Origin of the sequence: Inquilinus ginsengisoli (assembly GCF_031453975.1) — a bacterium.
GTDB classification, from domain to species: Bacteria; Pseudomonadota; Alphaproteobacteria; order DSM-16000; family Inquilinaceae; genus Inquilinus; species Inquilinus ginsengisoli_A.
On record NZ_JAVDPW010000021.1, the window covers coordinates 1 to 55,125 of the forward strand.

The following is a 55,125-nucleotide window of genomic DNA, read 5'->3' on the forward strand; positions in this document are numbered from 1 at the left end:
AAAAGAAGCTCGTCGCCCTCACTGCCCTCATGCGCAAGCTCGTCATCATCGCCAACGCAAAACTCAGACAAGAACATCAACTGAGTTGATGACGGCTGGGGAAGGGCGCGAGCGCCTCCGACCTCTCCCGCAAACGGGAGAGGCAACGCGGTCGGCGGGCTTCGATAATGGCTCGACGTTACCCATCACCCGCTCAGCTGCTGTCCGGCGGCGGCAGCCGGGACGGCGGGCGGCTGTCATCCTCCGGCGACTCGGCCCGGCCGTCGCCGGCCTCGGGGTCCGCGGCGACGACGACCGCGCCGGGCGCGCCGGCGTTGTCGTTGGCCTCGTCGTCCCAGCCCCGCGGCAGCCGGGCCGGGTCTGGCCTGCGGCCGAGCCAGCGGCAGACCTCGCGCACGAAGTCCGCGGCGGACAGGGTATCGATCTGGACGTCGAGGATCTCGTCCTCGGCCAGCTTCTCCCGCACCGCGGAGCGCACGCGTTCGAAGTCCTGGGCCTCGTCGGGCGCCGCGGCCGCCTCGATCACGGCCCGGGCGGCCTGCTCCCGCCGCTGTCGGCGGCGCTCGCGCTCCCCGGTCTCCTCGGCCTCGGCCTTGCGGGACAGGTAGTCGGCGCGGATGCGCTCGGTCATGGCGAGCGACAGCCGCATCGAGCGGGAGAGGCGCGACTGCATCAGTGCGTAGTCCGGCGCCTCCGGCCCGGCCAGGATCGCCCCCTGCTGCTGCGCGGTCATCCGCTTGGTGCGGCAGTCGATCTCGACCATCTCGCGCAGCATGTCCAGCGCCCACCCCGTCCATTTCAGGTCGGGATCGGTCGGCGGGATCTCGTCGGGTCGAGCCATATTCATGGAACAGATCATGAACGAGGATCGCGCGTTAACGCAATAGGCAGGTTCGACAGAACACCCCGGATCCGTCATTCCCGCGAAAGCGGGGATCTCCTCACACCCTGACCGAAGAGAGATTCCCGCTTTCGCGGGAATGACGATGGGAAGAGGGGCAGCGGGCAGACCTGAGCCTGGCATCCGCCCAGACGCCGCCATGGCGGCTTCGACCGTGTGGCTGTCCGTGTATCCTTGCTCGATCCGGCTGGTGTTGGGTTCGCTTGCCGCGAACCCAACCTGCGAAACCGTGGGACGCCTCAGCTCAGGCCCAGCGTGCCGCGCAGCTGGGACAGGTCCTCGGCCAAGGTGGTGATCGGGCCCTTCAGCGCGGTGCGGTCGGCGTCGGTCACCTTGTCGTAGGTCTCGAAGCCGCCATCCTTGGTCTTGTACTTCGCCAGGATGGTGTCGACCGTCTTGAAGTTGGCGTCGACCTTGATCAGCAGGGCGTTGTCGCTCTTCTCCAGGATCGGGCGCAGCAGGTCGACGATCTTCTTGGCGCCGTCGACATTGGCCTGGAAGTCGTACAGGTCGGTGTGGCTGTAGCGGTCTTCCTCGCCCGAGATCTTGGTGGCCGCGACCTCCTCGATCAGCGCCGCGGCGCCGCCCACGACCTTGTCCGGCGGCGTGGTCAGCGCCTTGATCCGGCCCTGCAGGTCGATCACGTCGGCCAGCAGCTTGTCGGCGAAGGGCGCCATGCCATCGGTCGACTTCTTCTCGAACAGCCCATACTCGATGCGGTGGAAGCCGGTGAACTCGGGATCCGCCTCGTTCTTGGCATGGTCGTCGGCCCGGGAATCGATGCTGCCGTCGAGGTCGCTGAACAGCTCGGCGATCGGCTCGATCCGCTCGTAGAACACCCGGCTCGGGGCATACAGCGCCTGGGCCTTCTTCAGGTCGCCGGCCTTCACCGCCGCGGTGAATTCGCGGGTGTGCGCGACCAGCTGGTCGACCTCGCCGGTGACGTAGATCTTGTACTTGGCGATCGGCTCGACCAGGTCGAGCGGCGAGGGCGGTGCGGCCATGGCGCCGGCCGCGGCCAGCAGGGCGGCGGTGCTGATGCCGAGAATCAGAATGCGTTTCATATGCAGTCCCCTTGCGTGAAAAACCTTGGCCCCTGGGTGGTCATCCGGCGTTCAGCTCGCGGCCGATTGCAACAGGCCCTGGCCCAGATAGCCGTCCTTGTCCGGAACGCCCGGAAGGGTGAAGAAATAGCCGCCGCCGGTCGGCTTGATGTACTCCTCCAGCGGTTCGCCGTTCAGTCGTTCCTGCACGGCGATGAAGCCTGCCTTCAGGCTGGACTGGAAGCTGATGAACAGCAGCCCCATGTCGAGCTGGCCGGCCTTGGTCACCCCGCGCGAATAGTTGAACGGCCGGCGCAGGATCAGGTTGGCCTCGGTCGCCGCGGTGCGCGGATTGGCCAGCCGGATATGGGCGTCGAGCGGCATCACCTTGCCCTCGGGGTCGCCCGAATAGTCCGGCACGTCGTGCTCCGCCTTCAGGCCCAGCGCCGCGCCGGACGCCTTGTCGCGGCCGATGATGGTCTGCTGCTCCTGCAGCGGGGTGCGGTCCCAGCGCTCGACGAAGTTGCGGATGATGCGCACCACCTGGTAGCTGCCGCCGACCGTCCAGGCCGGCTCGGCCGTGTCGGGCCGGACCCAGACGATCCGGTCCATCGCGGTGCCGTCGGTCGGGTCGAGATTGGCGGTGCCGTCCTTGAAGCCCAGCAGGTTGCGCGCCGTCTCCTTCGGGCCGGTCGTCTTGGTGGCAGCCGGCAGGAAGCCGTCCAGCTTCCAGCGCAGCGCCAGCAGGTCCGGCGTCGCCTTCACCACCGCGCGCAGGGCGTGGATGTTGGCCTCCGGCGTGTTGGCGCAGAACTGCAGCATCAGATCGCCGTGGCAGGTCTCCGGGTCCAGCGCGTCGTTGCTGAAGCGGACCATGGTCGTCAGCTCCAGCGGCTTCACCCCGGCCAGGCCGAAGCGCTGGTCGAACAGCGAGGCGCCGACCGCGACGGTGACGGTCAGGTTGTCGGGCACGATCACCGGGCCCAGCACGCCGGAATCGGGCGGCGGGAATTTCGGGTCGATCTCCGGCGGGGTGCCGCCGGCCATCAGGAAGGCGATGCGCTCGGTCAGGGTGCGGAACATCCGCTCCAGGTCCGCCCGGCTGGTGGCCAGCACGTCGAAGGCGGCGACCAGCCCGGCGGCGGGCACCGGGTTGACGATCCCGGCCTGGTGGGGGCCGTAGAAGGGTTGCACCTGCTCGGCGGCCTCGGCATCGCGACCGGGGGGCTGCTGTTGCGACTGGGCGGCGGCAGGCGCCGCGACGGCGAAGGCGCCCAGCGCGGCGCCGCCGCCGGCCAGGCCCAGGCCGCGCAGCACGCTGCGCCGGCTGGGGGCCGCGGGGCTGTCGGCATCCGCGAGGTCGGGGGTCTTGTCCTGGTGGTCGTTGCTGCTCATGGCGTCGGTCCGGTCAATCCAGTCCCAGGGTGGTGCGCAGTTTCGGCAGGGCGTCGGCCAGCGACGCGACCGGGGCCTGCATCCCGGCGCGGTCGTCCTTGGACAGCGCCAGGCCGGCGGCGGTGAGGTCGCCGTCGATGCGGTCGCTCAGCGCCTTGTCGGCCTTCTGGCTCAGGGGCCGCAGCAGGCCGACGATCTTGGCGGCGCCCTCGACATCCGCCTGGGCCCCAGCGGTGTCGGCATTGCTGTCGGCGGCGAGGCGGGCGATCACCGCGGCGGCGCCCCCGGCCATCTTGTCTGGCGGGATCGACAGGTCGGCGATGCGGGCCTGCAGCGCCTGGACGTCGGCCGCCAGCTTGTCCGCCACCGGGCCCAGCCCTTCGGTCGAATTCTCGGTGAACAGGCCGTATTGCAGCCGGCGGAAGCCGGTGAAGCCGGGGTCCTGCTCCTTCTTCTCGAAATAGTCGGCGCGGCCGTCCAGCGCGGTGTCGAGGTCGCCGAACAGGTCGGCGATCGGCTTGATCCGCTGGTAGTGCACCCAGGCCGGGCCCAGCAGGGCCCGGGCCTGCGTGAGGTCGCCGGCCTTGACCGCGGCGACCAGCGGCGGGGTGGCGGCAGCCAGGTCGGCGGTCTCGGTGGTAACATAGACCTTGTATTCGGCGATCGGCCCGATCAGGTCGATCAGCGACGGCCGCAGCGGCTCGGCCGGGGCGTTCTTGGCCGCGGTCACGGTCAGGGTGCCGCGCGGATTGCTCAACAGGCCGCAGGTGATCTGGTAGGTGCCGGGCTCCAGCCGCGCGGTCAGCGACTGGGTAAAGCCGGGGGCGATGTTCTCACGCTCCTCCACCACCATGACGCCCTGCAGGATCTCCCACTCCAGGGCGCGGTCGCTCTGGTTCAGCACCTGGAAGGTGACACGCCCGGCCTCGACCGTCAGGGCGTTCGGCTCGCAGGTCTTGGCGGTGATGGTCACGGCCGTGCCGCCTGCGGCGGGGCGGGGGGCGCGGTGGAGATAGGCGTAGACGCCCAGCCCGGCGACGGCGACGGCCAGCACGGCGACGACGCCGAGTCCGATCCGGGTGGTGCGCTGCAGCGACATTCGGTGGCGTGCTCCGAAAAGGGGCTCAGGCGTTGGACCGGGCTTCGCGCGGGGCCCGGTGGCCGCCGAGGAACAACGGCAGGGTGATCAAAAGGAAGAGAATGTAGATGGCGACCTCGCCGACGGCCGGCGTGTCCTGGTAGCCGAAGATGCCTGCCAGCACCGACCCGACCGGCCCGTCGATGGGCAGGACGTGGCTGAGGTCGAAGGCCGTCTCCTGCAGCCCGTTCCACAGCCCAGCCTCGTGCAGCGCCCGCAGCGACCCGGCCAGCAGGCCGGCGGCCACCACCAGGATGAACAGGCCGGTCCAGCGGAAGAAGCGCTTCAGGTTCAGCCGCACGCCGCCCCAGTAGATGGCGATGCCGACGGCGACCGCGACTGCGATGCCGGCCAGGGCGCCGACCGGCGCCGCCAGCCCGACATCCTGCTGGAAGGTGGCGAGCAGGAAGAACACCGATTCCAGCCCCTCGCGGGCGACCGCGAAGAACACCATGGCGATCAGTGCCATCCCGGTGCCGTCATGCCCGTCCAGTGCCGCGTCGATCGAATGCTGCAGCTGCGCCTTGATCGACCGGGCGGCCTTGCGCATCCAGAACACCATCGAGGTCAGGATGCCGACCGCGACCAGGCCGACCAGCGCCTCGAACAGCTCCTGCTGGCGCTGCGGGAATTCGGCGCTGACCAGGTCCAGCACGATGCCGACGGCGAGGGAGAGCAGGACGGCGGTGGCGATGCCGATCCAGACCAGCGGCATCCATTGCGACCGGCCGGTCTGGCGGAGATAGCCGGCGATGATGCCGACGATCAGGGCGGCCTCGATGCCCTCCCGCATCATGATCAGGAACGGTACCAACATCCAACGGCCACCCGGTACAGCGTCGCCGGGCGGCGACGGGGCCGGACCATGGGGGCGGTTCGGCCGGATGTCGGTGTCCGGTGGCGCGCGACATGCTGCTCGCGAGTTGCGAGCGGGAATGCGAATCTATCGCAGTTCCTTCTGCGCCCGCCGCGTCCGGTTGTCGAGGCCGCTTCGCTGCGGAATCGGATGAATTTGATGTAATGCCGACCCCTGTGCGCGAAGGACGGTGAGGAACCATCGCGGTCGCGGTGCCGTTGGCCTGGGAAGACAAAGGGAGCTTCCTCATGGCCGACACCGAATCCATCAGCAAGACCGCTGCCGAAGCGGCGAAGGCCGCGAAGATCGAGGCCAAGCGCACCGCCGCCGAGATCGAGGCAGAGACGGCCGAAGTCGAGGCCGACGGCGCAGTGCGGGACATCGAGGCGGATCTGCGCGCCTTGCGCGAGGACGTTGCCCGCCTGGGCGAGACCGTGGCCGGCATCGCCCAGGCGCGAGCCAACGCGATCGACGCGGCGGTGCATCGCAACCCCTGGTCCGCCGTGGTCGCCGGCATCTGCGTCGGCTTCTGCCTGGGCGTCAGGGCGCGGCTCTAGTCGGGCCCTGATTTGCGGGCGGCGCGGATCTCCTCGATCACCTGATATTGGATGTGCTCGATCCGGTGCCTGATCGCTCGCGTGTCGTCCAGAAGCTTGGCGATCGCGGCGAGGACGAGCGCCGAGACCAGGAGTTGGAGCGCGGGCTCGACACTGTAGCCGCGCGTCACGCCCAGGATCGTCAGGATGATGGCGAGCCCGCCGAGCGCCGCCATCAAGCCGGCGATGATCTTCAGCAGAATGGACATGTTTCCCCTCCCGATGCCCTGCCGGGAGAGGCTAGCGTCTCGAATCGGCCGGGCGCCAGGGGCGGGTGCCTTTCCAGGGGCGGCGGGCGTGGCTGTGACCACTAGCCGGATGTCGGGTCGGGATGCAGCCGGTTAATACAAAGTAAATCGTAAAAATTAAATATGCACGCTTTGCTGTTGCATATCCGGCGGGCGATCGCCACCTCCGGCGCTCGCCCGCTCCGCCGTGTCGCGGGCATCCGATCCCCAGGCGCGGCCCCAAGTTTCGATTGACGGATTTCGTGCAGACGACACCAATCCCAGTCATCCGCCACCCTTTGGGAGCGTGCGGCGGCCCTGCCGTCCGCCCGGTGCGCGCATGAATTCGGTCTTCGACCTCGACTATTTCTTCGCCGCCTTCCCGCAGATCCTGCCCTATCTGCCGGTGACGCTGCTGATCGCGTTCAGCGCCATGGCCTTCGGCCTGGTGATCGGCACCGGCGCGGCGCTGATCCGGATCTATCGCATCCCGGTGCTGCGGCAGCTGGCGACGTTGTACATCTCCTTCATCCGCGGCACGCCGCTCTTGGTGCAGATCTATCTCGCCTATTACGGCATCCCCAAGCTGCTGCAGTACCTCAACGCCCAGATCGGCACCGACATCGACGCCAACCGGGTGCCGGCGCTGGTGTTCGTGATCTTCAGCTGCGCGGTCAATATCGGCGCCTATCTGTCCGAGGCGATCCGCTCGGCGCTGCTGTCGATCGACCGCGGCCAGGCCGAGGCCGCCTATTCGATCGGCATGACCCCGTTCCAGGCGATGCGCCGCATCATCCTGCCCCAGGCCCTGGCGGTGGCCCTGCCCAATCTCGGCAACAGCTTCATCAGCCTGATCAAGGACACCTCGCTGGCCTTCCTGATCGCGGTGGTCGACATCATGGCGGCGGCCAAGATCGCTGGCGGCCGGTCGCTGCGCTTCTTCGAGCTCTATCTGGCGGTGGCGGTGATCTACTGGCTGGTCTGCATCCTGGTCGAGATCGGCATGCGGCGCTGGGAGGCGTATCTGACGCGCGGCCGGCGGGACATCACCGCATGATTTCGATCCGGGACGTCCGCAAATCCTTCAAGGCCAAGCTGGTGGTCGACGGCATCGACCTCGATGTCGGCCAGGGCGGCATTGTCAGCATTCTCGGGCCCTCCGGCTCGGGCAAGTCGACCTTCCTGCGCTGCCTGAACCGGCTGGAGACGCCGGACGCCGGCAGCATCGACATGGGCGGCGACCGCTACGACCTGCCGCGGCTCGACCGCCGCCGGCTGCAGTCGCTGCGCATGCGCATCGGCATGGTGTTCCAGAACTACAACCTGTTCCGCCACCGCACCGCGATCGAGAACATCCTCGAAGGCCTCCTGGTGGTGAAGCGGCTGAAGCGGGCCGAGGCGCAGGACATCGCCGAGGGCTATCTCGCGCTGATGGGCCTGTCCGACCAGGCGGCTCAGTACCCGTCCTCGCTGTCGGGCGGCCAGCAGCAGCGGGTGGCAATCGCCCGCACCCTGGCGATGCAGCCGGAGCTGATCCTGTTCGACGAGCCGACCAGCGCGCTGGACCCGGAGCACACCGGCGAGGTGCTGGAGGCAATCCGCAAGGCGGCGGGGCAGGGGATTCCCATGATCATCGTCACCCACGAGATGGGCTTCGCCCGCGAGATCTCGAGCCATGTGCTGTTCATCGACGGCGGCAAGGTGATCGAGCAGGGCGACCCCAAGACGCTGTTCGGCGCGCCCGAGCAGCAGCGGACGCGGGACTTCCTGAAGAACTACCTGCGGTCCTACAGCTTCGATATCTGAGACACGAACACCCCTCTCTTCGTCATCCCCGCGAAAGCGGGGATCTCTCACCGGCGGGAGATTCCCGCTCTCGCGGGAATGACGAGAGGGACAGAGGCAATGGAAGAGCTATGGAGAACATGATGCGACGGTTTCTGGTGAAGGGTGCTGCTGTCATGGCGGGGCTGATGGCGCTGGCCCTGGCGGCCGGGCCGGCCGCCGCGCAGGAGACGGTGCGGGTGGGAACCGAGGGCACCTATGCTCCCTTCACCTACCAGGACGACAGCGGCAAGCTGACCGGCTACGACGTCCAGGTGCTGCGCCTGGTCGAGGCCAAGGTGCCCGACCTCAAGTTCGAATTCGTGCCGCAGCCCTGGGACAGCATGTTCCTCGGCCTGGAGGCCGGCAAATACGACGTTGTCGCCAACGAGATCTCGAAGACGCCGGAGCGCGAGACCAAGTACCTGTTCTCGGACGTGCCGTACTTCTACAGCGGCTCGGCGATCATCGTGAAGAAGGGCGTCACCGGCATCCACAGCCTGGACGACCTCAAGGGCAAGGTGGTCGGCGCCGGCACCGGCAGCGAGCACACCAAGCTGGTCGAGGACTATCTCGCCGCCCATCCCGGCGCGTTCGAGATCCGCTACTACGACGGCAACGTCACGCCGGTGCTGCTGGACCTCGCCGAAGGCCGCATCGACGCCCATGTCAACGACCCGATCGTGGCCCGCGACCATGCCGAGAAGCTGGGCCTGCCGGTCGAGGCGACCGGCGACCTGCTGACCAAGGTCCCGGCCTATTTCGTGTTCCGCCAGGACGCCAAGGGCCAGGCGCTGAAGGCCAAGATCGACGCCGCGCTGACCGCGCTGAAGGCCGACGGCTCGCTGGCCAAGCTGTCGGTGCAGTGGACCGGCAAGGACTACACCAACGGCTGATAGTGCAGCGGGGGCCGGCCTTGCGGCCGGCCCCCGGATCTCAGTTGGTGGCGAAGTCCAGCGCCGCCGTCAGGTCGCCCAGCGGCGGGTTGCCGTTGGCGGCGATGCCGGCGTCGCGGGCGGCGATGCCGGGCAGCACCGGCAGCTCGAACCGCCGGGTGATGAAGCGCAGGATCGAGGTCGTGTCGTAGGGCGTGTGGTCGACGAAGCCCTTCTTGGCGAAGGGCGAGATGATGATCGTCGGGATCCGCATGCTCGGGCCCCAGCGGTCGCCCTTCGGCGGGGCCACATGGTCCCAGAAGCCGCCATTCTCGTCATAGGTCACCACCACCAGCATGTGCGGCCATTGCGGGCTCTTCTGCAGGTGGTCGATCAGCATGGCGAGGTGCTGGTCGCCGGAGGTGACGTCGGCGTAGCCGGCATGCTCGTTCAGGTTGCCCTGCGGCTTGTAGAAGGTGACCTGCGGCAGCGTGCCGGCGTCGATCGCCTTGACCAGCTCGGCCCCATCCAGCCCGCCGTCGCGCAGATGCTCGGTCCGCGATGCGGTGCCGGGCGCGAAGGTGATGAAGTAGTTGTAGGGCTGGTGGTGGTACTGGAAGGCCGGGACCGGGGTGGCGTTGCCATGGTCCAGCACCGACTGCCACGCCCCGCTGTACCAAGCCCAGCTGACGCCCTTGGCGCTCAAGAGGTCGCCGATCGTGGTCTGGGTCTGCGGCGGCAGGGTGGTCGGCGCCATCGGGTCGGCATAGGCGGTGTCGCCGCCCGCGGCCGGCTTGTTGGCGCTGGGCTGGTAGGGCGGCTGCATGGTGTTGACGGCGTAGAAATCGGGCGTGAGGTTGCCGTCGGCGACGAATTTCGGGATGCCGTCCATCGCCGATTTCGGAGAGTTCGGGGCCTGGGTCAGCGTCACGCCGTCGGGGTCGACCACGGCGATCGACGGCTTCGCCGCGCTCTTGTCCGCATCGGGATAGCGGGCGACGCAGGCGCAGGCCAGCCAGATGTGGTTCATGAACGAACCGCCGAACACGCCCATGAAGAAATGGTCGGCCAGCGTGTATTGCTGGGCGATCTTCCACATCGCGGTCTTCGACCCGTCGAGGTGGCCCATCACCTCGGCCCCGGCATCGGCATAGGCGACGAACTTGTCGTTCCTGCCGCCGTTGATCTGCATCTGGTTCTGGTAGAAGCGGTGCCACAGGTCATGGGTGACGGTGTTGAGCGACACGTTCAGGCCCTGCGGGTCGTCCATGTCGAACGGGCCGTCCGGCAGGTGCTCGGTCTGGGCCTGGGTCACCGGCGGCGTCACGCCCTTGGCGGTCAGCCCGTCCCACACCGGCGGCAGCTCCTTCAGCGGCGTGCCGTCGCGGTCGAGCTGGACCTTCGACGCGTCGGTGGCGTTGGCCAGCCCCTCGGCGCCTGGAAAGGTGCCGTAGAGGTTGTCGAAGCTGCGGTTCTCGGCATAGAGCACGACCACCGTGTCGATGGCATGCAGGCCGGCGCCCTGGCCGGGATCCGCGGCGAAGCCCGGCGGCGCGAGCAGCCCGGCGGCGCCAGCCGCGACGGCGGAAACGATCAATCTGTTCATGCGGCTTTTCCCCTTGGCTCCCGGCGCACAGGTCCGGTGGCTGTGTCCCCTTCCGCCCGGCATCCGTCGCGCGAAGCCGGCTGTCGCTCAAGTGAAACTTTTTGGGCATAGAAGGGTGGGCGCGGCGCCGGACCCGGCGTCACGTCGCGACGGATCATGGGGTGGCCGGGGATGGCCTTGGGATCGGGTGTCCGCCGACGCCAGTCGGTGTGGGGGCGGACGATGTGGGGCGGGCTGGCGGTCGGCGTGCTGGCCTTCGCGGCGGTGGGGTCGGCCTTGTCCGCTCCACCCAGTTCGGCCTCGGCCGGGATGTCGCGGGCCGAGGTGCGGCGCCAGGTCGAGGGGCTGACGGCGCTGGGCCGGGCGATGTTCCTTGATCCCGCTTTGTCGGCCTCGGGCAAGCTCGCCTGCTCGTCCTGCCACGCCCCGGACCACGGCTTCGGCCCGCCCAACGCGCTGCCGGTGCAGATGGGCGGCGGCGACATGGCCCAGCCCGGCGGGCGGGCGGTGCCGTCACTGACCTATCTGCAGGACGTGCCGCCCTTCACCGAGCATTTCTTCGACTCGGAGGATGATTCCGACGAGAGCGTCGACAACGGCCCCACCGGCGGGCTGACCTGGGATGGCCGGGTCGATCGCGGCGCCGACCAGGCCGCCATCCCGCTGCTCTCCGCCTTCGAGATGGGCAACGCCACGCCGGACGAGGTCGTCACCCATGCCCTGGCGGCGGGCTATGGCGACCCGCTGCGCCGGATCTACGGCGATGCCATCCTGGCCGACCGGCCGGCGCTCTATGCCGGGATCCTGAAGGCGTTCGAGGTCTACGAGCAGGACGCCGCCAGCTTCTACCCCTACACCAGCAAATACGACGCCTTTCTGGCCGGCCAGGCCACGCTGACGCCGCAGGAGGCGCGGGGCCTGGATCTGTTCAACGACCCGGCCAAGGGCAACTGCGCCGAATGCCATATCAGCCAGCGCGGCAATGACGGCACGCCACCGCAATTCACCGACGCCGGCATGATCGCCATCGGCATCCCGCGCAACGCCGAGATCCCGGCCAATGCCGACCCGGCCTATTTCGACCTCGGGGTCTGCGGCCCGCTGCGCACCGACCTGGCCAATCACCCGGAATATTGCGGCCTGTTCCGCACCCCCAGCCTGCGCAACGTCGCGCTGCGCCAGACCTTCTTCCACAACGGCGCGATCCACAGCCTGCGCGAGGCCGTCGCCTTCTACGTCACCCGCGAGACCGATCCCGGCCGCTGGTACCCGCGTAACCCGGACGGCAGCCTGCGCAAATACGACGACCTGCCGCCGCAGTACCAGGCGAACATCAACCTCGACCCGCCCTTCGACCGCCATCCCGGTGACGCGCCGGCGCTGACCGATGCCGAGATCGACGACGTCGTCGCCTTCATGAAGACGCTGACCGACGGCTACGACCCGCATTCCTGACCGGGCCGTCGCACCGGGCGGCGCGGCACGGCGCCGCGCCGCCGATTGCACCGCCCCACCGCCGCGCCCATATCAGCGGCGGAAGGGGGAGGCGCCCGTGACGGAAGCGGGCCCGACCGGAGAATTCAAGATGACACCTCAGGAACGCGACCTTCTGGCCAATCTGGTCGCCCGGTTGAAGCAGGCCCCGGCTGCGGCGAAGGACGAGGAGGCGGAGGCCACCATCCGCGACCTCACCCGCGACCAGCCGGACGCGCCCTACCTGCTGGCCCAGACCGTGCTGATCCAGGACTACGCGCTGCACCAGGCCCAGGCCCGGATCGCGGAGCTGGAGCAGCAGGCGGCCCAGCCGCAGCGCAGTGCTGGCGGCGGCAGCTTCCTCGGCGCCATCTTCGGCACCGGCGCGGCCGCCCGGCCGGCGCCGGCCCAGCAGGCACCGGCTTACCCCCAGGCCCCTCCGGCCTATGCCCAGGCGCAGCCTGCGCCCGGCCCCTGGGGCGGCGGGGCCGCAGGGCCATTCGCCCAGTCCTCCGGCCCGTCCTTCCTGCGCAGCGCCGCCACCACGGCGGCGGGCATCGCCGGCGGTGCCCTGCTGTTCCAGGGCATCGAATCCTTGTTCGGGGGCCATGGCGGCTTTGGCGGCGGGCTGGGTGGGTTCGGCACCGGCTTCACCGGCGCGACGCCCGGCCTGACCGAAACGGTGGTCAACAACTACTATGGCGACGACGCCAACCCCGGCGGGTCGGAGCCGCGCGATGCCGATGCCGCCGTGCCGTCCGACCCCATCGACCCCGGCGTCACCGACGCCGACTACCAGGACGACGGCAGCCAGGACGATTTCGGCGGCGACGATTTCGGCGGCGGTGGCGACGACAGCCTGAGCGCCTGACGCCGCCACGGTTCGACCCGGATCAGCGCGGCAGCGCGATCGCCGACGAGAACAAATTGTCGGGATCGTAGCGCCGCTTGATCTGCCGCAGCCGCTCCGCGTTCGGGCCATAGGCCTCAGCGATCTGGTCCTGCGCATCCGGCCCCAGCAGGTTGGCGTAGCCGCCGGGCAGGGCGTGGGGCGCCAGCGCGGCTGACAGGTCGCGTGCCCAGGCCCGGTGGCGGGTGCCGTCGCCGGGGTCCCAAGCCGGGACGATCTCGACCAGGATATGCCGGCGGCGCAGGCCGAAGGCGGTGGCCTCCGCCGCGACCCGGGTTCCGGCCCCATGGAAGTGGTGCAGCACGATGCCCGAATAGGGCGAGGTGGCGTTCGACCCGGCGGCCATGATTGCCGCAATCGCCTCGGCAGAGAGGTCCGGCAGCCAGCGCGTCTCGATGGCGTGGTGGCGCCCGTTGACGACGAACGCGTCCTGGAGATGGGCCTGGTCGATGCAGGTCATCGGCGCGATCTGGTCCAGGATCGGGGTGCCCAGCCCGCGCAGCCGGGCGATCGCCTTCTGCCCCTCCGCCGTGTCGCCGCTCCACGCCGGCGCCAGCAGGACGACCGGGCTTCCGTCCGGGGCATTGACCACGCCGGCGGTGACGCTCAGCGCATCGGGCGCGGTGGACATCAGGGCGTCGTAGCCGCGCAGCACCGCCTCGGCCTGCGGCCAGGCGAACAGCATCATCCCGGCCAGCATCTGCGCCACCGGGTGCAGCCGGATGCGGATGGATGTGACCACGCCGAAATTGCCGCCGCCGCCGCGTAGCGCCCAGAACAGGTCGGGGTTCTGCGCCGGATCCGCCGTCACCGTGCGGCCGTCGGCCAGCACGACCTCGGCGCTCAGCAGATTGTCCGCCGCCAGCCCGAAGCCCGGGGTCAGCGCGCCGTAGCCGCCGCCGATCAGATGGCCGATGGCGCCGACCGCGCCGCAATTTCCGATCACCGGGGCCAGCCCGTGCGGGGCCGCCGCCCCGGCCACCTCGACACCGGTGGCGCTGCCCGAGATCGTGGCAGTGCGCGCCGCCACGTCTACGGTCACCCCGCGCATCGGCGACAGGTCGATCACGGCGCCGCCGTGGCGCAGGGCCCGGCCGGCCCAGTCATGGCCGCCGCCGCGGACGGAGATGGCGACGCCATGGGCCTGGGCGCCGGTCAGCGCCAGCTGCACCTCCGCCGCGCTGCGGCAGGGGATCACCAGCGCAGGATGGTGTTCGACGGCGCCGTTCCAGATGGCGCAGGCTTTGGTGTGGTCGGCGTGGCCGGGTTCGAAGGCCGTGCCCTGGGCCCGCCAGATGAAATCGCGCAGGGCGGCGACACTCTGGGCGGCCGGGGCAGCAGATCGGAACTCCATGATGGACCTCATCGCTGTGGATGCGATGAAGCTCGCTGCGGTGCGCTACGCCCGGATGTCAGATTCCGTGGCGCACCGCTACAGGAGTAACCCTCGCGGTCAGCGGTTCCAGCCGACCGTCGCGTCTCCGCGAGAATTCCGGCCTCAGTCCCCGACCCGCAGCACGATCTTGCGCGGCGGCCGCGGCCGCAGGCCTTCCATCATCTCATGCGCAATGCGGGCCTCGGCCAGCGGCAGCACCGGGCCCACCGCGGTCTGCAGGCGCCCGGCCTCGATCCGCCCGGTGATGCGGTCTAGATCCGCCGTGTTCACCCGCACCAGCATGAAGTCGGCGCGGATTCCGGCCTGCCGGGCCCGGTCGGCATCCGGCTGCGCCACGATCGAGACCAGCGCCCCGCCGGGCTTCAACACGGCGAAGGATCGGTCCAGCGTGTCGCCGCCGACCGTGTCGATGACGATGTCGACCGGCCCAGCCGCCTCCTCGAAGCGCTCGGCCCGGTGGTCGATGACCTGGTCGGCGCCCAGCGCCCGGACATGGTCGAGGTCGCCGGCGCTCGCGGTGGCGGCGATCCGCACGCCCGGCTGCCGCGCCAGCTGCACCGCATAGGCGCCGACCGCGCCGGCTCCGCCATGGATCAGCACGCTCTTGCCTGCGGCGAGGCCGGCCTGCTCCAGCGCCTGCCAGGCGGTGACGGCGACGACCGGGACCGAGGCCGCCTCGATCCAGCCCAGGCCGCGCGGCTTGCGGGCGATCATCCCGGCCTCGGCGGCCGCGAATTCGGCATAGGCGCCGCAGAAGCGCGGATTGGTCACGCCATAGACCTCGTCGCCCGCGGCGAAGCCGGCGATGCCGGGGCCGACAGCCTCGACCGTGCCGGCGAGGTCGGATCCGAGGGTCAGGGGCAGGGGCTGCGGCAGCACGCTCTTGCCGGCCCGGATCCAGCCGTCCCAGGGGCCTACGCCGGCCGCGTGGACCCGCACCAGGACCTCGCCGGCGCCGGGCACGGGCCGGGGCACGTCCTCGACCCGGATCGCCTCGGGCGGGCCGAAGGCATGGACACGGGCGGCCTTCATCATCGGCTGGGGATGGTCGGTCATCGGGGGCTCCTCGGCGCGGACGCGGATGGCCAGTCTGTTATAGGCGCTGATCGGGCCGATCGCGATGGTCCGGCGGTCGGGCCGTGCCCCGGCTCACCATCTAAGATGATGTTGCTAGGCCTCGCTATATGGGGCGCCGGCCTGAAGTGAACATGCGCCTATTTCTTGTCGTCGCTGGGGGTATACCATCGGCGCATCTCGCAAGAGTTTTGCGCGAGTGGGTAGTCATCCTTGTCGATAAAAGGGAAGGCCATATACTTGTCTCCGATAGCGAGTAGAGCTGCCATAAAGTATTGCCTTCCAACGTATGCGCCATATCGATTCTTCGCGTTCACGGTCCCGCAGATGGCAGTCCCCGTCGCTCCATACTTGTCGGGATAATGGTATGCGCGTTCGTACTCGTAGACGGCTGAATAGGGATCGATCAGCTCTTTCCCAATCGCTTCCTGGACTCCGTCCTTCATGGGCTCGGTGATCTCGATATCGCGCTTCTGGGCTTCGGCACGCTCCCAGCTTACGAGCTTGTCGATGGTGGGCTGATCACGTTCGCCGGTGACGGGAAGGCCACGATCCTTCTGGTAAGCCCGGAGGGCGCGGCGCGTGCTGGAGCCAAAGGCGCCGTCGATTCTACCTGGATCGAAGCCGAGCACGTAAAGCTGCATTTGAAGCCCAACCGCATTGCCGGCCACAGCGGTGCCGTGCATGGAGGCAAAGAGAATCGAGCTGCAAAGCACGGCCATTGAGACAATGCGCTTCAAAATATCCTCCCCCCAATAATGTGAGAAGCCTGAGACCCGCGTTGGCGGGCGTCAAGATGGGCTTGGGTGCTGTCGGCGGCCCCTTGCAGGTATCCTCGGCGCAGGAAGGGCCACCGCGCGAGGAACCGATGAAGCAGATGCCCGCATCCAAGGCCTATCGCCTGCTCGAGGCCGGCCCGATCGTGCTGGTGACGACGGCGCAGGACGGCCGGCCGAACGTCATGACCATGGGCTTCCACATGGTGGTGCAGCACGACCCGCCGCTGATCGGCTGCGTCATCGGCCCGTGGGACCACAGCCACGCGGCGCTGCGCGCGACCGGCGAATGCGTGATCGCGATCCCGACAGTCGACCTCGCGCGCAAAGTGGTCGACATCGGCAACTGCTCCGGCACCGAGGTCGACAAATTCGCGAAGTTCCGGCTGACGCTGAAGCCGGCGAAGGAGGTCGGGGCACCGCTGATCGCCGAATGCCTGGCCAACATCGAATGCCGCGTCGCCGACACCACCCTGGCCGACCGCTACAACCTGTTCGTGCTACAGGCGGTGCGGATCTGGACCGATCCGGAGCGGAAGGAGCGGCGGACGCTGCACCACAATGGCGACGGCACCTTCACGGTCGACGGCCGGACCATCGACCTGAAGGAGCGTATGGTGCTGTGGAAGCAGTTCCAGGATTGAGACGCCGGCCAGGACGCCCTTGCGGCGCCCGCCCCGGGGTGCCATTTCGGAAAGACCTCACACTCGGACCGCCGCCATGACCCCCAACGATCGCGACGACGAACTGCGCTACTCGATGAAGCAGCTCGAGCTCTGGCTGGCCCGCTGGCGGGACGGGCAGGCGCCGGTCGGCCGGCAGCTGTGGCTGCTGAAGAGCGCGGTGGCAGAGCTGCACATCGACGAGGGCGAGGCCTATGAGCCGAGCGAGCCGTCCACCCACAGCGACGTCGCCAACATGCTGGTGGCGATCGACCCCGAGCAGCCGTTGCTGCCCGAGGGCGAAGAGATGCCGGAGACCAGCTACACGCTGGCGGAATTCGAGCGCGACATGGAGATGCTGCGGTCGAAGTTCGACTACCTCAGCTGGCATGGCGGCCGGCCGATGGGCAGGGCGTAGGGCACTGTCGGCCGTACTCGACGCACCGGCGGCGATGGCGAGCGGATCGCGCGATATGTCCCCGGGGGTTTAATTCCCGGCCGACGTTCCTATATCTGCGAGGTCGACCAAGATCCGTTCGGCCAGCTCTCCATGCTCGTGATCGAGCGCCGAGCCCAGGTTTCCGCACTCTTCGAAGTTTGATCGCCGCGTCTGACGCGGCGCGTCCGTCATCCGCGCGGCGACTCTGTCGTTCGCATTGCTGATGACGATTCCCCATCACGCCGCGCGGCTTTGCTGCCGCGGCCTACGGACAATGACCATGCATATGATCTCAGACCCGAACACTGCCGGGCAGCGGCGCCTGCCCGCCAACCTGATCAACCAGAACCCGGCGCGCAGATCCGATCCCGATTGGCGACCGGAGCCCTGCGGGCTCACCCGCGAGGAGCTGCGAAAGATCACAGCCGACCTGATCGGGTGAGCCGCGATTCCGCGCACCGGATTCCGGTGCGCTAAGAATAGGGCAGGGGCCCCGGGCTCAGCGGCCGCCCTCGATCCTGCGGTTGCGCTGGCGGATGCCGCCGGTGCCGTAGGGATACTCCGCCATCTCAGGCTTGCTCACCGCGGTGAGGGTGGCGATGGCGTCCTCGCTCAGCACCAGCTTCGCCGCGCCGAGGTTGTCGGCCAGCTGGTCCCGCCGCCGCGCGCCGAGGATGACCGAGGTGACCGCCGGCTGCGCCGCGACCCAGGCCAGCGCGACCTGCGCCATGGTCGCCCCCTGCGCCTTGGCGATGTCCTCGACCGCTCCGATCACGTCCCAGGTGATCGACCTGGCGTTGCGGGCCTCGAACGCCTCCATGCCGCGCGTGGGATTCTCGCCCAGGCGGGTGGCGCCGGTCGGCTTCTGGTCGCGCTTGTACTTGCCCGACAGCCATCCGCCGCCCAGCGGCGACCACGGCAGCAGCCCGATGCCGGCGTCCAGCGCCGCCGGCACGATCTCGTGCTCGATGTCGCGGACCAGCAGATTGTACTGCGGCTGCAGCGTTACCGGCGGCGCGTAGCCATTGGCCTTGGCCAGCCACACCGCCTTGGTCAGCTGCCAGCCGAGGAAGTTGGAGAAGCCGTAATAGGCGATCTTGCCGTTGCGGACCGAATCGTCGAGGAAGCGCAGCGTCTCTTCCAGCGGCGTCAGCGCGTCCCAGGCGTGCATCTGGTAGAGGTCGACCTGCTCGACGCCCAGGCGCCGAAGCGAGGCGTCGAGCGCCGCCCCGAGATGCTTGCGCGACAGGCCCAAATCGTTGGGCCCGGCGCCCATCGGGAAGCGGCCCTTGGTGGCGATCACCAGGTCCTTGGCGATGCCCGGCTTGGCCTTGAGCCAGCGGCCGACGATCTCCTCGGATGCGCCGATGCTGTAGACGTCGGCGGTGTCGATGAAATTGCCGCCGGCCTCGACATAGTCGTCCATCAGGGCGAACGAGGTGGCCTCGTCGGACTCGGCCCCGAAGGTCATGGTTCCCAGGCAATAGGCCGAGACGACGGCGCCGCTGTTGCCGAGCTTGCGATAATCCATGGTCAGGCTCCCGTCAGGAATGTCGAAACCGGGCCGATGGCCCGAATTGAGGCCGGCGCGATGTCTCGAAGGCCGTCGGCGGCTGCCGGGGCATCGGCCGATCGTCGGTTTCTGGGTGGGGCGGGTGATCCCATGGACAATGGAACGACGATTCCCGTCGCTCCAATAGATTGTGCAGATCCGATTGATCTGCTTTTGCGCATAATGCGAACCCGGGGTGCCGGCGGCGGTCAGGCCCTCCCCGGGGCGGTGAAGATATGGACCGCGTCGCGCAGCATCGAGGCCGCCGTCGGCGTGGGCTCGCGCTCCCACAGCTTGTGATAGTTGATGCCGTAGATGTCCGTGTGCATCTCGACCCCCATCTCCCAGCCTTTGCACTGGGCCAGGAAGTCGGCGTCCGGCAGCACCATGGGCGCCACGGCATAGCGCCCGGCCTCGGCGCTCGCGACCAGCTTGATGACATGCCCGCGCGCCGCCTCGGCCGCGATCATCTCCGGCGTGACCCCGGCGATGCCGGTGACCGCGATATCCCTCAGCGAGATGTCGGCGCCGAGCAGGCTGTTCACGATGATCAGCAGCTTGTTGGCGGTGTCCCAGCCGTCGACGTCGAGGGATGGGTCGGCCTCGGCGATGCCGCGCCTTTGGGCCTCGGCCAGCGCCTCGTGATAGGACACGCCCGCGGCCATCTCATCGAGGATGAAATTGCTGGTGGCATTGAACACGCCGCGCAGCCGCAGGATGTCGCCCGCGATCATGTCGCGCCGCCCGATGTTCAGCACGGGAAGCCCACCGCAGACCGTCGCGCTGTATTTCAGGCCCGCCCCGGTTTGTGCGGCCATGGCGTGCAACTCGCGAAACGCCAGCACCACCGGGCCCTTGTTGGCCAGCACGACGGAGACGCCCTGCTGCAGCGCCGCCCGCGTCAGCGCCAGCCCCGGGCCTCCGGTCCGCAGATCGACCGGCGACGCCTCGAACACCAGGGCGATGCCTTCGGAGGTCAGCAGGCTCTCGACCGGGATCGCCCCACGATAACCGGCAAAGTCCCTGGTCGTGGCGCCGGCTGCTTTGCGGGCGACGACCTCGGCGGGATCGAAGCCGGCCGGGTCGACCGCGACGCCGCGGCTGTCGGCGATCAGCACGATGCGGAAGCCGATGCCGTGGTCTCGCTGCAGCCGGTCGGCCTTGTTCGCGAGAATCGTCAGCAGGTTCCGGTTGACGTTGCCCAGGCCCATCAGCGCTGCATTGACCAGCATTTCTCTTCCCCGTTGTGCGGCATCGCCGGGCTCCCTGGCCCTGGATCTGGCCCATGAATCACAGAATCCCCCTGCGCGTCACGCACGGCGGTCCGCCGTCATCCCGGGAGGTTGCCACCCATCCGGCCGGCGCCTAGGCTCGGCCATGACGGTTGAGCGAGGCTCCATGAGCGGCAACGACCAGGGCGGCGCGTCCTCCGCGACCACGGGGATGGCCAGGCAGTACGGCGACAGCCGGAAGCTCGCGGCGCGGGCGCGCCTGCACCGGGAATACACGGTGGCCGAGATCCCCTGGTTCCCGTGGGTGGCGCGGCAATTGCCGCTCGAGGCCGGCGATCATGTGCTCGACATCGGCTGCGGCCCAGGCTGGTTCTGGGCCTCGGTGGCGGACATGCTGCCGGACCGGCTCGCCCTGACGTTGGCCGACCAGTCGCCGGGCATGGTCGAGGAGGCGACGGGCCGGTGCCGGCCGCTGCCGTTCGGCTCGGTCGCGGGCCGGCAGGCGGACGCTGCGGCCTTGCCCTTCGATGACGGCAGCTTCGACGCGGTCGTCGCGATGCACATGCTGTATCACGTGGCCGACCCGGCCGCCGGCATCGCCGAGATGGCCCGCGTGCTCAAGCCCGGGGGCGTCCTGGCGGTCACCACCAACGGCGCCGGCAACATGCGCGAGCTCTACGCGCTGACCACCGTGTTCGGCGGCGCCCCGTCCGAGCCGGTGGCTGCGATCTTCGGCTTCGACAGGGCCGAGCCATTGATGCGGTCGCAGTTCGGCAATGTGACCCGGGCCCTCCATCCGGCGAGCCTCCGGATCACCGATCCCGAGGACGTGTTCCTGGCGCTGACGTCGTTTCCGCCGGGCGAGACCGCCGGCGAGGCCCAGCAGAGGGCCTTCCGCGAGGCCATCGACCGGGCCTTCGAGGAGGCCGGCGGAGTGCTGGGCGTGCAGACGGAGATGGGGCTGTTCCTCAGCCGCAAAAGGCCCTGACCGGGGCGGGCACGTTGCGGGCTTGCCCGTACGCCGATCTGCGGTCCGTGCCGGAGGCCGCAGGGTCATCTGCTCTTGGAAGGAAAGTGGCGGAGAGGGTGGGATTCGAACCCACGGTGCCCTTGCAGACACAACGGTTTTCGAGACCGTCCTATTCAACCACTCTAGCACCTCTCCGCGAGGCGCGGCGGGCGGTGCAAGCACCCCCTCCGCGTGGTCGGCGCGGACCATAGTCGAGAGCGTCTGGCCATGCAAGCATGGATCGCGGGCCCGGCGCGGGGTCGCGCGCGGGCGAATTTGGGGCGGTCTGCGGGCGCTTCCGGCCATTCGTCGTTGACAGGCGGACGGTCCTGACTATAGTGCCGCGTTCACGGACACGGGTGCCGCCGACCGTTTCGGCTGGCGCCCGTGCGCGTTTTTGATCACCTGAGGACACTCCGCGAGGGGGCTCCTCGCAGTCCACGGCAGCCTGACCATGTTCGCAGTCATCCGTACCGGCGGTAAACAGTACCGGGTCGCCCCCGAGCAGCTTGTCACGGTGGAGCGTCTCGACGCCGAGCCGGGTGCGTCCATCACCCTCGACGAGGTCCTGATGCTCGGCGGTGGCGAGACCGCCATCCAGATCGGCACGCCGATCATCGCCGGTGCTTCGGTGACCGCCGAGGTGGTCGAGCAGACCCGCGGCCCGAAGATCATCATCTTCAAGAAGAAGCGCCGCCAGAATTATCGCCGGAAGAAGGGTCATCGTCAGGACCTGACGGTGCTCAAGATCACCGCCATCGCCGGCGCGTAAAGAGGAGATCGAGAGATGGCACATAAGAAAGCCGGTGGTTCGTCGCGCAACGGTCGTGATTCGGCTGGCCAGCGCCTCGGCGTGAAGCTGTTCGGCGGCCAGACCGCCGTTCCGGGCAACATCATCATGCGCCAGCGTGGCACCAAGGTTCACCCGGGCGTCAATGTCGGCATCGGCAAGGATCACACGCTGTTCGCGCTGGTCCCCGGCACGGTGCAGTTCAAGCTCAGCCGTGGCCGCATGACGGTGACGATCGCCGAGCAGGCGGAAGCCGCAGAGTAAGGCCTCGCCCCCATCGGGGGCTTGAGGCATGGGTTCGGGGGACGGGGGAATGGGCGACCATTCCCCCGTTTCGCGTTTGATGCGACAAGAGAGGGCGGCGGTCCCGGCGGGGCCGGCGCTGGACTCGAGATGGTCAGCAGCGTGCGGGTGAGAGCGGTCCGGTCATGAAGTTTCTCGACGAAGCCAAGATCTTCCTGAAGAGCGGCGACGGTGGGAATGGCTGCGTCGCGTTCCGGCGTGAGAAGTTCATCGAATTCGGCGGTCCCAGCGGCGGCGACGGCGGTCGCGGCGGCGACGTCTGGGTCGAGGCGGTGGATGGGCTGAACACCCTGATCGACTATCGCTACCAGCAGCATTTCAAGGCCGATCGCGGTCATCACGGCATGGGCTCCGACCGCTTCGGCGCCGCCGGGGCCGACGCCGTGCTGCGCGTGCCGGTCGGCACCCAGGTGCTGGACGAGGACAAGGAGACGGTGCTGACCGACCTGACCGAGGTCGGCCAGCGGGTGCTGCTGCTCAAGGGCGGCGACGGCGGCTTCGGCAATGCCCATTTCAAGACCTCGACCAACCGCGCCCCGCGCCGCTTCGATCCCGGCTGGCCGGGTGGCGAGCGCTGGGTCTGGCTGCGGCTGAAGCTGATCGCCGATGCCGGGCTGGTCGGGCTGCCCAATGCCGGCAAGTCGACCTTCCTGGCCGCCACCAGCGCCGCCAAGCCGAAGATCGCCGACTATCCCTTCACCACGCTGCACCCGAATCTCGGCGTGGTCCGCACCGACGACCACGAGTTCGTGCTGGCCGACATCCCCGGCCTGATCGAGGGTGCGCATGAGGGCGCCGGGCTGGGCGACCGCTTCCTCGGCCATGTCGAGCGCTGCGGCGTGCTGCTGCACCTGGTCGACGGCACCAGCGAGGACGTGGCCGAGGCCTACCGCGTGGTGCGCGGCGAGCTCGAGGCCTATGGCGGCGGCCTGGCCGGCAAGCCGGAGATCGTCGGCCTGAACAAGATCGACGCGCTGGACGACGAGACGGTGGCCGAGCGCCGCAAGGCACTGGCCAAGGCCGCCGGCCGCGGCGCCGTGGTGGTGACCCTGTCGGGCGCCACCGGCGGCGGCGTCCATGCCGTGCTGCGCCTGCTGTGGACCCGGATCGTCGAAAGCCGTCCGGCCCCGGCGCCGGAAGAGTCCACGCCGCAGGACATCAACCCCTGGGCGCCGCCGGAATCCGACTGAGCATTGCGAGGCGCCGGAATCGGCGATCCGGCCGCCGGCAACCGAGGTTGAATCTGCCGAAGCGGGGCGAGCAGAAGCGGGGCGAACGGAACCGGTGGGGCCTTCGGCTCATTAACCGGGCATGGATGTCTCGCTGTTTCACAATCCCAAGGCAGGCGATGGCGACTGGTCGCCCGGCCGGCTGATCCGCCTGCTCGAGATGTCCGGCTTCGCCCCGGCGCATTACTCGACCCAGACCAAGAAGATCGAACAGGCCCTCGAATCGCCGCACAAACTGGTGGTGATCGCGGGGGGCGACGGTGCCGTCGCTGAGATCGTGCTGGCGCTGCACGGCCGGCCCCACACCATCGCCATCCTGCCCACCGGCGGCTCGAACAACATCGCCCGGTCGCTCGGCCTGCTCGATACGCCGCACCACCTCGTGGCGGGCCTGGCCGATGCCCGGAAGGCGAAACTGCATATCGGCTTGGTCAAGGGGCCGGAATGGGCCCGCAACTTCGTCGAGGCGGTCGGCGCCGGCCCTTTCCCGACCGCGATCCGGCAGAGCGTCGGCGCCAAGGAGCACGGCACCGACCTGACCGAGGGGCGGCGCGCGGACCTGGCCGCGATCGTCGCCGACTCCAGCCCGGTGGGCTGCAGCGTCACCATCGACGGCCGCCGGCTGCGGCAGCCGGCGCTGATGCTGGAGATCATGAACATCCCGATGATCGGGCCGAACCTGCGGCTGGCCCCCGAGGCCGATGGGGAAGATGCGTCGCTGGTCGTGGCCTATCTTCCGGTGGCCAAGCGCAGGGCGATGCTCGCCTGGCTCAAGGATCCCGAATCGTCGCCGTCGCCATTGCGGCGCATCAAGGCGCAGCGGGTGGAGATCCATCCCCATGGCGAACCCCTGCACATCGACGACGCGCTGATCGAGGGCGGCGAGGCGACACTGATCGTCTCGCTGGAGCCCAAGCCGCTGACCGTGCTGATCCCGAGGGACGCATGACCGACACGGATAATCCCGAACTGCCCGCGGCGCTGCTGCGGCAATTCGAAGAGACCGCGGTGGAACTGGCCCGGCTGGCGGGGGCGGAGATCGTCAGCGCCCTCGGCCGCACCCTCAACATCCGCTACAAGACCAGCGCCGACCCCGGCCACGACCTGGCCTGGCGGGATCCGGTCTCGGAGGTCGACCACAAGGTCGAATCGGTGATCCGGCATCGCCTCGGCGAGCTGTTCCCCGATCATGGCATCATCGGCGAGGAGATGGAGGACGCGCCGGCGGCGGCGGACTGTCCGGTCTGGGCGGTCGATCCGATCGACGGCACCACCAACTTCATCAACGGCCTGCCCCTGTTCGCCGCCTCGATCGGCGTGCTGCACCGCGGGCGGCCGATCGTCGGCGCGGTCTGGTGCTCGACCACCCACGCGCTGCGGTCGGGCATCTACCATGCCTGCAGCGGCGGGCCGCTCAGCTTCGACAGCGCGGCGCTGGAGGTCGGGCCGAATCCGGCGGTGCGCCGGCGCCTGGCGGGGGAACCCAACCTGGATCACGACCACGACCTGATCTGGGATGTCCGCAAGACCGGATCCGCCGCGATCGAATGCGCCTTCGTCGCCGCCGGGCTGCTGGAGGTGGCGCGGTTCGAAAGCCCCAATGTCTGGGACGTCGCCGGCGGCATCGCCCTGGTCTCGGCCATGGGCGGTGCTGCGTACACCTCGTCGGACGGCGAATGGGGCCGATTTGCCGGCTTCGGCGACCATCCCCGCAGCTGGCGGCAGCCGCTGATCGTGGGGGTCGAAGCCGCCGCCCGCCGGCGCACCGAAGCGGCGTGACACCCGACCAGGGATCAGGTCCCGCTCAGCCTTTGACGTAGACCCAGGCGTCGCTGCCGGATTTCAGCCGGACCAGGATCCGTTTGTAGTCCGACACCTCATAGGCATCGGCGGCGGCGAGCTCGGTGCCGGTGATGCGGAAGGCCGTCCCGGACACCTCGTCCGCCGGGTCCCCGCTGGGCTCGACGATCGGGTGGAAGCGCTTGCCGCTGGTGCGGATCACCTCGGGATCGGTGATCTCGATCTCGCCCTGCCGCCAGCCCGGCATCGCGTCCGGCGTCCCCGCCAGTCGGCGGCCGAAGGACGTCAGCTGGACGTTCTCCTGCTGCAGCGTGCCGTAGGAGAACAGCAGGATGGTCGCGTCCTCGGTCATGGGTCGTCTCCGCCTGAACCCCGGCCGGCCCCGGCCGTCCGCGTCGCGCCCGGATCATATCCGCGGCGGCGCGAGGCCGGGAGGGGGCGCGGAACGGCTTTGCGTCGCAGGGCGGACGGGCTAGGAAGAGGACCCGTCCTTCTCGCCGCCGAATGCCTCCATGACCGCTTCCCTCGCCCAGGCCCGCCGCATCGTCGTCAAGGTCGGATCCGCCCTGCTGGTTGATCAACGCACGGGACATCTGCGCCGCGCCTGGCTGGATGCGCTGGCCGACGACGTCGCCCGCTGCCGGGCGCGGGGGCAGGAGGTGGTGATCGTCTCCTCCGGCTCGATCGCGGCGGGGCGCGAGCATCTCGGCCTCAAGGGCAGGGCGCTGCGGTTGGAGGAGAAGCAGGCGGCCGCCGCCACCGGCCAGATCCGGCTGGCCCATGCCTATCAGGAGACGCTGGCGCGGCACGACATCACCGTGGCGCAGATCCTGCTGACGCTGCAGGACACCGAGGACCGCCGCCGCCACCTGAACGGCCGGGCGACGATCGAGACGCTGCTGCGCCTCGGCGCGGTGCCGGTGATCAACGAGAACGACACGGTGGCGACGGCGGAGATCCGCTTCGGCGACAACGACCGGCTGGCGGCGCGGGTGTCGCAGATGATCTCGGCCGACACGCTGGTGCTGCTGTCCGACATCGACGGGCTCTACACCGCCGACCCCAAGCGCGACCCGTCGGCCACCCTGATCCCCGAGGTGCGCGAACTGACACCGGAAATCGAGGGCATGGCCGGCGAGGCGCTGCCCGGCTATTCCTCCGGCGGCATGGTGACCAAGCTGGTGGCCGCCCGCATCGCCATGGGCGCCGGCTGCCGCATGGTGATCGCCATGGGCAAGGAGGCGTCGCCGCTCGCCAGGATCGAATCCGGCGCGCCCTGCACCTGGTTCGTGCCGGGGGCGGAGCCGCGCACCGCGCGCAAGCGCTGGATCGCCGGGTCGCTGAAGCCGGTCGGCGCGGTGGTGATCGACGCCGGTGCCGCCAAGGCGCTGGCCGACGGCCGCAGCCTGCTGCCGGCCGGGGTGACCGGGGTCGAGGGCAGCTTCCGCCGCGGCGATGCCATTGCGGTCAAGGACGGCGAAGGCCGGGTGCTGGCGCGCGGCCTCTCGGCCTATGATTCCGACGACGCCAGCCGCATCCGCGGCCACAAGAGCCGCGAGATCGAGACCATCCTCGGCTATCGCGGCCGCGACGAGATGATCCATCGCGACGACCTCGTGCTGGGGTAGGACGCTGATCCCGCGTGACGGGGCAGACAATCGCATTCCCATCGCAAGAAACGGAGCGCATCCGGCGGCGACAACGACCATCTTCCGGTTGCAGACCAGGAGGATCAGATGTCCGATTTCCGCTGCGTCCCGATTCCCGCCGAGGTGGGAGGGCGCTGGAGCCGCACCGGCGTGGACGACAATGGCAACCAGCTGCGCCGGCTTACCGTCGACGGCGCGCCGTGCCGGCATTGCCTGCGCGATGCCGCGGCCGGCGAGGAATCGCTGCTCGGCTCGTACCGGCTGCCGCGGCCGCAGGGCATCTACTGGACCCCGAGCCCGATCTTCGTCCACGCCGAGCCGTGCCGGCCTTTCGAGGCGATCAACGAGGTCGCGCCGATCGTGCGCAACCGGCTGGTGTCGGTGCGCGCCTACGACCGCGACGACCAGTGCATCTACGATCTCGGCCATGTCGCCGACGGCAACGAGATCGACGAGGCGCTGCTGCGTGCGCTCGATGATGCGCGCACCGCATTCGTGAACATCCACACCGCGAAGCCGGGCTGCATGCTCTGCCGGGTGGAGCGCGCCTGAACCCGATCTCAGGCTGAGGGGGCTGCGTCCGGCCGATAGGCCGTCGGCGGCACGCCGATGATCTTGCGGAAGGATTGGCTGAAGGCGCCGACGCTCTCATGGCCCAGGGTCAGGGCGATGTCGGTGACGCTCTGCCCCTCGGCCAGCAGAGCGATGGCGGCGATGACGCGCCGGCGCAGCCGCCATTGCCCGAGCGACAGCCCGGTCTCCTGCCGGAACAGCCGGGTCAGGCTGCGCCGCGACAGCGCGAAGTCTCGGGCCAGGTCGTCCAGGCCGCGCCGCTCGGCCGGGTCCGCCATCAGGGCCGCGACCAGCTTCAGCAGGCGCGGGCTGCGCGGCAGCGGCAGGTCCAGCGCGTCCTGCTCGGTAGTGGCGATCTCGTCCAGCAGCACTGCCAGCAGGTGCTCGGTCCGGTCCACCGGCGCGTCGGCGGCGGCGTCGCCCAGGCGCTCCAGCACCGCCGCCAGTAGGGCGGTGCGGCGCAGCAGGGCCGGCGCCTCGGGCAGGCCGGCGCAGCGTGACGCCGGCAGGTAGGCGCCGAGAGCCCTCAAGCGGCCGTGGCTGACCGCCTCATGCTGCAGGCCGGGCGGGATCCAGGCGACATGCCCGGCGGGCATCGCCCAGGTGCCGCTTGCCGTGGTCAGCAGCAGGGCGCCGGCGGCGACCAGGAACACCTGCGCCCGGTCATGGCCGTGGGCGGGTGTGCGGTGGCCGTCCTCATGCTGCAGCCGCAGCGGGGCGAAGGGCAGGTCACGGTCGGGCATGCGGCCTCCGCTTTGGCCCGATAGGAACGAACGATGGCCCTTCCGCGCCAGCGGGCCAACTGGAATGGTCCTAGCATCCGGCCATCCCCAGCGGAAAGAGAGATCGGATGTCCCTGTTCACCACCCCCTGCGACGGCGCGGAGCTGAAGCGGCGGATCGCCCGGATGCTGCAGGCCGTGTTCGCCGACCCCGACCGGATCCCGGAATTCTTCACCGACGACTACGAGCAGGTGACGGATGGCGAACACAGCGACCGCGCCCGCTTCGACGCCCATGTCCGGCACGTCGCCGGGGCGGTGCGGTCGATCGCGGTCACCGTGCTCGACGCCGTCCGCCAGGGCGACGCCATCGCCGACCGGCATGTGGTCGAGGTCACCCATGCCGACGGCCGGCAGGCGGCGATCGAGGTCTATCTGTTCGGCATCCTGCGCGATGGCCGGCTGGCGCAGGTCAACGAGGTCACCCGGGTGCTGTCCGGCACCGAGGCGCTGCGCGAACTGGCGCGGGCGGTGGGGTGATGTTCTATGCGGGCCCTCTCGCCGTGAATCATGAGCCTGGTTCACGGTGAGGGAGCAAGGCCGGGCGACAGTTCAAACACGCCGCGATGCAACCGCTGCAACAGCGCCTTGCGGTCACGCAATGGCGCGAGTTCTTCCCAGTCGAGCAGACGCCCTATCCGCGTCTCGATCGACTTGCCTGACAGGTGCGTGAATTCGCGTATCAGCAACGAAAGCCGCAGCGTCAGCGATAGCTTGCCGATGATCTTGGCAAGACGATTGTCGCGCTCGGTCAAATTCATCGCTCGACTGACAAGATGAAACAGGCGGCCGTTCTGGCCCGAGAAATGTACGGGAACGACTGCCGCCCTCGCTTCCTGAATAAGACGTGCAGCGAAGATCTTCCACGGCAGGTCCTGGGCCCTGCCGAACACATTCGGTGCGGTGGCGACGCCGCCGGCAGGAAACACAACGATCGTCACGCCCTGCTTCAGAAGGCGCAGCGCTTCATTGCGCATCGCGAGGTTGTTTTTGACAGCCTCTTTGGTTTCTGAAAAATCCACCGAGAGCGAATAGGCTTCTATCTCCGGCACCTTCAACAGGTCGGACGCGAGCATGACGCGGAATGGCCGATCCAATTGTTCGGCCAGCGATAGAATGGCAATCCCATCGCCGATGCCGAACGGATGGTTGGCCAGGATGACCAACGGCCGGTCCGGCAAATCACGTGGCGGCCATTGGTCGGGGGTCCGAACGCTGACATCGATCAGCTCGAGCATGCGGGAAAACACGCGATCGCCGGTCGGCACGATATCTTTGCGCCAATGATCGTAAAGCGCTGCAAACCTGTCACGCCCGGACAGCCCCTCGACCGTCCGAATGAACCAGCGCTGCACCGCGTGTTGGCTTGGATTGGCGTAAGAAAGCTCGGGGAACGGCCGTTGCCGGATCTTCAACTTCATCATGTGGCCGCTCTACACCGGTTCCATGACAGGCGAATGAAGGCAGTGCGCGAACTGGCACGGGCGGTGGGGTGAGGGGCAACGCCGGCATCACGTCCCCTGTCATTGCCGGGCTTGACAGAATGGGAGGGGCCGTGAGAGGCGGGAGCCGACCTACGGTGAGAGATGGTCCCGATACCGTTTCCGCAGCTCGGTCTTCAAGAGCTTGCCGGTGGCGGTGTGGGGCAGTTCGTCGACGAAGATGACGTCGTCGGGCCGCCACCATTTCGCGACCTTGCCGTCGAACCATTCCAGGATCTCGGCCTTGGTCGGGGTGGTGCCCTCGGCCGCGACCGCGACCAGCACCGGGCGCTCGTCCCATTTCGGGTGGCGGGCGCCGATCACCGCGGCCTCGCGCAGCTTGGGGTGGCCGATGGCGATGTTCTCCAGGGCGATCGAGCTGATCCATTCGCCGCCCGACTTGATCACGTCCTTGGCCCGGTCGACGATCTCGACATAGCCGCTCTCGTCCATGGTGGCGACGTCGCCGGTGCGGAACCAGCCGTCGGCGGTGAAGGCGGGGTCGTCGTCATGGCCGAAATAGGCGGCGGCCACCCAGGGGCCGCGCACCAGGATCTCGCCGAAGGCGACGCCGTCCATCGCCACCTCGCGCCCCTCGGCGTCGACGATGCGCAGCTGCACCCCGGCGACCGGGCGGCCCTGCTTGCGCTTCAGCCTCAGCCGGTCGGCCGCGCTCCAGCCGGCCTGTTCGCGCTTCGGCGTGTTGTAGAGGCCGATCGGGCTGGTCTCGGTCATGCCCCAGGCATGGTCGACGCAGGCGCCGTAGTCGCGCTCCAGCGTCTCGATGATCGGCAGCGGGCAGGCCGACCCGCCGATCAGCAGGCGCGGCGGCTTGGCGAAGCGGCTGCCGGTCTCGCGCAGGTGGTTGAGCAGGCCGAGCCAGATGGTGGGCACCCCGGCCGACAGGGTCACCCCGGTCTCCTCCATCAGCCGGAACAGCGAGGCGCCGTCCAGCCGCGGTCCCGGCAGCACCAGCGACGCCCCGGCCAGCAGCGCCACGAAGGGGATGCCCCAGGCGTTGACATGGAACATCGGCACGACCGGCATGACGGTGTCGACCGAGCGCAGCCCGAAGGAGTCCGGCTGGTTCGCGCCATAGGCGTGCAGCACGCAGGAGCGGTGGGAGTACAGCACGCCCTTGGGGTCGCCGGTGGTGCCGGAGGAGTAGCAGAGGAAGGCGGCGGTGTTCTCCTCGAATTCCGGCCAGTCGAAGGTCTCGGCATGGCCGGCGATCAGCGCCTCGTAGTCCAGCACCTCGAAGCGGGCGGCAAGGGTGGCGGGCACCGTCTCGGCCGGCGGCTCCAGCAGCACCAGGGTCTTCAGGGCCGCCGGCACCCGGTCGCCGATCGCGCACAGGATGGGCAGGAACATCGGGTCGAGGAACAGGTGGGTATCGCCGGCATCGTTCAGGATGAAGGCGATCTGGTCCGGGAACAGCCGCGGGTTGACGGTGTGGCAGACCGCGCCGATGCCGGCGACGCCGTAATAGAGCTCGAGATGGCGGTGGTCGTTCCAGGCCAAAGTGGCCAGGCGCTCGCCCCGGGCGATGCCGCGCGCCGCCAGGGCATGGGCCAGCCGGGCGGTGCGGGCGGCGAGTTCGGGGTAGGCCAAGGCGGCGGTGCTACCGTCGCGGCGCTGGGTGGTGATCCGCGCCGCGCGGTGGAACCGCTCGGCGTAGCGGAGCAGGTGGGTGACCAGCAGGGGGCCTTGCTGCATCCGGCCGAGCATCCGATCCTCCCTCGTCGTGGCGGGTCGCGCCGCCTTCGGCAGAGGATAGGGGGAAACTCCGGTCGGCCCCAACCGGGAAACGCCGTCACCGCGGCGGCGTGAGGGGTCCTCAGGCCGGTGCGAGCAGGTACTCCCGGTCGACGGAGGAGGCGTGCACCCGGGGGTCGTAGCCGTAGATGTGCAGCGAGATCGCGACCCTGTCGCTGTCGTTGACCATCTGATGGATGTTCGGGTGCGTCGTCGCCAGGCTCGCGATGTCGCCCGGCTGGTGCATGGCTTCCCAGGTCTTTGCCACCCGGATCCCGTCGAAGGCCCGGAAGCGGATCTCGGTCAGGTTGCCGCTGATCAGGCCGAAGGCGCAGGCGCAATGGTGGTCGTGGATCGCGGTCCGGGCGCCCCTGTCCCATACCATGGCCCACACGCTGGTCCCGGCATCGCTCCACAGCAGGTTGCGGGCGTAGGTGCCGGGTTGGCGCTCCAGGTCGAGATCGCAGATCAGCCCGGGATGCGCCGTGAAATGCTCCAGCATCGCCTGCGGTGATCCGCCGAAGTCCGGCAGGGTCTTCAGCCTCGGGCCGCTCCGCTGGGCGGTGGACTGGAAAGCTTCTGCGACAGCTGTGTGGTTCATGGTCCGGCCTGCCTCTCGACGCATGAGAACAGCGTAGGCCCGGCCGGTGGGAATCAGGTTGCGTTGTCGCCGGACGTCGACGCGTCGATGGCAAGCGGCTTTCGATTTTTGCCGGTTTGGTAGAATGTATTTCTATGTTTGACTTCTTGGGTGGTCTTTCCTACTCAGGATGGAGGTCGTTGCCGTCGCACAAAGGAGTTCATGCCGTGACCGCGCCGACGCCGCTCAAGCTCGACGAGATCGACCTCAGGATCCTGAAGGCGCTGCAGACCGATGCGACGATCGCGCTGGCCGACCTCGCGGTGAAGGCCGGCATCTCGGCCACGCCGTGCTGGCGCCGCGTGCAGAAGCTGGAACAGGCGGGCATCGTCCGCAGGCGCGTGGCGCTGCTCGACAAGGCGGCCCTCAATGTCGGCGTGACGGTGTTCATCGCCGTGCGGACGAGCCAGCACACGGTCGAATGGCTGGATCGCTTCAGCAGTGCCGTGCGCGACCTTCCGGAGATCGTCGACGTCTATCGCATGAGCGGCGAGATCGACTACCTGCTCAAGGCCTATGTCGCCGACATCGCCAGCTATGATGCGCTCTATCGAAAGATCATCGCGCGCATCGAGCTGGCGGATGTCACCTCCATGTTCGCCATGGAGGAGATCAAGTCGACGACGGAGATTCCGCTGACCTTCGTCAGCCCTTGACCGCCGTCATCCGCACAAAAACAAGCCGCGGGGGACCGCGGCTTGGTTAAGGTCGTTAGGAAGCGGAAGGGTGCAGAAGGTACTGCACGACCAACTATAGCATGAATTCAGCAAGAGTGGAGCGTTTTTATAAAGGATCGGCGCGAGACGATTGATCGATAAAGACAATTTGCCATACAATTCGCTTGTTGCGAGTGATCAATACTATAGGGGTCAAAGTTAATCTGAATTATTTAGGTCGGTTCTATATCAGTCTGATTCGGAACGGTTTTTAGAGGACTCTTTGGGCATGGGGAGGGTCAGCATCGTCCGGGTGCCGCCGTCGCGGGCGACCGCCAGCGTGCCGTCCAGCCGGCGGGCCATGGCCTCGACCAGGGTCATGCCCAGGCCGCGCCGCGTCACCTCGTCGGCGCGGCCGTCATCGACCACGGTCAGGACCAGCTGATCGGCCTCGGCGCGATGCAGCGACACCGCGATCCGGCCGCCCTGGCCGTCGTGGAAGCCGTGCTTCAGGCTGTTGGTCACCAGCTCGTTGACGATCAGGCCGAGATGGATGGCGCTGTCCAGCGGGATCGGCAGGGGCGGCGCCTCGACCGCCAGCGCCACCGGTCCGGTGGTGGCGGCGAAAGCCCCCTGCAGATGGGCGCACAGCTCATGGACATAGCCACCGGCATCGATATGCGACAGGTCCTGGGACCGGTAGAGCTTCTGGTGCACCAGGCTGAGCGACTGGATGCGGTTGCCGACCACCGCCAGCTCTTCGCGCACTGCCGGGTCCGAGGCGCGGGAGGTCTGCAGGTTCAGCAGGCTGGCGATGATCTGGAGGTTGTTGTTGACGCGGTGATGCACCTCGCGCATCAGCACGTCCTTCTCCTCCAGGCTGGCGCGCAGCGCCCGCTCGACCTCGCGCAGCTGGGCGTTGGCGGCGATCAGCTGCTCCTCGCGCTGGCGCAGCTCGGTCAGGCTGGCGATCTGCTCGATGGTCTGCCGGTGGACCTCCTCGAACGGGTCGACGCCGGTCTCGTCGGCCAGCGCCGCCATGGTCCGGTGCGCCAGCGCCGCCGGGTCCTGGCCGGTCGCGGCCTGCGCCAGCTCCTTGCGCATCACCAGCCGGACCACGCCGCGGGCGTGGCGCAGTTCGACCCAGTCCATCAGGGCGCGGACCGGCGTGGTGTCGAGGCGCGAACGCTGCAGCGGGCTGCCCTGTGGGCCCAGGGTGCGGCGTGGCGCGGCCAGCACGATCTCCAGCGCCGCCGGTGGGCCGCCCAGGATCAGCAGCGACAGGTTGGCCTGGCCGAAGCGGGCCAGGAAGCTGCGGGTCATGGCCGAGGCCGCGGCGACGATCCGCACCCGGTCGCGCCCGTCGAAGCCCAGTTCGGTGGCCACCAGCCGGACGCGCTGCCGGGCGGTGATGACGTCGCGCTCCTCGCGGGTGTCGATGGCGGTGATCAGGGCGCTGGTCATGCGGCCCGGCCCCATGTCTGATCCGCTGGCATGACACTCCCCCCGCCGATGATCGCGAAGCAGGGACGGCCCGGATCACGCCGATCCAGGGCCGGAGATGGGGCGATCACCGTCGGGGAGGAAACAGGCAAAACCCTGAAATGATCCATCCGGCGGGACCCCGGCCGGCGCATGGCCGCGGTCACGCCGCTGGCAGCGGGGGGTGCATGGCCAGCGCCTGGCCGATCACCGAGACCAGGGCATCGGGCTTGAACGGCTTGGTGACCACGAAGGTCGGCTCCAGCCGCTCGCCGGTCAGCAGCCGCTCGGGGAAGCCGGTGACGAACACGACGGGCACCGAGATGGCGCGCAGGATGTCCTGCACCGCGGCGATGCCGCTGTCGCCGCCCTTGAGCTGGATATCGGCCAGGACGATGTGGGGCGCCGTCCGTTGCGACAGCGCCAGCGCCTCGGCATGGTCCGCCGCGGTGCCGCAGACGGTGTGGCCCATCTCCTCGACGATGCGGGCGATGTCCATGGCGATCAGCGGCTCGTCCTCGATGATCAGGATGCGGGCCGGGTGCTGGCGCTGCATCTCCTTCCGGGCGGCGTCGAGCTGGTCGCGGACCTCGACCTCGGGCAGGTGCAGGATGTAGCCAACATCGGCAAAGGAGAAGCCTTCGAGCGAGACCAGCAGCAGCACCTGGCGCTGCACCGCCGACAGATGCGACAGCCGCGCCTCGACCGGGATCAGCCCTTCCAGCGCCGGGACGCCGTCGCCGCCGGTGGCGTCGAGCAGGGTGCAGACGTCATGGAACACGGCGAACAGCTGGGCCCGCAGGTCGCCGTCCGGCGACACCCGCTCGGGATCGGCCAGGATCGCCTCCAGGAACACCCGCATATACTGGTCGCCGCGCTCCTGCGACCCGACCAGGGCCCGGGCGTAGCGCCTGAGGTAGGGCAGATGCTTCAGGATTTCCTTGGAAGTGCCGGTCATCGCGTCCACCTTGCCGAATTCGTATATGCTGGCCCGTCGGCTGCTATGCTTAGCGGCCGGAGACCGGGATCGCAATCCGTTCCCGCGCCGCAGGGCTGCGCCGCGCGGCGGGGTGCGGCCGCACTGGAACTTCCATCCCGGTCGCGGATTGGTAATGTAGCGCGGCACTATCGGCCGGGGCAAAGCGGGATCGAGTTCGGATGGACCGAAGGCGAGGCGATCGAATGCGGAAGCGCGAGGCAGGGGCACCCCGTCCGGCCGAGCCGGGCCGGGTGGCGCCGGATCGCCTGAAGAAGCCGCCGCAATTCGACAACTGGCTCTCGCAGCAGCTGAAATCCCTGTACGATCCGGTGCTGGACGAACCTTTGCCGGACGACTTGCTCGAAATGTTGGAGCAAGGTGCGAAGAAGCCAAAGCCCGAGGAGGACAAGGATCGTTGAGAGAAAGAGGCGAGATGGCCATGGGCAGGCCGGATTTCTGCCGTATTCGGTGCCGAAATTCCTGACCGCCATCAAGATGAATCCTGCGTGGGCGGTGGTGCCGTCGGCGACAACGAGGAGGGCAATGTGCAATTCGACTTTCACGCCGAGCTGACTGGGGCGATACCGCATCTGCGGGCCTTCGCCCGATCGCTCAGCGGTGATGCGGATCGCGCCGATGATCTCGTCCAGGACGCGATCCTTCGCGCCCTGCGGGCGGAATCCCAGTTCACACCGGGCACCAACTTCCGGGCCTGGATCTTCACCATCCTGCGCAACCAGTACGTCAACCAGCTGCGGCGCCGGAAATTCGTCGCGGAACCCAAGGACGGGGTCGACCTCGACCTGCTGTGGGTGCCGCCGTCGCAGGACGCCAAGCTGGAGTTCCAGGACTTCCGCCGGGCGCTGATGCTGCTGACCCCCGACCAGCGCGAGATCCTGCTGATGGTCGGCGCCAGCGGCTTCAGCTACGAGGAGGCGGCCGAGATCTGCGGCTGTGCCGTCGGCACGGTCAAGAGCCGCCTATCGCGGGCCCGCCGCGAGCTGTCGAGGCTGCTCAACTCGGGGCGAGAGTTGGCGAGACGAAGCGAATTCACCGGCGAGCGGCGCGGACGCGGAACCGCCGCAGCGCCGGCGAAAGTGATGCGCCGTCGTCTCGCCGGACCATCCGCGCCACGGCAGGCCGCGTAGCAGCCGCCGGACAGACTCTACGTCGAGGACAGCGGGCGGCCTTTCGGGCCGCCCGCTGTCGTTTCGGCTGCCGATTATTCTCCGGCCTCGCGCCGGGCCGCCAGCTCGCTGGCGATCGGGCTGGTCGCCGGCCGGTTGACGAAGGGCTCGCGTTCCTCGGCCGGGCGGGCGGGCCGCCGGGTCATGCGCCAGGCGGTGAAGATCGCGGTGACCGTGGCGATCGCGGCGCCGTACAGGAACAGACCGTCCGGCCCGATCGATCCCATGACGGCGGAGGCGATCAGCGGCCCCATGCAGGCGCCGACGCCCCAGCACAGCAGCAGGCTGCTCGACAGGGCCACGGCGGTGCCGCGCGGGGCGAAGTCGTTGGCATGGGCGACGCAGATGCCGTAGGTCGAAATCGAGGCCGCGCCCCACAGGCCGAACAGCACCGCCAGCAGCCAGTCCGATTCGGGCCGCAGCAGGCCCAGCGTCAGCGACACCAGGATGGTGACGACGCTGGACGCCAGCATGACCTGGCGCCGGTCGATGCGGTCGGAAAGGCGGCCCAGCGGCCATTGCGCCAAGAGGTTGCCGACCTGGGCCATCGCCGGGATGGCGCCGGCCAGGCCGACGCTCAGCCCGGTCTGCAGCCCCCAGATCGGGCCGATCGAGGCCACGGCGCTATTGATCAGCCCGCTGGAGACGCAGCCGATCACCGCGGCCGGGGCGATGCGGTACAACTGGCGCAGCGGCAGGGTGCGGATGGCGGCGATCGACGGGGTGGTGGCGCGGTTCATCGCCACGGGGATCAGCGACATCGAATAGAAGGCCGATGCGATCATGAACAGCCCCAGCACCACCGGCCCGCCGGTGAACAGCAGCACGAACTGGCCGCCGACCAGCGCCACCTTCTGGACGATGGTGTAGACCGAGAACACCCGGCCGCGATGGGCGTTCGGCGTCATCTCGTTCAGCCAGCTCTCGGCCACGGTGAACAGCCCGGCGGAGCAGAAGCCGGTGATCAGCCGCAGCGCCATCCACAGGGCCGGGTCGGGCGCGATGGTGAAGCTCAGCGCCGTCACCGAGGTGGCGGCGGCATAGGCGGCGAAGGCCCGGATGTGGCCGACCGCGCCGATGATCCGGGTCGACAGCACGCAGCCGAGCAGGAAGCTGAGCGAATGTGCCGTGGCCACCGCGCTGAAGGCCTGGATCGAATAGCCTGCCTCGGTCAGCGCGATCGGCAGCACGGTGACGAGGATGCCGTTGGCGACCTGGAGGACGGAGATGCCGAGGATGATGGCGGCGACGGGCAGGTAGAGGGCGAGCATGATCCTGGCGTCTCGAGGCGGTCCTTGCAGGCAAGCCCGGCGCGGCCGGCCCTGTCAAACGGCATGATCGAAGGGCCGCCCCGTTTTGTCGGTCATGACCCGATCGGGGAGGTTCCGGCCGGGCCGGCATCGGGATAGGGTGTCCGGGCACAACCGTGAGAAGGGGCATGCGGGGGGCGGCTGCAACCGGGCTTGGGCCGTGGAAGCTGCAGGTCGTGGTGGCGGCGGTTTTCGCCGTCATCGTCCTGGCGATCTCCGGCGGCCTGATCTGGTACAACCATAGCGAGGTGACGACGCTGGTCCGCGCCGATGCCGATGCCCGCTTCGACCGGATCGTCGCGCGGGTGCGGGACGAGTTCCGCAACGGGCTGCACCTCGCCGATGTGGTGCTGGACACGGCGACGCTGACGATCGAGACCGACGTCCCGGAGGATCATCTGGGCGCGGTGATGCGCGGCACGCTGCGCGATCTGCAGGAGGTGCTGCCGGCCGCCGCATCCTTCTTCGTCGCCTGGGACGATGGCCGTTTCTTCCTGGTGCAGTCGCTGGCGACGGCGAATCTGCCGGAGGTCAAGGGCACGACGGTGCCCGGCGCGGCCTATGCGCTGGAATTCGTCGAGCCCATCCCGGATGGCGCGATCGCGCATTGGATGGTGACCAACGCCCAGGGGCGCCCGCTCGGCCCGCCGCAGGTGATGGCCACCAGCTTCGATCCCCGCACGAGGCCGTGGTACGCGCAGGCGACGGCGGCGGCCGGACCGGTCGTCACCCCGCCCTACCGCTTCGCCAACATGGACCAGGTCGGCGTCAGCCTGGCGCGGAAGTCTCAACTGGCGGAAGGCGTCGTCTTCGGGATCGACATCGGTCTCGCGGTGCTCGATCGCACCCTCTCCGACCTGCGCCGCGAGCATGAGCTCGAACTGGTGGTGTTCGACCGGTCCGGGGCGCTGATCGCGCATCCCGACGGCGTTCGCTACCGCACTGCGTTCCGGGAGGCTCGGGCGGAGCAACTGCCGCTCCTGAGCGAGTTGGGGTCGCCGATCCTGGCGGAGATGTACCGCAGCTTCCAGGCCATCGGCACCGGCCGGAACTTCACCGGTGTGCTCGGTGACCGGACCTATCTCGAGCGCTTCGAGCCGATGGGATCGAGCATGCCCGACGTCGTGCTGGGAATCTCCTATCCCTACGACCTGGTGGTCGGGCCGGCCGATCGCATCCGGTGGACGTCGCTGCTGATCGGTGTCGCCGCCACGTTGATGGCGCTCGGCATCGTCCTGGTCGCGGCACGGGCCCTGGCGCGGCCGCTGCGCCGGGTGACGGTGGAACTCGGCCAGATCATGCGCTTCGATTTCCGCCAACCGGGTGTTGCCGTGTCGCGGATCGAGGAGATCCGATCGCTGGCATCCGCCATCGGCGTGCTGGAGATGACCCTGCGCACCTTTGCGGCCTATGTTCCCGGCCAGGTCGTGCGCAGCATCATCGCCCAAAAGCTGGCGCCCACCCTGGGCGGCCGGCGGCAGCCGGTGACGGTGCTGTTCTCCGACATCGCCGGCTTCACCTCCCTGGCCGAAGGGCTGTCGCCGGAGGAGCTGATGGCCCGGACCTCGCGCTACTTCACCGCGCTGGGGGCGGAGCTGATCGCCACCGGCGCGACCATCGACAAATACATCGGCGACAGCGTCATGGCCTTCTGGAACGCGCCGGAGGCACAGCCGGACCATATCCGCCGGGCCTGCTTCGGCGCCTTGAACGCGGCGGCGCGGATCGACCGGCTGAATGCCGAGTTCGAGGCCGAGGGCCGCACGATGATGCTGACCCGCTTCGGCCTTCACACCGGCGAGGTGGTGGTTGGCAATGTCGGGTCGATCGACCGCATGAACTACACCGCGCTTGGCCACACGGTGAACGTGGCGGCGCGTTTGGAGGCGCTGAACAAGATCCATGGCACCACCATCCTGGTCAGCGAGGCGGTGCGTCAGGGGGCGGGCGAAGGGTTCGAGTTCCGCTTCGTCGGCAACGAGATCCCGCGTGGTGCCCGCGAGCCGGTGCCGATCTACGCCCTGGTCGGGCTGGCCGGCGAGGCGCCGCTCGCGACCTTGGCTCAGGGCTGCGGCCCGACATAGCGGGCGCGGGGGCGGATCAGGCGCGCCGCGGCGTACTGCTCCATGACATGCGCCATCCAGCCGGTGCTGCGGCCCAGGGCGAAGATCGCCAACGGCGCCTCCGGCGGCAGTCCGGTCAGCCGCGCCGCCAGCACCAGGGCGAAGTCCAGCGCCGGCCGGTCGCCGGTCAGGTCGGCGACGGTGTCGACCAGGGTGCGGGCGACCGCCAGCTCCGGCGCGTCCGGCAGCGTCGCGACGATGCGGTCCAGCAGGTGCTGCCCGCGCGGGTCGCCATCGGGATACAGGGTGTGGCCGAAGCCGGGCAGGTCCTCGCCGCGCTGCAGCCGCTCCACCACCATGCGGCGGGCGTCGGCGGCGGCCAGCACCGCCTCCAGGAAGGCGCCGGTGCGCGCGCTCATCCCGCCATGCAGCGGGCCGTTCAGCACCGCGAGGCCGGCGGCGATCGCGGCATGCGGCGAGGCACCGGTCGAGGCGGCGATGCGGGCGGCGAAGGTCGACGCGGTCAGTTCGTGGTCGGCGCACAGCACCAGGGCGCGGCGCACCAGGTCGGCGGCCTGCGGCGCGCCCCAGGCCGCGGCCAAGGCTTCGTGGGTCGGGGTGGCGGCGGCCGGCCGGCGAAGCATCGCAGCGGTCAGCCAGCGCAGCACCCGCATGCCGGTGCGCTGCAGCCCGGCGGCGGAGCGGGCGAGGGCGCGGTCGTCCTCGACCCCCAGCGCCGGCAGCACCGCCATTGCCCGCTCCAGCGGCGGCAGGGCCGGGCCCGCCGCGGCGATCGCGGCCGCGACCGGAGGCAGCGGCGGCACCGGACCGGCGAAGGGGTCGTCGGCGGCGACGCCCCACAGCAGGCCGGCCACGCTCTCCAGCGTCGCGCTTTCGGCCAGCCGCACCGCGTCGCGGCCGCGATAGTACAGGCGCCCGCCGGCCACCAGGGTGATCGCCGATTCCAGCACCGGCTGGCCCCAATAGAGCGGCGGCGGCGCGGTCTCGGGCTCCGATTTCCGGGCCAGGCGGCGGATGTCGGCGGCGGCGTAGCGGCGCGACCGCCGGCCAGGCTCGGCGATCGACCGGATCATGCCGCGGCTGACATAGGCATAGAGGGTCGCCAGGCTGACCCCCAGCTCCGCCGCCGCCTCGCTCGCCGACAGGGTCGGTTCCTGGATCATCCCAATATATTGATCGTATCTATCAAGATTGACAACCTATGCCTCCCGTCCGACCTCTTGCTGCATCTGCGAAGAGGAGAGCGAGAGATGACCACAGGACTGGACGGAATCGTCGCCGCCGAGACGGTGATGAGCCTGGTCGACGGGCAGCGCGGCGTGCTGGTGATCCGCGGCATGGCGGTGGAGGAGGCGGCGCGGCGGCTCGATTTCGAGGGCCTGCTGGCGCTGCTGTGGGACGGCTTCGCCGACACCGCCGACCTCAAGCCCCGCCTCGGCGCCGCCCGCGCCGCCGCCTTCCGCCATACGCCGCGGCTGCTGCCGGCCGCCGCCGGGCTGCCGCCGGTCGACGGGCTGAGGGCGATGATCGCCGGCCTCGCCGATGACGCCGACGGTAGTCCGATCGGCTTGGTCGCGGCGATGCCGGTGTTCCTGGCGGCGCTGGTGCGGCAGGCCAAGGGCAAGCACCCGGTGGCGCCCGATCCGAGGGCCGGCCATGCCGCCGACCTGCTGCGCATGCTGGCGGACAAGCCGGCCGACCCCGCTTCGGTGCGAGCGCTCGACGCCTATCTCGTCACCGTGGCCGATCACGGCCTCAACGCCTCGACCTTCGCCGCCCGCGTCGTCGCCTCGACCCTGGCCGGCACCGTGGCCTCGGTCACCGCGGCGCTGTGCGCGCTGAAGGGACCGCTGCATGGCGGCGCGCCGGGACCGGTGCTCGACATGCTCGACGCCATCGGCACCGCCCAGGCCGCGCCCGGCTGGATCGAGGCGGAGCTGGCGGCCGGCCGCCGGCTGATGGGCTTCGGCCACCGCATCTACCGCACCCGCGACCCGCGCGCCGACGTGCTGAAGGCGGTCGTCGCCGGCCTGTCCAGCCCGCGCATCGCCCTGGCCGAGGCGGTGGAGAAGGCGGCCCTGGCGGCGCTGCACCAGCACAAGCCGGACCGGCCGCTCGACATCAATGTCGAGTTCTACACCGCGCTGCTGCTCGACGCGGTCGGCCTCGACCGGTCGCTGTTCACCCCGGCCTTCGCCGTCGGCCGCGTCGCCGGCTGGACCGCGCATATCCTGGAGCAGGAGCAGACCGGCCGGCTGCTGCGGCCGGACAGCCGCTATGTCGGCCCCGGGGCCAGCCTGGCGGCCTGAGGCCGAGGCCACCCCCGGTGCGAACCGCGTCTATAGAAAGGCGAAGTCGTTGGCCTGCAGCGAGGCCCGGTCGACCCCCAGCAGGATGATCTTGTCCTGGGCGTCGACCGTGATCACCGTCCCGTCCGCGCCGTAGTCGGCGGCATGAGCCATGACCTCGGCGAAGCTGGCGAAGACGGCGCGGTCGAACAGGATCACATCGCCGGCCGCGCCGTTGAAATCCTGCACCACGTCGCGCCCGAAGCCAGGCTGGAACACCAGGGTGTCCGCGCCGTCGCCACCGGTGATCCGGTCATCCCCGGCACCGCCGAAGATGCGGTCCTCGCCGGTGCCCCCGGCGATGACGTCGGCACCGTCGCCGCCGACCAGCCGGTCGTCGCCGCCCAGCCCGCCGAGCCGGTCGTCCCCGGCCCCGCCGCGCAGGGCGTTGGCCGCGGCGTCGCCCTCGAGCCGGTCGGCGAAGGCGCTGCCCAGCAGATTCTCGATGCCGGCATAGCTGTCTCCCGCCGCGTCGCCGGTGTTGCCGGCGGGCCGGTCGAGGCTGGCCTGGACCCCGGCGAGGCCGGTGGCGTAGCTTGCCGCGTCGATGCCATCGCCGCCATTCAGGCTGTCCGCCCCGGCGCCGCCGTCGAGCAGGTCGTCGCCGGTGCCACCGGCCAGGCTGTCGCTGCCGAGGCCGCCCGAAAGGTAGTCCCTGCCGGCACCGCCGTCGGCGATGTCGCCGGCCGCGCCCAGCAGCAGGACGTCCGGCCCGCCGGTGCCGGAATGGGTCGGGGCGCCGTTCTCCTGGAGGTAGACGTCGGAGCCGTCGTTGGTGTCGCCGGGCGCCAGCGCGTCGTCGGTGGCGATGACGGTGACACTGCCGTCGTCCGTGGTGTCGGTGGCCAGCGCCCCGCTGACGGAATGCTGCCCGGTGCTGCTGTCGTCGACCACCAGCTGGCCGTTCACGACATGCACGTGATAGCGCGGGCCGTCATATTCGGGGCCGGCCGACCCGAGATGGACACGGGTGGCGGCATCGAGGTCGCGCAGATACCAGCCGTCGCCCGTCCCGTCGGTGCTGTCCTGCCGGTAGACAACATATTTCGCATCGTCGGTGAGCGTGACGTCGAAGGCATCCTGCAGCACGGTCCGGTCGCCGGCTTCGGTCCGATAGAGAACGACGGGATGAAAATAATACCCCTCTGCGCCGAAATACTGTTCGGCGAACCAGGCCGCCGCGCCGTTCGCCAGCATGACCGGGCCGCCGTCGAACTCATAGGCGTCGCCATGGCTGCTGCCGGCGCTGACGGTGGTGCCGTCGGCCAGGTTCTTCAGCGTGATGCCGTCGGCGCTGTAGATGCCGTTGTAGGCATCGGCCCAGACCACCCATTGGCCGTCGCCGGAAATCAGCGGGCCTTCCCTGGAGATGGCCGGGTCCGCCGGATCGCCGGAGACGCGGTCGTAGGACTCGTCCGCGCCGACCACGAGGTTCAGGGTGGTGCGGTCGTCCGGCACGCCCGGCCCGCCGGCGCGCAGCACGATGGTGCCGGCCTCGGGCCCGGCATAGGCGTGCGACAGGTGGATCGAATTGCTGCCCGGCGCCACCTGATAGAGCTGCAGCGGGGAGCCGTCGCCCCAGTTGACCGCGAGCCGTGTGGCGCCGTTCAGGGCGACGTCGAGGCCCAGGACCTGGCCGTCGGTCGGGTCGGGCGAATAGGCGACATTGGTGATGAGCGGCATCTGAACCCTCCGAGATCAAGGATCGGTGGTTCGCGTCATGGCAGACAGGGCAGCCTCCGAAGCTTCTGTTTTCGGAAGGCTACCAGATCGATGCCGGACTCTGTGCCTTGAGTTGGAGGTTTCGTCCGGAATTGAAGGTTTAGAATCTCGGATCATGAAGGCGTGTCGGGAAAGTCGAAGGCTGACTTCCGGCGAAACCTGGATTGGCTCGATCCCGCTTCCTCATCCGCGTGGTCCTCAGCCCGCGCCGGCCCGGCCGTCCGCCCGCTGCGCCAGGCCGATCAGCAGGGCCTGATCCTGCCCGGCCTCCTCGATCGTGTTGCGCGGTGCGGCGCCGGTGGCGATCGCCGCCCAGAAGCCCTCGAGTTCGCGCACGAAGGCCTCCTCGAAATTCGGCCGGATCGTGGTGGTCTCCAGCCCGCCGGCGGCGCCGCGGCGGACGGTCAGCCGGGTCGGGTGATGGTTGAGGTAGGGGGCGGGGAACACCAGCTCGACGATCTCGTCGTCGAAATGCAGGGCGATGCGCTCGGTGTAGTCGGGCACGCCCGGCACCTCGACATGGGTCATGGTCCACAGCGCCTGGCCGTCGCGCAGCCGCACCGCCGCCTGGCCGCCGGCGCCGCCGGCGAAGACCGTCGCGGCCAGCACCGGCCCGGTCGGCAGGTCCATCGCCGCCAGCAGGCCGTGCACCGCGTTGACGTCGTGCACCAGGGCCGAGCAATAGGCCGAGGTGAAGCCGCGGAACACCGTTTCCGACGGCACGAAGCCCAGCGCGGCCTCGACCTGGGCGCGGCGCCGGCGGTCGGTCTCGGCGCGCAGCTCGGCCGGCAGGTCGCTGGCCGCGACCAGCCGGTGGTGGCCGACGAAGGGGCCGGCGTCGGGGTCGTGCACCTCGACCGAGAGGTAGCGCAGCCGCGCGCCGCGGCCGGCGACCAGGTCCAGCGCCGCCTGGTAGCTGGGGTCGAACCGCTTCATGTAGCCGACCTGCAGCACCCGTCCGGTGCGCCGCCGGATCGCCGCCAGCGCCTCGATCTCGGCCAGGCCGTAGCACAGCGGCTTCTCGCACAGCACATGCAGCCCGGCCTTCATCGCCGCGCCGGCCAGCTCGGCATGCCAGGGGTCGGGGGTGGCGATCACCAGCGCGTCGAGGCCGAGGCCGAGCAGGTCCGCCGCCTCCGGCACCGCGGCGATGCCGAAGCGGTCGGCGAGTGCCGCGCGCACCATCGGCGACGGGTCGCTGACCGCCTTCAGCTCGAACCGGTGGCCGAGCGCCAGCAGGTTCGGGATGTGCTCGACCTGCGCGATCAGGCCGCCGCCGGCGACGCCGACCTTGAGACGATCCGTCATCGCGCCTCCGTCGCCTTGCGGCGCACATAGTTGTTGAACAGCACCGCGAGCAGGACCATCAGGCCGAGGAAGACCATGAACCAGTCGCTGTCGATGCCGGTGTAGAAGATGCCCATCTCGACGGTGCCGAACACCAGCGCCCCGAACATCGCGCCGATCGCCGAGCCGTAGCCGCCGGTGAGGAGGTTGCCGCCGATCACCGCGGCGATCACCGCCTCGAACTCCTTCTGGGTGCCGCGCAGCGTGTCGGCCGAGCCGGATTCCAGCACCTGGATGGTGGCAAACAGGGTGGCGGCGCAGGCGGTGCCGATGAACAGCAGGATCTTCACCCGCGCCACCGGCACGCCCATGCTGCGGGCGGCCTGGAGGTCGCCGCCGACCGCGAAGATCCAGTTGCCGAAGCGGGTGCGGGCCAGGATCCAGGTGGCCGCCGCGGTCAGCACCACCCACCACAGGATCGACATCGGCAGGCCCTGCACGATCGGCAGCCCGTCCGCCCGCAACGGGATGGCGCCCATCTGGCCCAGCCAGCGGAACAGCCCGGTGGCGAACTTGCCGCCGAACAGCCACACCATCTCGGTCTCGGTGGTGCCCTTGGTGATGTAGGGGATCTGGGTGCGCCCGGTGATGGTGCGGGTGACCGCCAGCGACAGGCCGCGCAGCACGAAGTACCCGGCCAGGGTGACGATGAAGGACGGCAGGCCGGTGCGCATCACCAACAGGCCGTTGGCCGCCCCGACCAGGATGGCGAAGCCGAAGGCGACGGCGATCGACAGCGACATCGGCAGGCCGAACTGCACGGTGCAAAGGCCGATGACGATGCCGGCGAAGCCGATCATCGACCCCAGTGACAGGTCGAACTCGCCGCCGATCATCAACAGCGCCACCGCCGTGGCCAGGATGCCGAGCTGGGCCGACACCTGCAGGAAGTTGGTGATGCCCAGCACGCTGAACAGGCCGCTGTCGCCGGCGGTCAGGCCGAACACCAGGAACACGAAGATGGTGGCGCTCAGCGCCCCCAGCTCCGGCCGCCGCAGGGCGCGGGCGACGGCGCGGGCCAGGCGGCGGTCGCGGGGCTGGGCTCGGGGTGGTGAGACGGTGCTGTCCATGCGGCGGCCCTTCGTCAGCGGATGCCCTGGTCGGCCAGTGTCTTGACCGCCCCGGCCTCGGCCTTGGTGACGAAGGACGGGCCGGTGCGGATCGGCGCCTGCGGCAGGGTGCCGTACATCGCCTTGCCGGCCAGCAGCACCACCGGCAGATAGCCCATCAGGTATTGCTGGTTGTCGATGCCGAACATCATCTTGTCCTGCAGCAGCGCGTCCAGCACCTCGGGCGAGATGTCGAAGGTGCCCAGCCGGATCCGCCCGGCATAGCCGCGCTCGTCGAACATGGTCAGGATCGGGCCGGCCAGGGTGGTGCCCAGCAGCATCATGCCGTCGGTGCCGGGATGAGCGGTCAGGTAGCCCTCGACCCGCCTTGTGGCGTCGGTCGGGTCCAGCGTCACCGCCACCACCGCCGACTTGCCGCCGGTCTTGGCCAGCCCGTCGGCCAAGCCCTGGCAGCGCTGGTCCTGGCTGACATTGCCGACCTCGTGGTTGACGCAGACCGCATCCTTGACCCCGGCCGACCCCATCAGCGTCCCGGCCTTGACCCCGTTGTCGTATTCCGAGCCGCCGCCGACGAACAGGTCGAGCTTCCAGGGCTGGACCTGGTCCTCGCCGGTGTCGATGACGATGACCGGGATGCCAGAGGCCTTGGCCGCCTCGATCGGGCCCTCCAGCGCCGTGGCGTCGGGGATCGAGACCACCAGCCCATCGGGATGGGAGGCTGTCGCCGCCTCGATCATCTGGCCCATCTTGACCACGTCGAAGGTGGCCGGGGCCTGGTAGTCGACCGTGACCTTCAGCGCGGCCGCCGCGGCCGTCATGCCGTTCTTGACCACGCTCCAATAGTTGTCGTTGGCCTGGCCGTGGGTGACGAAGACGATGCGGACCTGGTCCGGCGTCTTGATCTGCGCCGCGGCGGGGCCGGTCGTGGCCAGCAGCGCGCCGAGCGACATCGCCGCGGCGGCAGATAGGGTGGCGGCGGTGAAGAGGCGACGCAGCCCGGTTTTCGGCTTCTCGATCATGACGGTCTCCCTCTCTGTCTGGTTGCTGTTCTTGTTGGTGTTGCCCGACGGTCAGCCGGGGGGTGTCGTCTCCTGAAAATCGCGCAGGCAGCCGCGCCGGACCGGCAGGCCGTCGATCCAGGGCGCGCTCTCGGCCGCGCGCAGCACCTCGTACTCCTCGATCCGGATATGGGCGGACAGCGGCTCGATCGCCTCGATCTCGCCCGGCGCATTGGCGTGCAGCGCCAGGTAGGTGAGGCCGGGACCGATGGCGCCGAACAGGGCGCGATAGCGCCCCGCCGCCGGCCGGTCGGCCTGCCACGGTGTCTCCAGCACCCGGTCGGCCAGTTGCCCGCCCGTTGCCTCGATCGTAGCCGCGTGCTCGTCATAGAGGGCTGCCGGCAGCGCGCCGAGATTGTGCACCGGGCCGTAGCTGCCGATCCGGCGCGGGAACAGCACCGGCACCCCGTATTCGGCGCCGAGCCTGATATAGATGCCGACGAATTCCGGTGCCAGCACCGCGCCCTGATGGGCATCGAAGTGGCACGGCGCCAGCCCGGCGCCGAGGAAGGCCTCGATCTGGGCCCGCAGTTCCGCCTCCACCGCCTCGGGCGCGGCCAGGCGGCGGACGTCGAGCGGGCTGCGGTGCAGGTAGCCGTCGCTGTCGACCAGGCCTGAGGCGCGGCCCGGCGCGGTCAGCGGCCGCCAGCGGTAATGCGCCTTCTCCGCGGTGATGGTCAGGTGCACGCCGAGCCGCAGCGACGGGTCGCGGGCACCGGCCTCGGTGATCTCCGGGAACCACGGGCAGGGCACCATCACCGAGCCGGAATCGCAGCGGCCGCGGCGGGCGAGGTCGAGATAGGCGGTGTTGGCGCCGTGGCACATCCCGACATCGTCGATGTTGATCACCACCATCGGCCGGTCGTCCGGCGCCGCAACTGTGGCGGTGGAGGAGGCGGGACCAGCCGTCCTCACGGCTCGACCGTCATTCCGGCGGCGACCGCGGCGGCGCGCAGGTTGTCGTGGCCCATGCGGGCATAGGTGGCGGGATGGGCCTTGGCCGGGTCCTGCTCGGCCTCGACCACCAGCCAGCCGGCATAGCCGTGCTCGGCCAGCCGCCGCAGCAGGCGGGGGAAGGGGAGGACGCCGTCGCCGGGCACGGTGAAGATGCCGTCCAGCACCGCGCCCATGAAACTCATGTCGGTGGCGCGGGCCTGGGCCAGGATGCCGGGGCGGACATCCTTGCAGTGGACATGCACCACCCGGCCGATGTGGCGGGCCAGCAGCGCCTCGGGGTCGCCGCCGGAGAAGGCGCAGTGGCCGGTGTCGTAGAGCAGGCCGACCGCGGCGCCGCTGTGCTGCATCAGGGCGCCGATCTCGGCATCGCTTTCGACGATGGTGCCCATGTGGTGGTGGAACGCCATGCCGACGCCGAACTCGGCCATGCGCTCGGCCAGAAGGGTGATCTTGGCGCCGTAGGCCGGCCAGTCCTCCGCCGCCAGGACCGGCCGCTGCGAGATCGGCTGGAAGATGCCGTCATGCCGGCCGCGCGAGGTGTCGGCGTAGACCACGCGGCTGGCGCCCAGGTCGCGCAGCAAGGTCAGGTGCGGCAGGATGGCGTCGAACTCGGCCTCGACCTCGCGCTCCAGGATGCGGCCGTCATACCAGCCCGACACCAGTTCCAGCCCGTAGCCACCGAGCACGGCGGCCAGGGCGGCGCTGTCGCGCGGGAACTTGCCGCCCAGCTCGGTGCCGCGGAACCCGGCGGCGCGGGTCTCCAGCAGGCAGATCTCGAGCGGCGTGTCGCCGCCCAGGGCCGGCACGTCGTCGTTGGTCCAGGTGATAGGGTTGATGCCGATCTTGACGCTCATGGCAGGGGCGGCTCCGGCTGTGCGTCCGCCATCTTCCCGAAGATCTGTCCTCATCACGAGAGCCAGTTCGGCAGCATTTGCAGGTGCCAGTTTGGGTATATCCGCGCCGACCGCTCCGCGGCCTCCGGGCGGGCTGCAAAGTGTCGAGCCACAGAATTGATTGTTATTCCGGAATGAAAGAAAATTACCATATTCCTGTAACAATATAACAATTGGCGAAAATACGAGAAAAAGTGATTTTAAATGCATCTCAATACGATTGTATGCTAGCCTCCGAACGATTGGCAGAGTGACGCCAGTTTCCAATTTCCACGGAGACCATTTCATGACCAATTTCGTCGGCACGGCTGGCAATGACAGCCTGCCCAACCCTCAGCTGCTCGGTGCGTTGCTGGGCCTCGGCAACGACACGTTCCAGGGCCTCGCCGGCGACGACCTCCTAGTCGGCTACCTCGGCGATGACGTCATCAACGGCGGGTCCGGCGCCGACGTCATGCTCGGCGGCATCCTGACCATCAACCTCGGTATCGGCACGTTCCTCCTGGGCGGCGTCGACACGGCGACCTATGCCGGCTCGACTGCCGGCGTGACGGTTGATCTGGGGACCGTCCAGGACAACGTGTCTATCAGCATCGCGGGCATCACCATCAACTTGAACGGGGTTTCCGTTGGCGTCGGCGGCGACGCCCAGGGCGACCAGCTTGCCGGCATCACCAACCTCACCGGCTCGGATTTCGGCGACCGCCTCTACGGCAACGCCTCGGACAACACGATCCTCGGCGGCGACGGCAACGACACCCTGCGCGGCGGCGCCGGCGCCGACCATCTCGACGGCGGCACGGGCGTGGACATCGCCAACTACCAGGGCTCCGCCGCGGCGGTGACCGTCGATCTGCTCAATCACACAGCCTCCGGCGGTGATGCCCAGGGCGACGTCCTGACCAACATCGGGAACCTCTACGGGTCCAGCAACGCCGATCATCTGAGCGGTGACGACAACCGCAACATCATCGGTGGCGAGAACGGCAACGATGTCCTGGTCGGGAATGGCGGCGACGACGCCATGAACGGCGAAAACGGCGCCGACAGCCTCGATGGCGGCACCGGCAACGACCGGCTGGTCGGCGGTCAGGGCACCGACACCATCCATGGTGGCACGGGCAATGATTCGATCGATGGCGGCAGCGAGAACGATGTCATCTTCGGCGATGCCGGCATCGACACGATCTTCGGCGGCACCGGCGACGATCAGCTCAATGGCGGCGACGACAACGACGCCCTGATCGGGTCCGTCGGGGCCGACGCGCTGAACGGCGGCGCCGGCGTCGACGTGGCCCATTACGGCAACTCGTCGGCCGCGGTGACGGTGAATCTCGCCACCGGCCTCGGTTCGGGCGGCGACGCCCAGGGCGACACCCTGACCGGCATCGAGACCGTGGTCGGGTCGACCCATGACGACGTGCTGACCGGCGACGACAACGCCAACCAGCTGGCCAGCGGGGCCGGCGCCGACATCCTGACCGGCGGCGCTGGGGGCGATCTGCTGCGGGGCGGCACCGGCAACGACACCTTCGTCTACCTCTCGGTCAGCGACAGCACGGTGGCTGCGGCCGGCAAGGACTCGATCGGCGACTTCACGACCGGCGACCATATCGACCTGTCGGCGATCGACGCGGACGGCAACAGCGGCAACGGCAACTCCGCCTTCCACTTCAGCAGCGCGCCCGGCGGCTTCTCCGGCCAGCCCGGGGAGATCAAGGTGGTGGATATCAACGGTGTCCAGCTGGTGGGCGTCGACGTCAATGGCGACAAGTTCATCGACTTCGCCATCAACGTCTATGCCGACCACGCGCTGACGGCGGCGGACTTCGTGCTCTAACCGATATCGGCCCGGACGCCGCGTCGGCGTCCGGGCTAATTTCTCCAACACCTCCCGCTGGCCGGCCACGGTTCAATGGCTGGCCGGCTTTTTTGCGTTCGCCGCCTTGCGGATCACACCTGTGCCATGCCGCCATCCACCGCCAGGTCGATGCCGGCGACGAAGCTGCTTTCGTCCGAGGCCAGGAACAGGGCCGCGGACGCCAGCTCCTCCGCCCGGCCCATGCGGCCGAGCGGAATGATCGCCGCGAAATCCGACCGCAGCTTGTCCGCCGCCTCCCGGGTCGCCACCTGGCTGTCGATGATCGGTGTGTCGATCGGGCCGGGGCTGAGGGTGTTCACCCGGATGCCGCGATCCTTCAGCTCCAGCGTCCAGGTCCGGGCGAAGGACCGCACCGCGGCCTTGGTGGCGCTGTAGGTGCCGTGTGCCGGCATGCCCTTCACCGCCGCGATCGATCCGACCAGGATGATCGAGCCGCCGTCGCGGATCAGCGGCAGCGCCTTCTGCACCGTGAACAGCAGGCCGCGGGCGTTGATGCCGAAGGTCCGGTCGAAATGCTCCTCGCTGACCTCGCCGATCCGCCGGTGCTCGACCACCCCCGAATTGGCCATCAGGATGTCGATCCGGCCCTTCGTCTCCGCCACCGTGGCGTAGAGGCGGTCGAGGTCGTCCAGCCTGGAGACGTCGCCCTGGACCGCGGTGACGTTGCGGCCGATCAGCCCGACCGCCCGGTCCAGCTCCGCCTGGCGGCGGCCGGTGATGAAGACATGGGCGCCTTCGTCGACGAAGCGCCGGGCCGTCGCCAGCCCGATGCCGCTGCTGCCGCCGGTGATGACGGCAATCTTGCCCTCTAGTCTCGACATGGTCGGTTTCCTCATCTGCGGGCCGGTTCGATACCCGGCCGGTGTGCAGCAGATGACGCGGGCGGCGGCGATCAGGTAGGACGGCGACGGGAATAGCCTGCATTCCCAGCCGGAATACAAAGTCGAGGCGAGACCGCTACAGGCCGAAGCCGGTGCCGCGCAGCTGTTCCTCGACGAAGTCGGCGAAGGCGCGGGCCTTGGCGCTGGCGCGGCGGCCGGTCGGGAACGCCGCCCACAGGTCGATCGACGGCAGGGTCCAGTCGGGCAGCACCTGCCGGACCAGGCCCCGGGCCAGCGCAGGCTGGAACATCCATTCGGCGGCGACGCAAAGGCCAAGCCCCGCGAACACCGCCTCGCGCACGCCCTCCGCCGCGGTGACGCGCACGCTGTCCTTCAGCGTGACCGTCTCCTCTGCCGCCTCCCGGCGAAACGTCCAGGTCGCGCCACCGCCGCCCTGAGCATAGACCACCGCCGGATGGCCCGTCAGTTCCGCCGGCGTCGAGGGCTCGCCCGCCCGTTCGAAATAGGCGGGCGTGCCGAAGACCATCCGCCGGGACTGCCCGATCCGGCGCGCCGTCATCGTCGAATCCGCCAGGGCGCCCATGCGCAGCGCCACATCGATCCCCTCCTCGATCAGGTCGACATTGCGGTCGTCCAGGATCGCCTCGATGGTCAGCGCCGGATGCCCGGCCAGGAACAGCGGCAGCCGCGGGATGATGTGCATCCGGGTGAAGGTGATGGTGGCGCTGAACCGCAGCCGGCCCGACAGGCCGGTGCCGGCACCGCGCGCGGCCAGGTCGGCCTCGTCGGCCTCCTCGATCGCGCGCTTGGCCCGCTCGTAGAAGCCCTGGCCGGCCTCGGTCGGCGTCAGCCCGTGCGAGGAGCGCAGCAGCAGCCGGACGCCGAGGCGGTTTTCCAACTGGGCGACGGTCTTGGACACGGCCGGCTGGCCGACCCGCAGCTGCCGCGCGGCAGCCGAGAACGAGCCGGTCTCGATCACCCGGACGAAGGCCTCCATCGCGGTCAGCCGGTCCATGCCTATTCCTCTCGCGGGAACGGCCACGCCCATTCCCCATGGGAATATAAAGTATCACCGAGGCTGGCTCGCACCAACCGCCGGACCGGGCCCGTGCCGCGGCCGGCCCCGCTTCTGGCCGCTGGTCGCCGCCGGCCGGTTGGGGTCTAATCCGGCCCAGCGCCAGATGCCGGGGAGGGCCGCGATGCGCCGCAGCGTTCCGCTCGATGCCCTGGTGCTCGACCGCCTGTCGCCGGTGGCGCTGCACCGCCAGCTCTATCTCGCCCTGCGCCGCCTGATCCAGGACCGCACCCTGGCCGCCGGCACGGCGCTGCCCTCGACCCGCGGCCTCAGCCAGGATCTCGCCCTCGCCCGCAACACCGTCACCGCGGCCTATGACCAGCTGGTGACCGAAGGCTATGTCGTATGCCGCCAGGGCGCCCGGCCGACCGTGGTCGACCTGCCGGCCGGCCAGGCGGTAGAGGACCCGGAAGCGCCCGGCCAGACCCGGCCGGTCTCGGCCCGCGGCGAACTGATGCTGCGCCAGCCGGTGCATCACGGCGCGCCCGGCCATCTCGCCTTCCATCCCGGCATGCCGGATGCGGCGAACTTCCCCTTCGCCACCTGGAGCCGCCTGCTGGCGCGGCGTGCCAGCTTCGCCCGCGAAGGGTTGTTCGGCACCTACCATGTCACCGGCCACCCCGACCTGCGCGCCGCCATCGCCACCTATCTCAGGACCGCCCGCGGCGTGCGCTGCACCGCGGAGCAGATCGTGGTCACGACAGGGGCGCAGGCGGCGCTGGACCTGCTGGCCCGGCTGCTGCTCGACCCCGGCGACGCGGTGTGGATGGAGGAGCCGGGCTATTACGGCGCCCAATCCGCCTTCGCCGCCGCCGGGGCGCGGCTGCTGCCGCTGGCCGTCGGGGCCGAGGGCTGGCAGCTGGACCCGCCGGCCGACCCGAGGCTGCGCTTGGCCTATGTCACCCCGGCCTGCCACCACCCGCTCGGCGCCACCATGCGGATGGAGCAGCGGCTGCGCCTGCTGGAGATCGCCGACAGCCGCAACGCCTGGGTGATCGAGGATGACTTCGACGGCGAATACCGCTTCCAGGGCCAGCCGATCCCGGCGATGCAGGGTGTCGACCGCTCCGGCCGGGTGATCTATGTCGGCACCTTCGCCAAGATCCTGTTCCCGGCGCTGCGCCTGGGCTTCCTGGTGCTGCCGCCGACCCTGCCGGCGGGCATCGCCCACGCCATCAGCACCACCGGCCAGTTCGCGCCGCTGCTGCTGCAGGCGGCGCTGGCCGACTTCATCGACGGCGGCCACATGGCCCGGCACCTGCGCCGCATGCGCCGGATCTACGCGGTGCGGCGGCAGCTGTTCCGCAGCCTGTGCCAGGATCAGCTGGGCGACTGGATGACCTTGTCGGCCGGCGAGGCCGGGATCCAGATGGTCGGGCTGCTGCGCGACGGGCTGGACGACCGCCGGGTCGCCGCGGCGGCGCGGGCGCGCGGCGTCAACCTGGCGCCGCTGTCGATCCAGTACCGCCACGGCGCCCCGCGCCAGGGCCTGGTGCTGGGCTATGCCGGGGTCGACGAACCCCTGACCCGGCGCTGCATGCGCCTGCTGCAGGACGCGTTCCGCGAGGCCGCCGGCGGGTGAGGGGTGGGCAAGCCGCGCCGCGTCGTGGCAGGCTGCGCCATCCCATCCCGAACCGCGGATCCGAACCATGGCGAAATGGCTGCCCGCCGCCCTCGACTACATCGCGCAATGGCTCGACTTCCAGCTGCGCTCGACCGGGCAGCCGGGCTGCGTCGTCGCCGTCGCCGAGAAGGGCGAGATCGTGCTCGAGCGGGCCTTCGGCACCGCCGCGCTCGGCGGCCGCACGGCGCTGACGCCGCGGCACCGCTTCCGCGTCGCCTCGCACTCCAAGACCTTCACCGCCGCCGGCATCCTGAAGCTGCGGGAGGAGGGGAGGCTGAGCCTGGACGATCCGGCCGGCCGCCATGTCGAGGGGCTCGACCCCGGCGTCGGGGCGGCCACCCTGGCGCAGCTGCTGTCGCACAGCGCCGGCGTCACCCGCGACGGCGACGACACCGGCCAGTGGATGGGCCGCCGGCCGTTCCTGAACCAGCGTGAGCTGCGGGCCGCCCTGGCCCGGCCGACGCCGATCGAGGCCAACACCCGGTTCAAATACTCCAACCACGGCTTCGGCCTGCTCGGCCTGGTGATCGAGGCGGTGACCGGCGAGGCCTATGGCGACTGGATCCGCCGCGCCATCGTCGAACCGGCCGGGCTCGCCGAGACCGCGCCGGACATGCCGGCGGC

At 69.5% G+C, this 55,125-nt stretch carries 54 protein-coding genes and 1 tRNA gene (1 of these 55 only partly in view); 25 read left to right on the forward strand and 30 right to left on the reverse strand.

What is annotated here, in order from left to right; translation table 11 throughout:
• Positions 1–193: 193 nt before the first annotated feature.
• The 5 genes from E9232_RS35070 to efeU all read right to left on the reverse strand — a co-directional run bounded on the left by E9232_RS35070 (position 194) and on the right by efeU (position 5,294).
• Complete coding sequence (locus E9232_RS35070) at positions 194–847, reverse strand: hypothetical protein (protein ID WP_309802073.1); 654 nt, start codon at positions 845–847, stop codon at positions 194–196.
• 293 nt (positions 848–1,140) lie between these two features.
• Entirely contained in the window at positions 1,141–1,965 is an 825-nt protein-coding gene (gene efeO / locus E9232_RS35075) for an iron uptake system protein EfeO (protein WP_309802074.1), read from the reverse strand.
• Positions 1,966–2,016: 51 nt separating this feature from the next.
• Positions 2,017–3,339, reverse strand: a complete 1,323-nt coding sequence (efeB, locus tag E9232_RS35080) for an iron uptake transporter deferrochelatase/peroxidase subunit (protein ID WP_309802077.1) — start codon at positions 3,337–3,339, stop codon at positions 2,017–2,019.
• Between the two features lie 13 nt (positions 3,340–3,352).
• Positions 3,353–4,438, reverse strand: a complete 1,086-nt coding sequence (gene efeO / locus E9232_RS35085) for an iron uptake system protein EfeO (protein WP_309802078.1) — start codon at positions 4,436–4,438, stop codon at positions 3,353–3,355.
• Positions 4,439–4,463: 25 nt separating this feature from the next.
• A complete protein-coding gene (gene efeU, locus E9232_RS35090; RefSeq protein WP_309802080.1) occupies positions 4,464–5,294 on the reverse strand; it encodes an iron uptake transporter permease EfeU in 831 nt (276 codons plus the stop codon).
• Between the two features lie 287 nt (positions 5,295–5,581).
• Between efeU and E9232_RS35095 the strand changes: the two genes are divergently transcribed.
• Positions 5,582–5,890: a hypothetical protein gene (locus tag E9232_RS35095; protein ID WP_309802082.1), complete on the forward strand. Its 309-nt coding sequence runs from the start codon at positions 5,582–5,584 to the stop codon at positions 5,888–5,890.
• On the opposite strand, the gene E9232_RS35100 is transcribed toward E9232_RS35095, so the two are convergent.
• Complete coding sequence (locus E9232_RS35100; RefSeq protein ID WP_309802083.1) at positions 5,887–6,138, reverse strand: hypothetical protein; 252 nt, start codon at positions 6,136–6,138, stop codon at positions 5,887–5,889. The two genes, E9232_RS35095 and E9232_RS35100, sit on opposite strands and share 4 nt — an antisense overlap.
• Positions 6,139–6,496: 358 nt before the next feature.
• On the opposite strand from E9232_RS35100, the gene E9232_RS35105 reads away from it, so the two are divergent.
• From E9232_RS35105 to E9232_RS35115, 3 genes are all read left to right on the forward strand, one after another.
• Positions 6,497–7,213: an amino acid ABC transporter permease gene (locus E9232_RS35105; RefSeq protein WP_309802085.1), complete on the forward strand. Its 717-nt coding sequence runs from the start codon at positions 6,497–6,499 to the stop codon at positions 7,211–7,213.
• Complete coding sequence (locus E9232_RS35110; protein ID WP_309802088.1) at positions 7,210–7,962, forward strand: amino acid ABC transporter ATP-binding protein; 753 nt, start codon at positions 7,210–7,212, stop codon at positions 7,960–7,962. Before E9232_RS35105 ends, E9232_RS35110 begins: the two co-directional genes overlap by 4 nt.
• A gap of 122 nt (positions 7,963–8,084) precedes the next feature.
• Positions 8,085–8,876: a transporter substrate-binding domain-containing protein gene (locus E9232_RS35115; protein ID WP_309802089.1), complete on the forward strand. Its 792-nt coding sequence runs from the start codon at positions 8,085–8,087 to the stop codon at positions 8,874–8,876.
• Positions 8,877–8,916: 40 nt separating this feature from the next.
• Here E9232_RS35115 and E9232_RS35120 read toward each other — a convergent pair whose 3' ends face one another.
• Positions 8,917–10,461: an acid phosphatase gene (locus E9232_RS35120; RefSeq protein ID WP_309802092.1), complete on the reverse strand. Its 1,545-nt coding sequence runs from the start codon at positions 10,459–10,461 to the stop codon at positions 8,917–8,919.
• Between the two features lie 171 nt (positions 10,462–10,632).
• Between E9232_RS35120 and E9232_RS35125 the strand changes: the two genes are divergently transcribed.
• Positions 10,633–11,916, forward strand: a complete 1,284-nt coding sequence (locus tag E9232_RS35125; protein WP_309802093.1) for a cytochrome-c peroxidase — start codon at positions 10,633–10,635, stop codon at positions 11,914–11,916.
• A gap of 130 nt (positions 11,917–12,046) precedes the next feature.
• Positions 12,047–12,805 (forward strand): DUF2076 domain-containing protein, encoded by a 759-nt coding sequence (locus E9232_RS35130; protein ID WP_309802094.1) that lies wholly within the window; start codon positions 12,047–12,049, stop codon positions 12,803–12,805.
• A 22-nt stretch (positions 12,806–12,827) separates the two neighbouring features.
• Here the strand turns inward: E9232_RS35130 and E9232_RS35135 are convergent, their stop codons facing one another.
• From E9232_RS35135 to E9232_RS35145, 3 genes are all read right to left on the reverse strand, one after another.
• A complete protein-coding gene (locus E9232_RS35135; protein WP_309802095.1) occupies positions 12,828–14,198 on the reverse strand; it encodes an FAD-binding oxidoreductase in 1,371 nt (456 codons plus the stop codon).
• A 144-nt stretch (positions 14,199–14,342) separates the two neighbouring features.
• Positions 14,343–15,296: an NADP-dependent oxidoreductase gene (locus tag E9232_RS35140; protein WP_309802096.1), complete on the reverse strand. Its 954-nt coding sequence runs from the start codon at positions 15,294–15,296 to the stop codon at positions 14,343–14,345.
• A 158-nt stretch (positions 15,297–15,454) separates the two neighbouring features.
• On the reverse strand, positions 15,455–16,054 hold the full coding sequence (locus E9232_RS35145) for a peptidoglycan-binding domain-containing protein (RefSeq protein WP_309802098.1): 600 nt from the start codon (positions 16,052–16,054) through the stop codon (positions 15,455–15,457).
• A 128-nt stretch (positions 16,055–16,182) separates the two neighbouring features.
• Here E9232_RS35145 and E9232_RS35150 point away from each other — a divergent pair, with 128 nt between their 5' ends.
• Together E9232_RS35150 and E9232_RS35155 are read left to right on the forward strand one after the other, a co-directional pair.
• Complete coding sequence (locus E9232_RS35150) at positions 16,183–16,734, forward strand: flavin reductase family protein (protein ID WP_309802100.1); 552 nt, start codon at positions 16,183–16,185, stop codon at positions 16,732–16,734.
• A 76-nt stretch (positions 16,735–16,810) separates the two neighbouring features.
• Positions 16,811–17,170, forward strand: a complete 360-nt coding sequence (locus E9232_RS35155) for a hypothetical protein (protein WP_309802102.1) — start codon at positions 16,811–16,813, stop codon at positions 17,168–17,170.
• Between the two features lie 520 nt (positions 17,171–17,690).
• Here E9232_RS35155 and E9232_RS35160 read toward each other — a convergent pair.
• Positions 17,691–18,722, reverse strand: coding sequence for an aldo/keto reductase (locus E9232_RS35160; protein ID WP_309802103.1), 1,032 nt, complete (start codon positions 18,720–18,722; stop codon positions 17,691–17,693).
• Positions 18,723–18,952: 230 nt separating this feature from the next.
• Positions 18,953–19,975 (reverse strand): homoserine dehydrogenase, encoded by a 1,023-nt coding sequence (locus tag E9232_RS35165; protein WP_309802104.1) that lies wholly within the window; start codon positions 19,973–19,975, stop codon positions 18,953–18,955.
• 166 nt (positions 19,976–20,141) lie between these two features.
• Between E9232_RS35165 and E9232_RS35170 the strand changes: the two genes are divergently transcribed.
• Positions 20,142–20,963, forward strand: a complete 822-nt coding sequence (locus E9232_RS35170; protein ID WP_309802106.1) for a class I SAM-dependent methyltransferase — start codon at positions 20,142–20,144, stop codon at positions 20,961–20,963.
• 87 nt (positions 20,964–21,050) lie between these two features.
• On the opposite strand, the gene E9232_RS35175 is transcribed toward E9232_RS35170, so the two are convergent.
• Positions 21,051–21,140, reverse strand: a tRNA-Ser gene (locus E9232_RS35175).
• A 298-nt stretch (positions 21,141–21,438) separates the two neighbouring features.
• Here E9232_RS35175 and rplU point away from each other — a divergent pair.
• From rplU to E9232_RS35200, 5 genes are all read left to right on the forward strand, one after another.
• Entirely contained in the window at positions 21,439–21,756 is a 318-nt protein-coding gene (rplU, locus tag E9232_RS35180; RefSeq protein WP_309802108.1) for a 50S ribosomal protein L21, read from the forward strand.
• A gap of 15 nt (positions 21,757–21,771) precedes the next feature.
• Complete coding sequence (gene rpmA / locus E9232_RS35185; protein ID WP_309802109.1) at positions 21,772–22,038, forward strand: 50S ribosomal protein L27; 267 nt, start codon at positions 21,772–21,774, stop codon at positions 22,036–22,038.
• 164 nt (positions 22,039–22,202) lie between these two features.
• Positions 22,203–23,267 (forward strand): GTPase ObgE, encoded by a 1,065-nt coding sequence (obgE, locus tag E9232_RS35190; RefSeq protein WP_309802110.1) that lies wholly within the window; start codon positions 22,203–22,205, stop codon positions 23,265–23,267.
• 121 nt (positions 23,268–23,388) lie between these two features.
• Positions 23,389–24,255 carry a diacylglycerol/lipid kinase family protein gene (locus E9232_RS35195; protein ID WP_309802111.1) on the forward strand — a complete coding sequence of 289 codons (867 nt, stop codon included), beginning with the start codon at positions 23,389–23,391 and terminating at the stop codon, positions 24,253–24,255.
• Positions 24,252–25,085, forward strand: coding sequence for an inositol monophosphatase family protein (locus E9232_RS35200; RefSeq protein ID WP_309802112.1), 834 nt, complete (start codon positions 24,252–24,254; stop codon positions 25,083–25,085). Before E9232_RS35195 ends, E9232_RS35200 begins: the two co-directional genes overlap by 4 nt.
• A gap of 25 nt (positions 25,086–25,110) precedes the next feature.
• Here the strand turns inward: E9232_RS35200 and E9232_RS35205 are convergent, their stop codons facing one another.
• Positions 25,111–25,458 (reverse strand): gamma-glutamylcyclotransferase family protein, encoded by a 348-nt coding sequence (locus tag E9232_RS35205; RefSeq protein ID WP_309802115.1) that lies wholly within the window; start codon positions 25,456–25,458, stop codon positions 25,111–25,113.
• 160 nt (positions 25,459–25,618) lie between these two features.
• Here E9232_RS35205 and proB point away from each other — a divergent pair, with 160 nt between their 5' ends.
• The gene (gene proB, locus E9232_RS35210; protein WP_309802117.1) at positions 25,619–26,734 is read left to right on the forward strand and encodes a glutamate 5-kinase; all 1,116 of its coding nucleotides are present in this window, start codon (positions 25,619–25,621) and stop codon (positions 26,732–26,734) included.
• A 108-nt stretch (positions 26,735–26,842) separates the two neighbouring features.
• The gene (locus E9232_RS35215; protein ID WP_309802119.1) at positions 26,843–27,307 is read left to right on the forward strand and encodes a DUF1203 domain-containing protein; all 465 of its coding nucleotides are present in this window, start codon (positions 26,843–26,845) and stop codon (positions 27,305–27,307) included.
• 8 nt (positions 27,308–27,315) lie between these two features.
• Here E9232_RS35215 and E9232_RS35220 read toward each other — a convergent pair whose 3' ends face one another.
• Positions 27,316–28,071, reverse strand: coding sequence for a helix-turn-helix transcriptional regulator (locus E9232_RS35220; protein WP_309802120.1), 756 nt, complete (start codon positions 28,069–28,071; stop codon positions 27,316–27,318).
• A 107-nt stretch (positions 28,072–28,178) separates the two neighbouring features.
• On the opposite strand from E9232_RS35220, the gene E9232_RS35225 reads away from it, so the two are divergent.
• On the forward strand, positions 28,179–28,589 hold the full coding sequence (locus tag E9232_RS35225; protein WP_309802123.1) for a nuclear transport factor 2 family protein: 411 nt from the start codon (positions 28,179–28,181) through the stop codon (positions 28,587–28,589).
• 41 nt (positions 28,590–28,630) lie between these two features.
• Here E9232_RS35225 and E9232_RS35230 read toward each other — a convergent pair whose 3' ends face one another.
• The 3 genes from E9232_RS35230 to E9232_RS35240 form a co-directional block, all read right to left on the reverse strand.
• Positions 28,631–29,533: a 1-acyl-sn-glycerol-3-phosphate acyltransferase gene (locus tag E9232_RS35230; RefSeq protein WP_309802125.1), complete on the reverse strand. Its 903-nt coding sequence runs from the start codon at positions 29,531–29,533 to the stop codon at positions 28,631–28,633.
• A 150-nt stretch (positions 29,534–29,683) separates the two neighbouring features.
• Positions 29,684–31,306: a long-chain fatty acid--CoA ligase gene (locus tag E9232_RS35235; protein WP_309802126.1), complete on the reverse strand. Its 1,623-nt coding sequence runs from the start codon at positions 31,304–31,306 to the stop codon at positions 29,684–29,686.
• 121 nt (positions 31,307–31,427) lie between these two features.
• A complete protein-coding gene (locus E9232_RS35240) occupies positions 31,428–31,946 on the reverse strand; it encodes a cysteine dioxygenase (RefSeq protein ID WP_309802128.1) in 519 nt (172 codons plus the stop codon).
• A 206-nt stretch (positions 31,947–32,152) separates the two neighbouring features.
• Between E9232_RS35240 and E9232_RS35245 the strand changes: the two genes are divergently transcribed.
• On the forward strand, positions 32,153–32,641 hold the full coding sequence (locus tag E9232_RS35245) for an Lrp/AsnC family transcriptional regulator (protein WP_309802129.1): 489 nt from the start codon (positions 32,153–32,155) through the stop codon (positions 32,639–32,641).
• Between the two features lie 249 nt (positions 32,642–32,890).
• On the opposite strand, the gene E9232_RS35250 is transcribed toward E9232_RS35245, so the two are convergent.
• Together E9232_RS35250 and E9232_RS35255 are read right to left on the reverse strand one after the other, a co-directional pair.
• Positions 32,891–34,105, reverse strand: coding sequence for a sensor histidine kinase (locus E9232_RS35250; RefSeq protein WP_309802131.1), 1,215 nt, complete (start codon positions 34,103–34,105; stop codon positions 32,891–32,893).
• Positions 34,106–34,286: 181 nt separating this feature from the next.
• The gene (locus E9232_RS35255; protein ID WP_309802132.1) at positions 34,287–35,081 is read right to left on the reverse strand and encodes a response regulator; all 795 of its coding nucleotides are present in this window, start codon (positions 35,079–35,081) and stop codon (positions 34,287–34,289) included.
• 224 nt (positions 35,082–35,305) lie between these two features.
• Between E9232_RS35255 and E9232_RS35260 the strand changes: the two genes are divergently transcribed.
• Positions 35,306–35,521, forward strand: coding sequence for a NepR family anti-sigma factor (locus E9232_RS35260; RefSeq protein WP_309802133.1), 216 nt, complete (start codon positions 35,306–35,308; stop codon positions 35,519–35,521).
• A 126-nt stretch (positions 35,522–35,647) separates the two neighbouring features.
• Positions 35,648–36,250 (forward strand): sigma-70 family RNA polymerase sigma factor, encoded by a 603-nt coding sequence (locus tag E9232_RS35265; protein WP_309802135.1) that lies wholly within the window; start codon positions 35,648–35,650, stop codon positions 36,248–36,250.
• Positions 36,251–36,324: 74 nt separating this feature from the next.
• Here the strand turns inward: E9232_RS35265 and E9232_RS35270 are convergent, their stop codons facing one another.
• Positions 36,325–37,560, reverse strand: coding sequence for an MFS transporter (locus tag E9232_RS35270; RefSeq protein ID WP_309802138.1), 1,236 nt, complete (start codon positions 37,558–37,560; stop codon positions 36,325–36,327).
• A 167-nt stretch (positions 37,561–37,727) separates the two neighbouring features.
• On the opposite strand from E9232_RS35270, the gene E9232_RS35275 reads away from it, so the two are divergent.
• On the forward strand, positions 37,728–39,683 hold the full coding sequence (locus E9232_RS35275; RefSeq protein ID WP_309802139.1) for an adenylate/guanylate cyclase domain-containing protein: 1,956 nt from the start codon (positions 37,728–37,730) through the stop codon (positions 39,681–39,683).
• Here the strand turns inward: E9232_RS35275 and E9232_RS35280 are convergent.
• A complete protein-coding gene (locus E9232_RS35280; RefSeq protein WP_309802140.1) occupies positions 39,662–40,846 on the reverse strand; it encodes a citrate/2-methylcitrate synthase in 1,185 nt (394 codons plus the stop codon). The genes E9232_RS35275 and E9232_RS35280 overlap by 22 nt on opposite strands.
• An 87-nt stretch (positions 40,847–40,933) precedes the next feature.
• Here E9232_RS35280 and E9232_RS35285 point away from each other — a divergent pair, with 87 nt between their 5' ends.
• The gene (locus E9232_RS35285) at positions 40,934–41,992 is read left to right on the forward strand and encodes a citrate synthase/methylcitrate synthase (protein WP_309802141.1); all 1,059 of its coding nucleotides are present in this window, start codon (positions 40,934–40,936) and stop codon (positions 41,990–41,992) included.
• Positions 41,993–42,022: 30 nt separating this feature from the next.
• Here the strand turns inward: E9232_RS35285 and E9232_RS35290 are convergent, their stop codons facing one another.
• The 6 genes from E9232_RS35290 to iolE all read right to left on the reverse strand — a co-directional run bounded on the left by E9232_RS35290 (position 42,023) and on the right by iolE (position 49,039).
• Positions 42,023–43,714, reverse strand: coding sequence for a calcium-binding protein (locus tag E9232_RS35290; protein WP_309802142.1), 1,692 nt, complete (start codon positions 43,712–43,714; stop codon positions 42,023–42,025).
• A gap of 237 nt (positions 43,715–43,951) precedes the next feature.
• Positions 43,952–45,061, reverse strand: coding sequence for a Gfo/Idh/MocA family protein (locus tag E9232_RS35295; RefSeq protein ID WP_309802144.1), 1,110 nt, complete (start codon positions 45,059–45,061; stop codon positions 43,952–43,954).
• Positions 45,058–46,170 (reverse strand): ABC transporter permease, encoded by a 1,113-nt coding sequence (locus E9232_RS35300; protein ID WP_309802145.1) that lies wholly within the window; start codon positions 46,168–46,170, stop codon positions 45,058–45,060. The genes E9232_RS35295 and E9232_RS35300 overlap by 4 nt, the downstream gene beginning before the upstream one ends.
• A 14-nt stretch (positions 46,171–46,184) precedes the next feature.
• On the reverse strand, positions 46,185–47,189 hold the full coding sequence (locus E9232_RS35305) for a rhizopine catabolism ABC transporter substrate-binding protein (protein ID WP_309802146.1): 1,005 nt from the start codon (positions 47,187–47,189) through the stop codon (positions 46,185–46,187).
• 51 nt (positions 47,190–47,240) lie between these two features.
• The gene (locus E9232_RS35310; protein ID WP_309802147.1) at positions 47,241–48,143 is read right to left on the reverse strand and encodes a ChbG/HpnK family deacetylase; all 903 of its coding nucleotides are present in this window, start codon (positions 48,141–48,143) and stop codon (positions 47,241–47,243) included.
• On the reverse strand, positions 48,140–49,039 hold the full coding sequence (iolE, locus tag E9232_RS35315) for a myo-inosose-2 dehydratase (protein ID WP_309802150.1): 900 nt from the start codon (positions 49,037–49,039) through the stop codon (positions 48,140–48,142). The genes E9232_RS35310 and iolE overlap by 4 nt, the downstream gene beginning before the upstream one ends.
• Positions 49,040–49,364: 325 nt before the next feature.
• Between iolE and E9232_RS35320 the strand changes: the two genes are divergently transcribed.
• Complete coding sequence (locus E9232_RS35320; RefSeq protein WP_309802152.1) at positions 49,365–50,918, forward strand: calcium-binding protein; 1,554 nt, start codon at positions 49,365–49,367, stop codon at positions 50,916–50,918.
• Between the two features lie 113 nt (positions 50,919–51,031).
• Here E9232_RS35320 and E9232_RS35325 read toward each other — a convergent pair whose 3' ends face one another.
• Positions 51,032–51,781 (reverse strand): glucose 1-dehydrogenase, encoded by a 750-nt coding sequence (locus E9232_RS35325; RefSeq protein WP_309802154.1) that lies wholly within the window; start codon positions 51,779–51,781, stop codon positions 51,032–51,034.
• Between the two features lie 136 nt (positions 51,782–51,917).
• Positions 51,918–52,817 carry a LysR family transcriptional regulator gene (locus tag E9232_RS35330; RefSeq protein WP_309802156.1) on the reverse strand — a complete coding sequence of 300 codons (900 nt, stop codon included), beginning with the start codon at positions 52,815–52,817 and terminating at the stop codon, positions 51,918–51,920.
• A gap of 184 nt (positions 52,818–53,001) precedes the next feature.
• Between E9232_RS35330 and mocR the strand changes: the two genes are divergently transcribed.
• Both mocR and E9232_RS35340 read left to right on the forward strand, forming a co-directional pair.
• Positions 53,002–54,459, forward strand: a complete 1,458-nt coding sequence (gene mocR / locus E9232_RS35335) for a rhizopine catabolism transcriptional regulator MocR (RefSeq protein WP_309802157.1) — start codon at positions 53,002–53,004, stop codon at positions 54,457–54,459.
• Between the two features lie 67 nt (positions 54,460–54,526).
• A protein-coding gene (locus E9232_RS35340) for a serine hydrolase domain-containing protein (protein WP_309802159.1) crosses the window boundary here: on the forward strand, positions 54,527–55,125 show its start. 769 nt of this gene lie beyond the right edge of the window; the window shows 599 of its 1,368 coding nt (coding positions 1–599); its start codon is at positions 54,527–54,529; its stop codon lies off the right edge, out of view.

Excerpts from the sequence above, each read along its gene's own strand:
- E9232_RS35070 (WP_309802073.1), bottom strand. The coding sequence starts at position 847 with ATGAATATGGCTCGACCCGACGAGATCCCGCCGACCGATCCCGACCTG.
- efeO (WP_309802074.1), bottom strand. The coding sequence starts at position 1,965 with ATGAAACGCATTCTGATTCTCGGCATCAGCACCGCCGCCCTGCTGGCC.
- efeB (WP_309802077.1), bottom strand. The coding sequence starts at position 3,339 with ATGAGCAGCAACGACCACCAGGACAAGACCCCCGACCTCGCGGATGCC.
- efeO (WP_309802078.1), bottom strand. The coding sequence starts at position 4,438 with ATGTCGCTGCAGCGCACCACCCGGATCGGACTCGGCGTCGTCGCCGTG.
- efeU (WP_309802080.1), bottom strand. The coding sequence starts at position 5,294 with ATGTTGGTACCGTTCCTGATCATGATGCGGGAGGGCATCGAGGCCGCC.
- E9232_RS35095 (WP_309802082.1), top strand. The coding sequence starts at position 5,582 with ATGGCCGACACCGAATCCATCAGCAAGACCGCTGCCGAAGCGGCGAAG.
- E9232_RS35100 (WP_309802083.1), bottom strand. The coding sequence starts at position 6,138 with ATGTCCATTCTGCTGAAGATCATCGCCGGCTTGATGGCGGCGCTCGGC.
- E9232_RS35105 (WP_309802085.1), top strand. The coding sequence starts at position 6,497 with ATGAATTCGGTCTTCGACCTCGACTATTTCTTCGCCGCCTTCCCGCAG.
- E9232_RS35110 (WP_309802088.1), top strand. The coding sequence starts at position 7,210 with ATGATTTCGATCCGGGACGTCCGCAAATCCTTCAAGGCCAAGCTGGTG.
- E9232_RS35115 (WP_309802089.1), top strand. The coding sequence starts at position 8,085 with ATGCGACGGTTTCTGGTGAAGGGTGCTGCTGTCATGGCGGGGCTGATG.
- E9232_RS35120 (WP_309802092.1), bottom strand. The coding sequence starts at position 10,461 with ATGAACAGATTGATCGTTTCCGCCGTCGCGGCTGGCGCCGCCGGGCTG.
- E9232_RS35125 (WP_309802093.1), top strand. The coding sequence starts at position 10,633 with ATGGCCTTGGGATCGGGTGTCCGCCGACGCCAGTCGGTGTGGGGGCGG.
- E9232_RS35130 (WP_309802094.1), top strand. The coding sequence starts at position 12,047 with ATGACACCTCAGGAACGCGACCTTCTGGCCAATCTGGTCGCCCGGTTG.
- E9232_RS35135 (WP_309802095.1), bottom strand. The coding sequence starts at position 14,198 with ATGGAGTTCCGATCTGCTGCCCCGGCCGCCCAGAGTGTCGCCGCCCTG.
- E9232_RS35140 (WP_309802096.1), bottom strand. The coding sequence starts at position 15,296 with ATGACCGACCATCCCCAGCCGATGATGAAGGCCGCCCGTGTCCATGCC.
- E9232_RS35150 (WP_309802100.1), top strand. The coding sequence starts at position 16,183 with ATGAAGCAGATGCCCGCATCCAAGGCCTATCGCCTGCTCGAGGCCGGC.
- E9232_RS35155 (WP_309802102.1), top strand. The coding sequence starts at position 16,811 with ATGACCCCCAACGATCGCGACGACGAACTGCGCTACTCGATGAAGCAG.
- E9232_RS35160 (WP_309802103.1), bottom strand. The coding sequence starts at position 18,722 with ATGGATTATCGCAAGCTCGGCAACAGCGGCGCCGTCGTCTCGGCCTAT.
- E9232_RS35165 (WP_309802104.1), bottom strand. The coding sequence starts at position 19,975 with ATGCTGGTCAATGCAGCGCTGATGGGCCTGGGCAACGTCAACCGGAAC.
- E9232_RS35170 (WP_309802106.1), top strand. The coding sequence starts at position 20,142 with ATGAGCGGCAACGACCAGGGCGGCGCGTCCTCCGCGACCACGGGGATG.
- rplU (WP_309802108.1), top strand. The coding sequence starts at position 21,439 with ATGTTCGCAGTCATCCGTACCGGCGGTAAACAGTACCGGGTCGCCCCC.
- rpmA (WP_309802109.1), top strand. The coding sequence starts at position 21,772 with ATGGCACATAAGAAAGCCGGTGGTTCGTCGCGCAACGGTCGTGATTCG.
- obgE (WP_309802110.1), top strand. The coding sequence starts at position 22,203 with ATGAAGTTTCTCGACGAAGCCAAGATCTTCCTGAAGAGCGGCGACGGT.
- E9232_RS35195 (WP_309802111.1), top strand. The coding sequence starts at position 23,389 with ATGGATGTCTCGCTGTTTCACAATCCCAAGGCAGGCGATGGCGACTGG.
- E9232_RS35200 (WP_309802112.1), top strand. The coding sequence starts at position 24,252 with ATGACCGACACGGATAATCCCGAACTGCCCGCGGCGCTGCTGCGGCAA.
- E9232_RS35205 (WP_309802115.1), bottom strand. The coding sequence starts at position 25,458 with ATGACCGAGGACGCGACCATCCTGCTGTTCTCCTACGGCACGCTGCAG.
- proB (WP_309802117.1), top strand. The coding sequence starts at position 25,619 with ATGACCGCTTCCCTCGCCCAGGCCCGCCGCATCGTCGTCAAGGTCGGA.
- E9232_RS35215 (WP_309802119.1), top strand. The coding sequence starts at position 26,843 with ATGTCCGATTTCCGCTGCGTCCCGATTCCCGCCGAGGTGGGAGGGCGC.
- E9232_RS35220 (WP_309802120.1), bottom strand. The coding sequence starts at position 28,071 with ATGCCCGACCGTGACCTGCCCTTCGCCCCGCTGCGGCTGCAGCATGAG.
- E9232_RS35225 (WP_309802123.1), top strand. The coding sequence starts at position 28,179 with ATGTCCCTGTTCACCACCCCCTGCGACGGCGCGGAGCTGAAGCGGCGG.
- E9232_RS35230 (WP_309802125.1), bottom strand. The coding sequence starts at position 29,533 with ATGATGAAGTTGAAGATCCGGCAACGGCCGTTCCCCGAGCTTTCTTAC.
- E9232_RS35235 (WP_309802126.1), bottom strand. The coding sequence starts at position 31,306 with ATGCAGCAAGGCCCCCTGCTGGTCACCCACCTGCTCCGCTACGCCGAG.
- E9232_RS35240 (WP_309802128.1), bottom strand. The coding sequence starts at position 31,946 with ATGAACCACACAGCTGTCGCAGAAGCTTTCCAGTCCACCGCCCAGCGG.
- E9232_RS35250 (WP_309802131.1), bottom strand. The coding sequence starts at position 34,105 with ATGACCAGCGCCCTGATCACCGCCATCGACACCCGCGAGGAGCGCGAC.
- E9232_RS35255 (WP_309802132.1), bottom strand. The coding sequence starts at position 35,081 with ATGACCGGCACTTCCAAGGAAATCCTGAAGCATCTGCCCTACCTCAGG.
- E9232_RS35260 (WP_309802133.1), top strand. The coding sequence starts at position 35,306 with ATGCGGAAGCGCGAGGCAGGGGCACCCCGTCCGGCCGAGCCGGGCCGG.
- E9232_RS35270 (WP_309802138.1), bottom strand. The coding sequence starts at position 37,560 with ATGCTCGCCCTCTACCTGCCCGTCGCCGCCATCATCCTCGGCATCTCC.
- E9232_RS35275 (WP_309802139.1), top strand. The coding sequence starts at position 37,728 with ATGCGGGGGGCGGCTGCAACCGGGCTTGGGCCGTGGAAGCTGCAGGTC.
- E9232_RS35280 (WP_309802140.1), bottom strand. The coding sequence starts at position 40,846 with ATGATCCAGGAACCGACCCTGTCGGCGAGCGAGGCGGCGGCGGAGCTG.
- E9232_RS35285 (WP_309802141.1), top strand. The coding sequence starts at position 40,934 with ATGACCACAGGACTGGACGGAATCGTCGCCGCCGAGACGGTGATGAGC.
- E9232_RS35290 (WP_309802142.1), bottom strand. The coding sequence starts at position 43,714 with ATGCCGCTCATCACCAATGTCGCCTATTCGCCCGACCCGACCGACGGC.
- E9232_RS35295 (WP_309802144.1), bottom strand. The coding sequence starts at position 45,061 with ATGACGGATCGTCTCAAGGTCGGCGTCGCCGGCGGCGGCCTGATCGCG.
- E9232_RS35300 (WP_309802145.1), bottom strand. The coding sequence starts at position 46,170 with ATGGACAGCACCGTCTCACCACCCCGAGCCCAGCCCCGCGACCGCCGC.
- E9232_RS35305 (WP_309802146.1), bottom strand. The coding sequence starts at position 47,189 with ATGATCGAGAAGCCGAAAACCGGGCTGCGTCGCCTCTTCACCGCCGCC.
- iolE (WP_309802150.1), bottom strand. The coding sequence starts at position 49,039 with ATGAGCGTCAAGATCGGCATCAACCCTATCACCTGGACCAACGACGAC.
- E9232_RS35320 (WP_309802152.1), top strand. The coding sequence starts at position 49,365 with ATGACCAATTTCGTCGGCACGGCTGGCAATGACAGCCTGCCCAACCCT.
- E9232_RS35325 (WP_309802154.1), bottom strand. The coding sequence starts at position 51,781 with ATGTCGAGACTAGAGGGCAAGATTGCCGTCATCACCGGCGGCAGCAGC.
- E9232_RS35330 (WP_309802156.1), bottom strand. The coding sequence starts at position 52,817 with ATGGACCGGCTGACCGCGATGGAGGCCTTCGTCCGGGTGATCGAGACC.
- mocR (WP_309802157.1), top strand. The coding sequence starts at position 53,002 with ATGCGCCGCAGCGTTCCGCTCGATGCCCTGGTGCTCGACCGCCTGTCG.